Below are 56,485 nucleotides of genomic sequence, written 5' to 3'. Positions count from 1 at the left end.
CCTGGAATTTTTGGATGATCCAGAGCTGCCGACCAGCGAGGCGACCCTGGACCCCGACCGCTTCGCCCAGGTGATGGCCAACCTGCTGTCCAATGCGATCAAGCACTCGCCAGCCGGCGGCTGCGTGACGGTGGAGCTGCGCCACAGCGGCGAAATGCTGGAGATTGGTGTGCAGGATCGCGGGCCCGGCATTCCGGAAGCCTTTCGCTCGCGCATCTTCGAGCGTTTCGCCCAGGCCGACTCCTCCGACGCCCGCCAACGCGGCGGCACCGGGCTGGGGCTGGCCATCACCCGCTCGCTGGTGCAGCAGATGCACGGGCAGATCGGCTTCGACTCACAACCCGGTCAGGGCAGCCGCTTCTGGCTGCAACTGCCGCTGGAGAGGCACGAACAGGCGGCTCGGCCACAGGCCCCGGTCCAGCCAGTCGGCGCGGCGTCGCCAGCGGATCAGGCCACGCTGATCCTGATTCTCGAACCCGACAGCCATGCCGCCGAGCAGCTGGCCGAGGCGCTGCACCAGCACGGCTATGCCACGCTGATCGCACACGCTGCCGCCGAAGCACGCGAGCTGCTCGATCGACACCGTGTCCAGGCGCTGACCCTCAGCCCGGCGCTGCACGACGAGAACAGCGTGGCCTTCCTGCAGAGCCTGCGCAGCCAGCACCACTACCGCAATCTGCCAGTGCTCATCGTCAGCCTGCAGCCGCAGCGCCGGGACGAGGATGACGGCCTGCTGCGCGGCGGTGCGGTAGGCGTGATCGACTGGCTGCACAAGCCGATCGACCCGGCGCGGGTCATGGAGGTGATCCGCGCCTGCCTGCAGCTCGGCGGGTCGAAGCCGCGCATCCTGCACGTGGAGGATGACGACGATCTGCGCGTGCTGCTCGCTCGACAGATCGCCATGCTGGACATCGAGCTGGTCGGAGCGGCTACCCTGCATGAGGCCCGCCAGCTGATCGCAGCGCAGCCGTTCGATCTCGCGGTGATAGACCTGATGCTGCCGGATGGCGAGGGCACCGAACTGTTCGATCAACTGGCATCGAGCGTTCCGCCGCCCCCGGTCATCATCTTTTCCGCACTCGACACCCCGATCCAGGACAGCCGTCTGGCGCTGCGCCAGCTGGTGAAATCCCGTCACGACGGCGACGAACTGGCCAGGCTGATCCAGCACCTGTTGCAGCACTGGCCACCGGGCCACACACATTCTGACGAGGTTCATGCATGAGCGAATCCGCCAGCAAACGCATCCTCATGGTGGAAGACGAAGAAGACATCGCCTTCCTCATCCGTTACATGCTCGAACGCCACGGCTTCGTCGTCGAGCATGCCGCCGATGGCCGCCAGGCCCTGGAGCACTTCGCCCAGGCCGAGCCGCCGGACCTGACCCTGATGGACATCATGCTGCCCTACCACGACGGCCTCGAGCTGATCGAACGGCTGCGGGCGCAACCCGGCTGGGACAGCGTGCCGGTGCTGATGCTGACCGCCAAGGCGCGCGAGGTGGACATCGTTCGCGCGCTGGAACTGGGCGCCGACGACTACGTGACCAAACCCTTCCAGCCGGAGGAACTGCTGGCGCGTATCCGTCGCCTGCTGAGGGGCCGCCGATGAAGCGAGCGGTCATGCTGCTTGCCCTGGCGCTGCCATGCGGTGCGGCGCTGGCGGATGTCGCCACGGCCGAGCGGCAGGTCCAGGCGCAGCAACTGGATGCGGCCGAAGCGACCCTGCGCGCGCACCTGGCGCAGCGCCCGGATGACGCCGAAGCACAGTTCCTGCTGGCCCGCGTGTTGAGCTGGCAGGGCCGGCCGGAACAGGCCTTGCCGATCTATCAGCGATTGCTGCGCCAGCAGCCGGACAATGCCGACTACCTGCTCGGCGAGGGTCAGGCGCTGCTTTGGGCTGGTCATCCGCAGCGCGCGCTGGTCTCGCTGGAGCGTGCCGCGACGCTCGCGCCGGACTATGTCGAGGTGCAGCAGGTGATCCAGCAGGCCCGCGCCGCGCTGACCGTGCCCAGCACCGCGGCGGCTCCGGTGCCGGTGGTCGACGCCGCGACCAGGCGCCGTCACGAGCTGGAGATCTCGGCGCGTCAGGACTGGCTCGATAGCGGCTTCGACAACTGGCGCAGCCAGCGCCTGGACTACGCCTCGACGAAGCCGGAGAGCCTTGGCTGGTATGCCGCGCTCACCCGCGAGCAGCGCTTCGGCGAGTGGGACGAGGGCGTAGAAGCCGGTGCCGTCATTGCGCTGGACGAAAACTGGACGCTGCAACCGGAGGTGGGCTACCAGCCATCGCCGTATTTCCTCCCCGAGTGGCATGCCGATCTGCGCCTGCAGCGGCGGCTGCCGGACGGCTACCTCGGCGCCGTCAGTGTCCGTCGCACCGAGTACGAGACGACCCGCGTCGACCGCCTGGCGCTGAGCGCCGAGCGCTACTGGAACGCCTGGCGCGCCGGCTACACGCTGAACGTCACCGACGTGGCCAATGCCGGCACGCCGGTCGGCCACGATCTGGCACTGGACTACTACTACCAGGGCCTGAGCTACGCCGGCCTGCGCCTGACCGTCGGTGAGGAAGAGGCGGTGGAGGAACAGCAGCTGATCACCAGCGACGTGCGTGCCGTCAGCCTGCAGGGTCGCCACTGGTTCGACAGTCGCTGGGCGCTGAGCTGGGAAGTCGGCTATCACCAGCAGGGCAGCTACTACGACCGGCAATGGCTGCAGCTCGGCCTGCGTCATGTGTTCTGAACTGCTGGCCGGTTGCCCGCCCTGGCTGTGCGAGGCACCCGGCCGACTCTGGCTGAATGTCTGGCCGGAAGACCGCATGCTGCAGCTGGCGCTGTACGGCGCCTTCGGCCTCGGCGCGCTGACGCTGCTGGTGCTGCTGCAGGTGCTGCTGCTCGGCGAGCTGTCGCGCCGGCGCGCCGTGCGCCGGCAACAGTTCAACGAACAGTGGCGGCCCTACTTCGCCCTCTGCAGCCTCAACGATGAACTACCAACCAGCCATGCACCGCTGCCACGACGGCATCAGCTCTGGTTCCTGCTGCAGTGGAACCGTACCCAGCTGCAGCTGCGTGGCGCCGCGCGCGAGCGCATGAACCGCGCGCTGGTCGCGCTGGGTATGGATCGTCAGGCCCTGAACCTGCTGCGCGGGCGGGTGCGCAGCAAGTTGATCGGCCTGACCTGTCTGCGCCACCTGGCTGACCCGACACACTGGGACGCAGTGCAGTCGCTCTTGCTCAGCCGCAACGCCATCGTCGCCCTTTCCGCTGCGCAGACCCTGGTGGCGATGGACGCCAGCAAAGCCATGCAGCTGATCCTGCCGGCGGCGGTGAATCGCCCCGACTGGGCACTGCCACGGCTGATCAGCCTCTGCCAGCAGGCTGGCGAGCAGGCGGTGACCACGCCCCTGCTGATCGTCCTGTCCTCCTCGGAAGATCCGCGCCGGGAACGTCTGGTCCCGCTGCTGGCGCAAGGTGATCCCCGCCATGCCGCGCCCTGGGCGCGAGCCCGGCTGGACGAAGGCGCACCCGCGGAATACCTGCAGGTGGCGCTGCGTTGCCTGTGCGAACTCGGCGACCCACGTGATCGCACACGCCTGCTGCGTGCCCTCAAGCACGAGCAGGACAGCGTGCGCCTGGCTGCGCTGCAGGCGTTGCACAAGCAGGCGCGCCGGGAAGACGACGAATTGTTCATGCCGCTGCTCGCCGACAGCAGCTGGTGGGTGCGCCAGGCCGCCGCCGACAGCCTGGCGACACTGCCCGGCGCATCCACCGAAGCGCTGCAGCAGCTGCTCGAGCAGGTGCACGACCGCTACGGCAGGGATGCCCTGCGCCGGGCCATCGCGGAGGTGCGCCGGTGACGGTCGACTGGCTGTGGTGGCTGCAGGTCACCTTCATCCTCTACTTCCTGCTGCTCAACGGCATGTACCTGCTACTCAACCTGCTGTCGATGGCAAGCCTGATGGGCTACATCCGTCAGCGCGCGGAAACCGGCGAGCTGGCGCCCTATCTCGGCGTCGAGCCGCCGGTGTCGGTGCTCATGCCGGCCTTCAACGAGGAGGCGACGATCCGCACCTCGGTGCGCTCGATGCTGCAGCTGCAGTACCCGGAGTTCGAGATCGTGGTGATTAACGACGGCTCGAAGGACCGCACCCTGGCCGTGCTCATCGAGGAATTCGACCTGGTACCGCACCCCGAGCCGTTGCGCCAGGCCGTCGCCCACCAACCGGTGCAGGCCATCTATCGCTCGCGGCGCTACGCCAACCTGCGGGTGGTGGACAAGGCCAACGGCGGCAAGGCCGATGCGTTGAATGCCGGTATCAATGCCGCGCGCTACGGCCTGTTCTGTGGCGTCGACGCCGACTCCATCCTGCAGCGCGACAGCCTGCTGCGCGTGGTCCAGCCCTTCCTCGAAGACGAGCGCACCATTGCCGCGGGCGGCACGGTGCGCATCGCCAATGGCTCGCAGGTACGCGGCGGCTTTCTGATCCAGGCCGGGCTGCCAGGCAACTGGCTGGCGCGCTTCCAGATCGTCGAGTACCTGCGCGCCTTTCTCTTCGGCCGCCTCGGCTGGTCGCCGCTCAATGCCGTGCTGATCATCTCCGGCGCCTTTGGCCTGTTCGATCGCGAGCGGGTGATGGCGGTCGGCGGCTATCGCACCGATACCGTTGGCGAGGACATGGAGCTGGTGGTGCGGTTGCACCGTTATCACCGCGAGAAGCGCATCCCCTACCGCATCCGCTACCTGCCGGACCCGATCTGCTGGACCGAATGCCCGGAAGACCTCGGCACCCTCGGCCGCCAGCGCAGCCGCTGGCAACGCGGCCTGGCCGAAAGCCTGGGCCGGCATGCGCGGCTTGCCTTCAGCCTGCGCGGCGGCATGCCGGGCTGGTTGGCCTGGCCGTTCATGGCGCTGTTCGAGTGGATCGGCCCGCTGATCGAACTGGTGGGCTACGGCTTCATGCTGGCGGGCTTCGCCTTCGGCGCGGTGTCCTACGCGGCGCTGGCCGCCTTCCTGCTGGTGGCGATCGGCATGGGCATCCTGCTGTCGGTCAACGGCCTGCTGCTGGAGACCATGTCCTTCCGCGTCTACAGCCGTCGACGCGACATGCTGCAGCTATTCCTGATGGCCGTGCTGGAGAACTTCGGCTACCGCCAGCTCAACACCCTCTGGCGCTGCCGCGGTCTCTGGCAGTGGTTCTCCCGGCGCAAACACCAGTGGGGCGTTATGCGCCGCAGCGGGCAGTGGGGGCAAAGCTAGCTGAACGCTCAAAAAACCGTAGGGTGGATCACGCTTCATCGATCCAACATGGCTGTGCAACAAGGTGGATGTAAAAGGCGACATCCACCCTACGGATGTCGTCAGAGCTGAATCCAGGTCGCCTTCAGCTCGGTGTACTTGTCGAAGGCGTGCAGCGACTTGTCGCGGCCGTTGCCGGACTGCTTGAAGCCGCCGAACGGCGCGGTCATGTCGCCGCCATCGTACTGGTTGACCCACACGCTGCCGGCGCGCAGCGCCCGGGCGGTGCGGTGCGCCTTGGACAGGTCGGCGGTCCACACCGCCGCAGCGAGGCCGTAGGGGGTGTCGTTGGCAATCGCGATCGCTTCCTCGGCGCTGTCGAAGGTGATCACTGAGAGCACCGGACCGAAAATTTCCTCCTGCGCGATCTTCATCGCATTGTCGACGCCATCGAAGATGGTCGGCTCGACATACAGCCCGCCGGTTTCCTCCAGCGTCCGCTGGCCGCCGATCAGCACCTGCGCGCCGGCCTGGCGCCCGGCGTCGATATAGCCGAGCACGGTGTTGAGCTGCTGGGTGTCCACCAGGGCTCCGACGTTGGTCGAAGGGTCCAGCGGATTGCCCGGCTTCCAGCCCTTGAGCGCCTCGACCACCATGGGCAGGAAGCGCTCCCTGATCGAACGCTCCACCAGCAGCCGCGAGCCGGCGGTGCAGACCTCGCCCTGGTTGAAGGCGATGGCGCCGGCCGCAGCCTGAGCTGCTGCTTCGAGGTCCGGCGCGTCGGCGAAGACGATGTTCGGGCTCTTGCCTCCGGCCTCCAGCCAGACGCGCTTCATGTTCGACTCGCCGGCGTAGATCATCAGCTGCTTGGCCACCCGCGTGGAGCCGGTAAAGACCAGCGTGTCGACGTCCATGTGCAGCGCCAGCGCCTTGCCGACGGTGTGACCGTAGCCCGGCAAGACGTTGAGCACGCCGGCCGGAATGCCGGCGTCGATCGCCAGCTGGGCGATTCGGATGGCGGTCAGCGGCGACTTCTCGGACGGCTTGAGCACCACCGAGTTGCCGGTGGCCAGCGCCGGGCCGAGCTTCCAGCAGGCCATCATCAGCGGGAAATTCCACGGCACGATGGCCGCCACCACGCCCACCGGCTCGCGGGTGACCAGGCCCAGCTGGTCATGGGGCGTGGCCGCTACCTCGTCGTAGATCTTGTCGATCGCCTCGCCGCTCCAGCGCAGCGCCCGCGCGGCGCCTGGGATGTCCACCGCCAGCGAGTCGCCGATCGGTTTGCCCATGTCGAGGGTTTCCAGCAGGGCCAGTTCTTCGCGGTTGGCTTCCAGCAGGTCGGCGAAGCGGATCATCACCGCCTTGCGCTTGGCCGGTGCCAGACGCGACCAGCTGCCGGCATCGAATGTGGCACGGGCACTGGCCACCGCGCGCTCGGCGTCGGCCTGGTCGCAGCTGGCGACCTGCGCCAGGACCCGCCCGTCCACCGGGCTGATGCAGTCGAAACGGTCGCCAGCCTGCGCCTCGGTGTATTCGCCCTGAATGAAAGCGCGACCTTCGATACGCAGGTCACGGGCACGCTGTTGCCAATCGGCGAAGGTCAGGCTGGGCATGGTGCTTCCTCTCTCTCAGGTCTTCGGGCTGTGGAAAAGGCACCCTAAACCAGCGGCGCGGACCCTATCAATATTTTTTACGAACGGCCGGTCAATCGCCTTGTTTTGTTCGTTTTATTAAACATAGACTCGAGCAAAACGCTGCGGCGCCGTCGCAGCATAGTCGCTCGTCGCCGGAGCCAGCCCCCATGTCACAGGATTTCCATCCCAACGCCTCGCCTGATCACTTCTGGATGCCCTTCACCGCCAACCGCCAGTTCAAGGCCACGCCGCGCCTGCTGGAGAGTGCCGAGGGCATGTATTACACGGCGAGCGACGGCCGCCAGGTGCTCGACGGCACCGCCGGCCTCTGGTGCTGCAATGCCGGCCATGGCCGACGCGAAATCAGCGAGGCGGTGAGCAAGCAGATCGCCAAGATGGATTTTGCTCCGACCTTCCAGATGGGCCATCCGCTGCCCTTCGAGCTGGCGGAGAAGCTCGCCGCCATCAGCCCCGATGGCCTGAACCGGGTGTTCTTCACCAACTCCGGATCGGAATCGGCGGATACCGCGCTGAAGATCGCCCTGGCCTATCAGCGCGCCATCGGTCAGGGCTCGCGCACGCGGCTGATTGGCCGCGAGCTGGCCTATCATGGCGTCGGCTTCGGTGGCATGTCGGTAGGCGGCATGGCTAACAACCGTCGCGCCTTCGGCCCGATGCTGCCGGGTGTCGATCACCTGCCGCACACCCTCGATCTGCAGCGCAATGCCTTCAGCCGCGGCCTGCCGGAGCACGGCGTGGAGCGCGCCGATGAACTGGAACGGCTGGTGACGCTGCATGGTGCGGAGAACATCGCCGCGGTGATCGTCGAGCCGATGTCCGGCTCGGCCGGGGTGATCCTGCCACCGGTGGGCTATCTGCAACGGCTGCGCGAGATCACCGCCAGGCACGGCATCCTGCTGATCTTCGATGAGGTCATCACCGGCTTCGGCCGCGTCGGCGAGGCCTTCGCCGCGCAGCGCTGGGGCGTCACGCCGGACATCCTCACCTGCGCCAAGGGTCTGACCAACGGCGCCATTCCCATGGGCGCGGTGCTGGTCGCCGACCACCTGTTCGATGCGTTCATGAAAGGGCCGGAAAGCGTCATCGAATTCTTCCACGGCTACACCTACTCAGGGCATCCGGTGGCCTGCGCCGCGGCACTGGCGACCCAGCAGATCTATCAGCAGGAAAACCTGTTCCAGAAGGCCATCGACCTGGAGCCCTACTGGCAGGAAGCACTGTTCAGCCTGCGCGATCTGCCCAACGTGATCGACATCCGCACCGTCGGACTGGTGGCCGGTATCCAGTTCGCCGCCCATGCCGATGGCGTCGGCAAGCGCGGTTACGAAGTGTTCCGCGAGTGTTTCGAGAAAGGCCTGCTGGTACGCGCCAGCGGCGACACCATTGCGCTGTCGCCGGCGTTGATCGTCGAGAAGGCCGAGATCGACCAGATGATGGAGTTGCTCGCCGACGGCATTCGCCAGGCCGGCTGAGGCTTATTCGGCCTGGCGGGCCGTTCTCGCCGTATTTGCAGGGAAAACCGGTGGGCTGAAGCCCACCCTACAGGGGCGGCTATGGACGTTCGGTAGGGTGGGCTTCAGCCCACCAATGCCATTGCGGCGCGGTCTCAGAGCGATTCCAGGCAGTCGGCCAGGGTGTCACCGAGCCCTTCCAGCAGCTTCTCGTAACCCTGCGCATCGGTCGCCAGGCCGACGCCCAGCACGTCCAGTTCCGCCATCTTCACCGGCAAGCCGGCGGTCAGCGTCTCGACCAGGCGCGGACGCGCCGGCGGTTCGCTGAACACGCAGCTCGGCCCGGCCTGCTGCAACCGCTCGCGCATCGCCGCGACATGCCGCGCGCCGGGTTGCGACTCGCCACCGGCACTGAACACGCCGGCATGGCGCAGGCCGTAGGCCGCCTCGAAGTAGTCGTAGGCCTCATGGAAAACGAAGAACGGCTTGTTCTGCACCTTGCTGAAGCGCTGCTTGAGGCGGGCGTCGAGCGCCTCGATGCGCTGGGCGAAGGCCGCCGAGTTGGCCTGGTAGCGCTGTGCGTTGGCCGGGTCGGCGGCGGCCAGGTCAGCGGCCATGCGTTCTGCGATGATCAGAGCGTTGGCTGGCAGCAGCCACAGGTGCGCATCGAGCGTGCCCGGCCGATGGTCATGGTCGTGCTCGTCGGCATGGGCGGTCTCGCCATGCGCGGCCTCGTCATGCTCATGAGCATCATGGTCATGGCCGTCGTGATCGTCGTGATCGTCGTGATCGTCGTGATGTTCAGCCTCGTCGTGCGCGTGCGCATCACCAAAACGACGCAGCGTCAGCTTCGGCAGGTCCTGCACCGCCACGGTCGTGCCTTCGCGAGCGCTCAGTGCGCGCGGCAGGAAGCTCTCCAGATCCGGACCGATCCAGTAGAACAGCTGCGCATCGCGGATACGCCGTACGTCGGACGGACGCAGCGAATAATGATGCGCCGAAGCGCTGGCCGGCAGCAGCACATCGGGTTGGCCGACACCATCCTGCACCGCCGCGGCGATCAGCTGCAGCGGCTTGATGCTGGTCAGAACGCGCCCTTCGGCCTGGGCGGACGCAGCGCCAGCGAGCAGCGCCGCCAGCAACGGAAGGGAGAAAAGACGATTCACGGGCATCACTCGAAGGGGTTGAATTGGTACATAATAACGTCTCTCCCCCAACACGTCGCCGCCCATGTCCAAGACCCCGCTGGCCTGTACGCCTCACGATCACGACCACTGCGTCAGCCACGCGCTGGCCGAAGCCGACAGCCTCTGCGCGCGCCAGGGTGTGCGCCTGACCGCACTGCGCAAGCGCGTGCTGGAGCTGGTCTGGCAGAGCCACAAGCCGCTCGGCGCCTATGACATTCTCGCCGTGCTGAGCGAGCAGGACGGCCGCCGCGCCGCACCACCCACCGTCTATCGTGCGCTGGACTTCCTCTTGGAGAACGGCCTGGTTCACCGCATCGCCTCGCTCAATGCCTTCGTTGGCTGCAATCATCCGGAGCATCCGCACCAGGGCCAGTTCCTCATCTGCCGTCTCTGCCACACCGCCATCGAACTGGAGCGTCCGGCCATCGCCGAGGCCATCGACAGCGCCGCCAGTAGTGTCGGCTTCACCGTCGAGGGTCAGACTGTGGAAGTCGTCGGGCTCTGCTCGAACTGCCGGAACGCCGCATGAGCGAGGTACTGCTGCGGCTGGATGACATCCACGTGCGCTTCGCCAACCAGAACGTGCTGGAAGGCGCGCAACTGCAGGTGCATCGCGGCGAGATCGTCACCCTGATCGGCCCCAACGGCGCCGGCAAGACCACCTTGGTGCGCGCCGTGCTCGGACTGCTGAAACCCGATCGTGGCCAGGTCTGGCGCAAGCCGAAGCTGCGCGTCGGCTACATGCCGCAGAAGCTGCACGTCGACCCCACCCTGCCCTTGTCGGTGCTGCGCTTCCTGCGCCTGGTACCCGGTGTCGACCGCGCCCGTGCCCTCGCAGCGCTGGGTGAAGTCGGTGCCGAGCATGTGATCGACAGCCCGCTGCAGAAGATTTCCGGCGGCGAGATGCAGCGCGTGCTGCTCGCCCGCGCGCTGCTGCGCGAGCCGGAGTTGCTGGTACTCGACGAGCCGGTGCAGGGCGTCGACGTCGCCGGCCAAGCCGAGCTGTACCGGTTGATCGGTGTGTTGCGCGACCGCTACGGCTGCGGTGTGCTGATGGTCTCCCACGACCTGCACCTGGTGATGAGCGCCACCGATCAGGTGGTCTGCCTCAATCGCCACGTCTGCTGCTCGGGGCACCCGGAGCAGGTCAGCAGCGACCCGGCCTTCGTCGAGCTGTTCGGTCAGGACGCGCGCAGCCTGGCGATCTACCACCACCAGCACGACCATAGCCACGACCTGCACGGCAGCGTGGTGACCGGCAAACCCCACGTCCACGGCCCGAACTGCAAGCACTAGACAGAGCATCAGATGCCCGATTTCCTTCTCAACGCCCTGCTCGCCGGCCTGGCCCTGGCGCTGGTCGCCGGCCCGCTCGGCTCCTTCGTCGTCTGGCGGCGCATGGCCTATTTTGGCGACACGCTGTCCCACGCCGCGCTGTTCGGCGTCGCCCTCGGGCTGATGCTGGACGTCAACCTGACGCTGGCGGTGGCCGTCGGCTGCGTGCTGCTCGCCCTGCTGCTGGTGACCCTGCAACAGCGCCAGCCGCTGGCGTCCGACACCCTGCTCGGCATCCTCGCGCACAGCACGCTGTCGCTGGGCCTGGTGTCGCTGAGCTTCATGGATGACGTGCGCATCGACCTGATGGGCTATCTGTTCGGCGATCTGCTCGCCGTCGGGCCGAGCGACCTGGCCTGGATCATCGGCGGCAGCGCCTTGGTGCTGTTGATGCTGATTCCGCTGTGGCGGCCGCTGCTGGCGATCACCGTGCACGAGGAGCTGGCCAAGGTCGAAGGCCTGCCAGTGGCCGGTATCCGCCTGGCGCTGATGCTGCTGATCGCCGTGGTGATCGCCGTGGCGATGAAGATCGTCGGCGTGCTGCTGATCACCTCGCTGCTGATCATTCCCGCCGCCGCGGCCCAGCGCCATGCGCGCACGCCGGAGCAGATGGCGCTGGGCGCGAGCATCCTGGGTATCGTCGCGGTATGCCTGGGGTTGACGCTGTCCTGGTACGAAGACACCCCGGCTGGGCCGTCCATCGTGGTCAGCGCCGCCGCGCTGTTCCTGCTCAGCTTCGCCTGGCCGAAGCGCGCATGACTGATCTCAAGTACCTGCGCGGCTACCCCGAGCCGCTGCTGGCTCAGGTACGCCAGCTGATTGCAGAGGACCGTCTGGGCGATTACCTGCAGCGGCGCTATCCCGGCCGGCATCAGGTGCAGAGCGACAAGGCGCTGTACGGCTACGTGCAGACGCTCAAGCAGGAGTACCTGAAAAGCACGCCGCCGATCGACAAGGTGCTCTATGACAATCGCCTGGACCTGACCCATCGGGCGCTGGGCCTGCATACCGCGGTATCACGGGTGCAGGGCGGCAAGCTCAAGGCAAAGAAGGAGATCCGCGTCGCCGCACTGTTCCGCGACGCGGCGCCGGAGTTTCTGCAGATGATCGTGGTGCACGAGCTCGCCCATCTGCGTGAAAGCGAGCACAACCGTGCCTTCTACAAGCTCTGCGAGCACATGCTGCCGGGTTACGGGCAGATCGAGTTCGACCTGCGGCTGTTCCTGCATTGGCGGGAGCTGCAGAGCAGCTGACGAGGCGCCCGGCGTGGATGGCTGCGGCCATCCACCCTGCGTATGACCCGGATTGGTCGTATGCGGAGCACAGACAGGCCGGCGATCTGACCGAAAACCGCGCCACGCTGGGCTGAAGCCGCCCTACAGGTGCAGCCCTCGACCGTAGGGTGGGCTTCAGCCCACCCCCCGCTGCCACGCCAGGCGACGTACGGCACCGCGTGGATGGCTTCGGCCATCCACCCAACGCTGACCCGTTACGCCGGGATCGTTGCCGCTACGGCCTCGCGGGCCCAGACCCGATGCTGGCCGAGCGCCTGGGCGAAGTTGCCGAACACCCCATCCACATCATCGCCTTCCAGCAACCCGGCATCCGGAGTGAGGTTCAGCGACGCCAGTAACGGCCGTGCCGCACCGAGCACCACGATGGGTTTCAGATGCTTGTAGGTCTCCAGCAGGTAATGCTTGGCCTCGCCGGACTTGGCCATGGCCGCCGCCGCATCGGCACCACCTGGGACGAACACCGCGTCGAACATTACCGAGGGCATGCCATCCATCGCGGCATCGACCGGCAGCATCTGGCCGTCCGCCGTCTTCACCGGCGCCGGCGACGGGCCGATGACCTTGGCCAGCGCGCCCTGCTCGGCCAGCTTGGCCTTGAACCCATCGATCGCCGCACCATCGACGCCGTTGGCCACCAGGATCGCCACCTTGCGCGACTTGATATTGCCCGGTACGTGATTCATCAGGCTCAGCGCCGGCGAACTCTGCGGGGTTGGCGTCTTCGGCGTCACGGTCGGCGCGCTCGGCACCGGCAGGCCGAGGTTCTCGGCCACGCGGCGGGCCAGCTCCAGGTCGATGTTGGCGAGGATTTCATTGACCTGCCGCTCGCGGATGAACACCCGCTCCACCTTGCCCAGCTCGAAAGTGTAGGCGCCGATGATGTGCTCCTTCTCCGGCTCGCTCATGCTGTTCCAGAACAGCGTGGCCTGGGAGAAATGGTCGCCGAAGGATTCGCTGCGGTTGCGGATCTTGTGCCCCTCGACCCGCTCGGGATAGCTCTCGAAGCCGCCGCCCTGGGCCGCCGGCGGGGTTTCCTTGGGCCAGCCGCTGTCGATCGAGTTGGGCTCGTAGTTGGCGCGGCCCTTGTTGATCGTCTGGCGATGGAAGGCATCGCGCTGGTTGTTGTGGAACGGGCACAGCGGGCGGTTGATCGGGATCTCGTGGAAGTTCGGCCCACCGAGACGCAGCAGCTGGGTGTCGGTGTAGGAGAACAGCCGGCCCTGCAGCAGCGGGTCGTTGGTGAAGTCGATGCCCGGCACGATGTGGCCGATGTGGAAGGCGGCCTGCTCGGTCTCGGCGAAGAAGTTGTCCGGATTACGGTTGAGGGTCATCTTGCCGAGCTTCTGCACCGGCACCAGCTCCTCGGGGATGATCTTGGTCGGGTCGAGCAGGTCGAAGTCGAACTTGTGCTCGTCGGCCTCCTCGACCACCTGCACGCCCAGCTCCCACTCGAAGTAGTCGCCCATCTCGATGGACTCCCACATGTCGCGGCGGTTGAAGTCCGGGTCCTTGCCGGCGATCTTCAGCGTCTCGTCCCAGACCAGCGAGAAGGCGCCGGCCACCGGCTTCCAGTGGAACTTGACGAAGCGGCTGACGCCCTCGGCATTGATCAGGCGGAAGGTGTGCACGCCGAAGCCTTCCATCGCCCGATAGCTGCGCGGCAGGGCGCGGTCGGACATGGTCCAGAGCACCATGTGTGCGGACTCAGGCGTCAGCGAGACGAAATCCCAGAAGCTGTCGTGGGCCGATTGCGCCTGCGGGATCTCGTTGTGCGGCTCGGGTTTGACCGCATGGACGAAGTCCGGAAACTTGATCGCGTCCTGAATGAAGAACACCGGCATGTTGTTGCCGACCAGGTCGAAATTGCCCTCGTCGGTGTAGAACTTGGTGGCGAAGCCGCGCACGTCGCGCACGGTGTCCGCCGAGCCGCGCGAGCCCTGCACGGTGGAGAAGCGCACGAATACCGGCGTCTCCTTGCCTTCGGCAGCGAGAAACGAGGCCTTGGTCAGCCAGCTGTGGTCGGCGTAGCTCTGGAACACGCCGTGCGCCGCGGCACCGCGCGCGTGCACGATGCGCTCGGGAATGCGCTCGTGGTCGAAGTGGGTGAGCTTCTCGCGCATGATGAAGTCTTCGAGCAGCGAGGGCCCACGGCCGCCGGCCTTGAGTGTGTTCTGGTTGTCGGCGATCTTCACGCCCTGGTTGGTGCGCAGCGCCTCGCCGGTGGCGTCGCTGCGAAACGCTTCCAGCTGATCGAGCTTGGCATTGTGATTGCCGCGGTCGACGGTATCGGTGCCAGCGAGCTCGCTCTGTTTGGGGGTCTTGTGCGTCATGATGGGCCTCGGTTAGCGGGTGAGCTGAACCGCGAACGATCGGGCCATGATCTGGACCTGATACGTGATCGATTCACGGCGTACCGGGTTAGTGACCCCATAGATCGGCGCAAGGTTGCCGCCTGCGTCGATTTGCTTTGCCTATGAGCGCCATGGATTTGCTCAATCACACCCCCGCAGGCGAGCGACGTCGCCGGCAAACGGGTAGAATGCCGGGCTTTCGCCGATTATCCCGGCAGCAGACGTCGCACCCACAAGGTTCGCCCGTGATCGAATTCCATCAAGTCCACAAAACCTATCGGACCGGCGGCAGAGAAATCCCCGCCCTGCAGCCGACGCAGCTGGAAATCGCCCCCGGTGAGGTGTTCGGTCTGATCGGCCACTCCGGCGCCGGCAAGAGCACGCTGCTGCGCCTGATCAACCGCCTCGAGGAGCCCTCCGGCGGACGCATCCTGGTCAACGGCGAGGACGTCACCGCACTGGATGCCGATGGCCTGCGGCGTTTCCGCCAGCGCGTCGGGATGATCTTCCAGCATTTCAATCTGCTGATGTCCAAGACCGTGGCCGACAACGTGGCCATGCCGCTGCGCCTGGCCGGCATCCGCTCGCGCAGCGAGATCGACGCGCGTGTCGCCAGCCTGCTCGACCGCGTCGGCCTCAAGGACCATGCACGCAAATACCCGGCACAGCTCTCCGGCGGCCAGAAGCAGCGCGTCGGCATCGCCCGCGCGCTGGCCACCGAGCCGAGCATCCTGCTCTGCGACGAGGCCACCAGTGCCCTCGACCCGCAGACCACTGCCTCGGTGCTGCAACTGCTGGCCGAGATCAACCGCGAGCTGAAGCTGACCATTGTGCTGATCACCCACGAGATGGACGTGATCCGCCGCGTCTGCGACCGCGTGGCGGTGATGGATGCCGGTGCCATCGTCGAACAGGGGCCGGTCACTGAGGTGTTCCTGCACCCGAAGCATCCGACCACCCAGCGCTTCGTGCTGGAAGACGAGGCGATGGACGAAGGCGAGTTGCACGACGATTTCGCCCATGTGCCGGGCCGCATCCTGCGCCTGACCTTCCAGGGCGACGCCACCTACAAGCCGCTGCTAGGCACCGTCGCCCGTGAAACCGGGGTCGACTACAGCATCCTGTCCGGGCGCATCGACCGCATCAAGGACACCCCCTACGGCCAGCTCACCCTGGCGCTGATCGGCGGTGACATGAGTGCGGCGATGAGCCGCCTGCAGGCCGCCGACGTGCACGTGGAGGTATTGCGCTGATGGGTGCTCTGTTCACCAACGTAGATTGGTACGAAATCTGGCTGGCAACGCTGGACACGCTGCTGATGCTCGGCGGCTCGCTGCTGTTCACCATTCTGCTCGGCCTGCCGCTGGGCGTGCTGCTGTTTCTCAGCGGTCCGCGCCAGCTGTTCGAGAACGGCCCGCTGTATGCCGCGCTGTCGTTCGTGGTCAACGTGCTGCGCTCGCTGCCGTTCATCATCCTGCTGATCGTGATGATTCCCTTCACTGTGCTGATCACCGGCACCTCGCTGGGCGTGGCCGGAGCCATCCCGCCGCTGGTGGTAGGTGCCGCGCCGTTCTTCGCGCGCCTGGTGGAAACCGCACTGCGCGAAGTGGACCGCGGCATCATCGAGGCGACCCAGGCCATGGGCGCGACGACGCGGCAGATCATCTTCAGCGCATTGCTGCCGGAAGCGCGTCCGGGCATCATCGCCGCCATTACCGTCACGGCCATCACCCTGGTGTCCTACACCGCGATGGCCGGTGTGGTGGGTGCCGGCGGCCTTGGCGACCTGGCCATCCGCTTCGGCTACCAGCGTTTCCAGACCGACGTGATGGTGGTCACCGTGGTCCTGCTGCTGGTGCTGGTGCAGGTGCTGCAAAGCGTCGGCGACAGGCTGGTCACCCACTTTTCGCGTAAATGAACCCAGGGCGAGCGAACCCACGCACGCCGCTCCATCCAAGGAACCGAACGATGAAGAAACTGATTGCCGCCCTGGCCACCGTCGCCGCATTTTCCGCCCAGGCCGCCGAAACCCTGACCGTCGCCGCCACCGCCGTGCCGCACGCCGAGCTGCTGGAATTCGTCAAGCCGCAGCTGGCCGAGCAGGGCGTCGAACTGAACGTGAAGGTCTTCACCGACTACGTGCAGCCAAACATCCAGGTCGCCGAGAAGCGTCTGGACGCCAACTTCTTCCAGCACCAGCCGTATCTGGATGAGTTCAACAAGGGCAAGGGCACCAGTCTGGTCAGCGTCGCTGGTGTGCACATCGAGCCCTTCGGCGCCTATTCGAGCAAGGTCAAGTCGCTGGACGAGCTGGCCAACGGCGCCACCGTGGTCATCCCCAACGACGCCACCAACGGCGGTCGCGCCCTGCTGCTGCTGGCCAAGGCCGGCGTGATCACGCTGAAGGACGGCGCCGGCATCACCGCCACGCCGAAGGACATCGCCGAGAACCCGAAGAACATCAAGATCCGCGAACTGGAAGCCGCGACCCTGCCGCGCGTGCTGACCCAGGTCGACCTGGCGCTGATCAACACCAACTACGCGCTGGAAGCCAAGCTGAATCCGACCCAGGACGCCCTGGTCATCGAAGGCAGCGATTCGCCGTACGTGAACATCCTGGTCGCCCGTCCGGACAACAAGGACAGCGATGCCATGCAGAAGCTGGCCGCCGCGCTGCATAGCGAGCAAGTGCGCCAGTTCATCGAGGAAAAGTACAAGGGAGCCGTGGTCCCTGCGTTCTGAGCTGACCGCACAACCCGCGTCAGAAACCCCGCCTCGGCGGGGTTTTTCGTTTTCCGGACGGATGTTATTGCCGGGGTGAGCGCCGCGCTCCCGCCTCGCGCAAGGCCTCTTCCACCTCACGCTCCAGCGCATAGGCCGGGCGCTCCACGGCACGGAAGTCCTGGGTATAGCGCCGGGCGAATTCGGCGACGCCCCAGTCTAGATATTGCTCGACGTGCTTGAGCTCATGGGCCCAGAGCGCGGCGTTGTCCCGGGCATCCTCCTCGTGGCGGAAGACGATGACGTCGATCAGGGTCACGGCATTGACGTCCGGGTTACGCAGCAGGGTGTTGCCGGCATTCAGCACCACCTCGTCGCCGACGCGAAAATGCGCACTCTCCAGCACGGCAAGATCGAAATACGGCTCGAGCTGCGAGCGGATGTGCAGCGGTATCGGCTCGACACCGCCGGCCACCAGGCGGTCGCGCGACTGCTGGATCCAGTTCTGCAGGGCCAGGGTGGCCATACGCTGCACGCGGTCGTAGACGGCTTGTGGATCGCTGGCGGCGGCCGGCACGCAGAGGCAGCTGCCGCTCAGGCAGATCGGCTGCTGCCCGGGCGGGCAAGCGGTTTGTGCCCATACGGGCAGGGCAAGCAGCGCCAGCGGCAGCAGCGCAAGGCGCAAAAGCGAAGTGAACGACACGGGATGGTCTCGACGGCGAGGGCGATGCGCACCCCAGGCGCTGCGCACTATAGCCGTGCGCCCGGGGCGCGCGAAGAGGGCGCTCAGATCACCGGCGGCGCGGCGCTCACCACACGCAGGGCGAGGCCCTCGTACGGATCGAGGTTGATCTGCAACTCGCAATCGTCGCTGAGGTCACCCTCCACGCTCTCATGGATGATGTCCACCACCGCGCCGGGCGCCACGCCGGGCAGGCAGATGGTCTCGCTGATCGGCTCGGCGCCGAAGTTCAGCGCGGTGAGCTGTACGCCCCTGCCGGCAGGCAGCTCGTGAACCATCACCAGGAGTCCTGGCGCCTGCACATCGGGAATCAGGATCTGCTTGCTGGCGGCGATATCGTAGGCCTGGCGCACGCTGAGGATGCGCTTGAGCTGGCAGGCGAAGGACCCCGGGCGCTGCAGCTGCTCGGCCAGGCTGCCGTACAGCGAGCGAGCCTTGGGCAGGCCTTCGGCGGAGACCGACGCCTCAGGCGCCAGATCGGCGAGGTCATAGCCGCCCCGATTGATCCAGCGGGTATCGCCGTCGCCCATCAGGTGCTCGACCTGCTCGGGCGCCAGCGGCAGGGCGCCGACCAGATCCCAGCCGGAGAGGGCGAACACGCCGGGCTGCATGGCATTGAACATCACCAGCAGGATGTGCAGACGCTGAATCTGCTCGACCTCGGCCGGGCCGATGGCATCCAGATCGCGAATGTTCAGCGCCGCGGCGATCACGCTGGCGGTGGTGCAGGACACCCCGTTGGTGACGAACTTGAGGTTGTATGGCGCGTGCTCGCCGGTCAGCCGCTCGTACATTTCCTCGCGGATATGTTCGCGCAGGTGGCCGCCGGGCAGGGTCTGGCCCTTGTAGTGGTAATGGTCGTAGGCGTGCAGCGTCCAGAAGTGCACCAGCTCCAGCGTCAGTTCGTCATGGTTCTGCAGCGCATGGATCAGCGACGCCGGGTCGATGCCGAAGGCGTGCACCTCGCGCAGCATCATGCGCAGGAATTCGGTATCGCCGGTGAGCAACGCATGGTGATAGGCCGGGCGGGTGATGAAGTCGTAGGACAGATCGGCCCCGCCGTGGGACATGGCGGCGATGTCGTCGATGGTCAGGTTCAGCTCCTGGAAGCTGAAGCCGCCGGCCTTGCGGATCGCCCCGGCGAGCAGCTGGTTGCCGGTGACGGACAGCGGATGGCCCTCCGACCAGGCAGTGCCCTCGGCGCGCCGTTCCACGCCGAGGAAACCGTTGGCGTCCAGGCGCAGCACCCGCGCGCCGGCGACGTCGATCGCGTGCAGCGCATCGCCGATGATCAGCTGCTGCGCGGCGAAGGTCGGATCGAGCCAGTTCAGCGACGGCTGGCCCTCCTTGAAATAGTGCAGATAGACCCAGCGGCGCACCTTGCCGTCGATCCCGGTGACCTCGCCGGTGACGCTCCAGTCGGTGTCCTTGATGCCCGGTTCGAAGAAGATCACCCGCTGCAGCTGGCCGACGATGTAGTGCTTTTCCTTGAGCCGGTCGACCACTGGCGGCAGCAGGTTGACCGAATCACGTCCGGCCGGCACTTCGGGCAGCAGCTCCCAGTCCTCCTCGCGGATCTCCACCATGTGGTACAGCCCGGGGTAGTCGCCATAGGCCATTTCCGCCAAGCGGAAGTCGGCGCCCTTACCGGTGTGCGCCGGCACGATGTCGTCGATGACGATGGCGTTGTGCGCCGCGGCCACCCGGCTGAGCTGCAGCATCTGCTCCTCGGTCCCCAGGCTCGGGTCGATTTCGAAGCTGATGCGGTCGAAATTGCCGTCGATGGTCGGGGTGAACTCGCGTCCGCGCAGGCCGCCGGAACGCTTCATCGGCCCGTTGTGGATGCCCTGCACGCCGAGTTCGGACAGCGCGCTCCATAAGCGATCGTCACCGAGGGCCTCGAGTACCGTGCCGCCTTCCGGGGTGATGATGGCCGCCGGGTAGGCGGTGAACCACACCGAGGCGATGGCGCTGGCATCGCGCGGGCGGGCCTGGGCGTAGGGCCGCTGCCAGAGCCGCGCCTGGCCGGCGTAATGGCGCGACCGCTCGCGGGCCGCATGCAGCATGGACTGGTCCACCAGCCACTGGATATAGCTATCGTCTGGGGTGCTCATTCGACGTCGGTTCCCACTCTGCTAAGGGAAATGTAGTCGTTTGAGTCAGCTGTACCGTCATCGTTGCATAGGATCATCTGCCGGGGTTGTTCGGGACGGCCGGGCATCCCGCGCGACCCGTGACCCAACACGCCGTGGCCGAGCACGCAGGCGCCGCCAGCCCAGCAGCACGCCGCTGACGGCGATCACCAGCATGCCGGCGCTGAACGCCAGCAGCAGGCCGTCGCGCAGCAGCGGCCGTTGCAGCAAGGGCAGCCAGTCCCAGCTGTGCAGCAGCTTGAACACCCAGCGAACGGCACGCCGGCGCTGATCCAACTGTTCGATGACGGTGCCGCTGTAGGGATCGAGATGCAGCCAGGTCGACGCCGGATCGTCGAAACGCACCCGCAGCATCGGCAGCCGTCGCGGTAGATGGCTGTAGAGGCTTGGTTCGCTACGGGCGTAGTAGTGGAAGTCTTCCTGCTCCAGCCATTCAAGGCGCAGCGGCTGTTCAGGCCAGGTCTGACGGACCTCGCGCTCCAGCACGGCGCGTTCCAGGCGAAGCTGTGCCGGGGCGGAACCGCTGGCGCGCAGGATGCGCGTTTCGCCCCTGGCATCGATAGCGAGCAGATAGGGCTGATCGCCGAACACCTGCCACTGCAGTTCCACCGGCGCGATACCGGCCTCGCGCAACCGGGCCAGCGTAGAGACAAGGTCCGTCTTAACCACCTCAGCGTTCAGCGGCGCGCTTCTGAGCGCGGCGGCGTCGATGGTCGAACGTTTCTCGAACAGCCCCCAGGGCTCCATCGATAGCATGCCGCTGACCAGCCAGACCAGCAGCGCCACGCCGATCAGCAGACCGCCGACGTGGTGCACGCGGCTGGCGCCGGCCGGGTAGGGTGAGTGCGATCCGTTGCGGTAGCGCCCGGTGAAGCGCCAGCGCAGCAGGCCGATCAGCATGCCCACCAGCACCAGCACCGCGCCGAGCAGGGCGCCATAGACCAGCAGCGGCGACCAGGCGGCCTTCGGCATCACCTCGCGCAACGGATAGAGCCAGTGCAGCCAGGCGCCCAGCAGGTTCCAGGTCCGCTCGTGGGCGCTGGCATCGCGCACCACCAGCCCGGTGTGGCTGGACACGTAGAGCAGACGCCCTTCGCCATCGTCAGCCTGCAAGCGATACATCGGTCGCTCGCGGGCCAGCGCATGATTGCGCGTCCAGGCATCCTCTTCGACCCGGTCGAGCAAGCGCACCTCGGCACCGGCGAACTGCCGCGCGCTGGCCAGAGCCTCGGCAGCGCCGATGTGCTGGATGCGCTTGCCGCTGCGTGCGTCTACCGCCAGCAGCGGCCCGTCGCCGTAGTCCAGCAGGTAGCGCGGCGAGCCACCGGCACCGGTCAGGCGCAGGCTGAGCGGGGTGTGCGGATCGCCACTGGCGGCAAGCGCCGCACCCGGCGCGATGCAGCAATCGGCGCTTAGCGGCTGCAGGCGTGAAAGGTGCTCCTCTGGCGTCAGCTTGGGATAGCCGACGAAGAGCATCACCACGCCGCTGACGATCCAGGCCAGGACGAACAGCCCCAGGGCGATGCCGAGCCAGCGGTGTGCGAGGTACAGATAGCGCTTCATGCGGCTCAGAAGTCCAGGGTCACGGCGGCATACAGCGCGCGGCCATCGCCCGGCGCATGCAGGGTCTCGGCGCCGTCGTACCAGACGTATTCGTGGTAGCGGTCGGTGAGGTTCTTCAGCTGCAGGTCGACGGCCAGCTGCTCGGTCAGCTGGTAGCTGGCGCCCAGGTTGAACAGCACGTAGCCGCCGTATTTGCCCTGGGTGTTCTCGCGTTCGAGGTAGTAGTCGGTCTGGCCGTTGAGCCAGGCGCTGAGCTGCAGCTCCGGCGTCGCCTGGTAGGTGCTGCCGGCCGAGTACAGCCGCTGCGGCACGTGGTCGATCTCCTGGCCCTGGCTGGTCGGCAGGCTCGGGTCGGCTTTCTCGATCTCGGAGAACTGCCAGGAGTGCGCCAGCCACAGGCTGAGGTCCGCAACGGGGTAGAGGTTGAGCTGGGCGTCGTAGCCCCAGCGACGGGTCTGCCCGAGGTTTTCCGATTCACCGCTGGGGTCGTTGAGCCGGCGCCGCACCTCGTCCGTGGCCACCTGCTCCCAGTAGGCGATGCGCCCATCGACCCAGTGCGCCGGGCTGAACTTGATACCGGTCTCCCAGCCATCATTGATCGACGGCGACAAGTCCGCGGTGCGTGGCGGCACCTTGTAGGCGGCTGCGCCGGTGCCGATCTGGAAGGTCCGCCCCCAGTTGCCATACAGGCTCAGCTGCTCGACGGGGGTGTAGATCAGGCTGATCTTCGGCTGCTCGATGCTGCCGTAGTCGTTGATGGCGTAATCGTTGCCACTGAGCTCGTCGGTGAAGTCGCCCTCGATGCGATCGACGCGAAACGCCGGGATGATCTTCAGCGACTCGACCGGCTGGATCACCGCCTGCAGGTAGGCGCCGTAGCTGTCGTAGTCGAAGCGCTGGTCGCGGGTCTGGGTTACGACCTGGCGCTCGACGGTGGTGTAGCGCTCGCTGCGGTTGCGCTGCTGCTCGGTGTCGAGCCCGCCTTCGAGGGCCAGGTCGTATAGCCAGGACACGTCCGGGCGGTAGGTCAGCGAAGTGCGTGCGCCGTAGTGCTTCTCTTCGGTGAAGCGCCGCTGTTGCGGTGCGGCCAAGGAAAAGCGCACCCAGCGGTCGTCGTTCAGGGTGTTGAGCCAGACCTTGGTGGCCCACGACAGATCGGCGGCCAGCTGGCTGTCCAGATGCAGGCTGAGCTGGTTCATGCGCCGCTCGCCCATGTCACTGGACGACAGCGCGTAGGACTGGCGTGGCGAGTGCCGCGCATCCTCACGGGAGAGGTAACCCGGCTCGTCGGCCTCGGCCTCGTAGTGCCGGGCGATCAGGCCCAGGCGCCAGTTGCCGGCATCCGGCGTGTAGAACCATTTGCCGGACAGGCTGCTGCGCTCGCTGCCGGCATGGTCGCGGTAGCCATCGCTCTTCTGCTGGCCGATGAAGTAATTCTGCGTCCAGTTGCCGCTTTCGATGCCCTTGGCCAGCTGCAGCTCCTGGGTGTCGTAGCTGCCGTAGCGCAGCCGCGCCTTGCCATAGTCGCCACCGATGCGCGACTGCACGGCGACGTTACCGGCGATGTTGTACAGGCCGTAGCGCGGGTCGTTGGTGCCACGCACCACCTCGATGCCGTCGATCTCCAGCGGAAACAGCATGTCCAGGTAGGGCATGTTGCCGTCGTTGCTGTTGCTCGGGATGCCGTCGATCAGCAGCTTGACCGCGTTGACCTCGCCCTCGCCGTTGAAGCCACGAAAGGACAGCTTGCCGGAGCTGGTGCCCTGGCCGAACTCGGTGAGCATCACCCCCGGCGCACGGCGGAACAGCTCCCAGCTATAGAGCACCGGCTGCTGTTCGAGGATGTCGCCCCCAAGCAGGTCGACCGAACTGATCACGCTACTGGTCGGCAAACCGCCACCCGACTGGGTGGCGGTGACGGTGCTGCTGCCCAGCGACAGCGCGGAGGCAGCGGTCTCGGCAAGGCTCGCCGGGAGATAGCCAGCGGCCAGGGCCGCGATAACAAGACATGGCAGCGCAGGGCGCCGCGAAGGGCGCGCAGGGTGGTCGAACATCTCGCATGTTCCTTGTGCAACAGACAGGGCCGTACGGCGAATGGCCGCAGGCAGACGCCAGCACCAGCGTGGTCGGTGCAGGCAGTTCAGGCGAAGCAACGAAGGGTGACGCCAGTGGCGTCAGGCGAGGGGGGAGGCGCGAGGATTGAGGGCCGGCCACTGCTGCCGTGGCGAGGGTCGATGGGCGCGGGCTTCGACAATGAGGACAGACCCGCCCCGAATGTCCTGCGGCAACAGCGGCGCTGCGCCGGGCAACGCTGCCAGGCCCAGCGAACCGGCGCAGCAGCAGCACGGCGGCATCCCGCCATGGCTGCTCGGCTCATGCTCGCCATGACCCGCGGAGTCGTGCAGCGCGTGCGAGTGCTGCTGCGCCTGCACCTGCATCAGCGGGCAATGCCCACTCCAGCCGAGCAGCCGCTTGGCATCCGCCGGCAACAGGCCCGACAGCGGCATGCTCAGCAGATGGATCAGCAGGGCGAGGCTGGCGAGCCAGGCGGGGAGGCGGCGTGTCATCGGCGATCTGATCAGGCGCAGGTACGAATGGCGTTCATGATAGGAACGACTCTCAGCAAAAAGAGTTGAGCAAACTCAAGAATGCTTGCTGATCGTCAGGTCTGTCGGTCAGGTTCGCTGCGCGACGCCATTGCCACGCAGCGACCGGCGGACCTCAGCGGGCGTCGAGCAGCGCCTGCGCCGCATCGGCGGGCTGGCCGGCCAGCTGGCGCTGCGCCTGCTTCTGCTGCTTGTAGGCCAGCGCCGCGGCAGGTACCGGCGTCACGGTGCCGGTTTCCAGCCACTTCTTCAGCCGGTTGGCGTCGGCCATGTGGGTGTACTTGCCGAACGCGTCGAGCACCACGAAGGCCACCGGGCGCTGCTTCATGGTCGTGCTCATCACCAGGCAGTGGCCGGCAGCATTGGTGAAGCCGGTCTTGCTCAGCTGGATGTCCCAGTTGTTCTTGCGTACCAGGGCGTTGGTGTTGCGAAAGCCCAGGGTGTAATTGGGCTTACGGAAAGCCACGGTCTTCTCGCCGGTGGTGCTGAACTGCTGGATCAGCGGGTACTGGCGGCTGGCGCGGATCAGCTTGACCAGGTCGTTGGCACTGGAGACGTTGCGCTCGGAAAGGCCGGTGGGCTCGACATAGTGAGTGCGGCTCATGCCCAGCGCCCGCGCCTTGGCATTCATCGCCTGGATGAAGGCCGAGTAGCCGCCCGGGTAATGGTGGGCGAGGCTGGCGGCGGCGCGGTTCTCGGAAGACATCAGGGTCAGCAGCAGCATTTCGCGGCGGCTGATCTCGCTGCCGATGCGCACGCGAGAGAACACGCCCTGCATTTCCTTGGCCTCACGGATGGTCACCGGCAATGCCTGGTCCAGCGGCAGCTTGGCATCGAGCACGACCATGGCGGTCATCAGCTTGGTCACCGAGGCGATCGGCACGACCATGTCCGGATTGCTGGAATAGAGCACTTCGTTGGTCTTCAGATCGACCAGCAGGGCGCTGCCGGAGGCGAGTTCCTGCATGGCCGGCTTGGCGGCCTGGACATGGGCGAGCGGCAACGTGGCCAGGCAGGTGAACAACAGGCTGGCCAACGTACGACGAAATTTCACGATTGGTTTCCCCGCGATGAAGGGGCACGGGACGCGGAATGCGCCGCAGTAGATGACCCCTGTGGACAATGTGACGCAGTATAGGGAATCGCCTGGCGACTCGCCTGCAGCCGATGAACGGTTCGTCGGAAGCAGCACCAGCGTAACGGCCGAACCGAGACACCTTGCCGCGCCATTCGGGCTGCCGGGCCAAGGCCCCGGGCCGCACCTCTGCGGATTTTCGAGGTCAAACCCTCACACTTACCGAGGGGAGGTCCCGCCATGTTCAGCCACAAGCCCACCACCCGCGAAGAAGTCCAACGCGAGATCGACAGCCTGATGCGTGCGCTCGACGAGCTCAAGCACGATGCCAGCCGCGACTCCCGTCATCGCCTCAACACCTTGCGCTCGCGCGCCGAGTCGCTGTGGCACGACCAGCACTGGGACGAGCACTATGCCGACCTGTCCCGGCGCACCCGTGAAGCCAGCCGCGCCGCGCGCGACTGTGCCAAGGAGCATCCGCTGGGCACTCTGGCCCTGGCCGCCGGCGCCTTCGCCCTGATCGGCTACCTAGTCAGCCGCCGCTGACCGGCCACGCGCCATGCTCAACGCCGAAACGCCACGGCTCAAGTTCGCCGTCTACGGTGCGCATGACGATCTCGGCAGCGCGCTGCTGGTCGAGCTGCTCAGCCGCCAGCACGAGGCCGTGGCGCTATTGGACGATCTCAACTCCTTATCCGCCCGGCCGGGTCTGCGGACCAAGCCGGGCGACCTGTTCGATCCACTGAGCGTCAGCGAAAGCGTGGCAGGGATGGATGCGGTGATCTGCCTGTACCACACGCCGCGCCTGCCCAGCACCGATGCCATCACCGGCGAGTCGCCGCGGCGCGATTTCTACCAGGCGGTGGAGGCATTACTGCTCGGGCTGCAGCGGGTCGGCGTCGAGCGGCTGCTGCTGATCGCCGACTTCCCGGCCATCGAGCGACAACCGGAAGTCGAGGCCGCGCTGCAGCGACTCGCCGCCCACCCCCTCGACTGGACACTGGTGGATGCGCCACCGGCCGGCAACCAGCTGACCGTCGAGGCACTAGCCGAGGCCGCTGGCAAGGGCGAGGCCAATCCCTACCGCGACTTGCAGCGCATCGCCGCCGGCATCGTCGACGAGCTGGAACGTCCGCAGCACCTGCACCAGCGCATCCATTTCCGCAGCTAGCGGCCGTTCTGTCAGTTGCTCATGGTCCAGGATGGAGCAGCGCAACGGTCAGCGAGACGTGAGCGCGCCAAAAGTCCTTCAGCCCAACTGCCGCCGTAGCTCGGCCAGTACCGGCGCGGTATTCGGGCGCACGCCACGCCAGAGCTCGAAGGCTTCCGCCGCCTGCTCCACCAGCATGCCCAACCCGTCGCGGGTGGTCGCGCCCAGCGCCGCGGCCCAGCGGCAGAACGGCGTCGGCTCGGCGCTGTACATCATGTCGTAACAGAAGGTCCGGCCGGTATTGATCAGGCTGTCGGCCAGCGGTGGCAGCTCGCCGCTAAGGCTGGCCGACGTGCCGTTGATGATCAAATCGACCGGTTCGGCAAGCTCGGTGAAGCCGCGGGCGGACAACGGCCCGAGTTCGGCGAACTCCTGCACCAGCTGCTCGGCCTTGCTCGTTGTGCGATTGGCAATGATCAATTCAGCCGGCCGATGCGCCAGCAGCGGTGCCAGTACGCCGCGCACCGCGCCACCGGCGCCGAGCAGCAGGATGCGCTGCCCGCTCAGGGCCAGGCCGGCATTGAGCAGGTCGGCGACCAGCCCGGCGCCATCGGTGTTGTCTCCGAGCAGGCGCCCATCCTCCAGCTTCTTCAGGGTGTTCACCGCACCGGCGCGGCGGGCGCGCTCGGTCAGCTCATCGGCCATGCGATAGGCCTGCTCCTTGAACGGTACGGTCACGTTGGCGCCCAAACCGTCGCGAAAGAAGGCCCGAGCATATGCCGGGAAGTCATCCAGCGGCGCCAGCAGCGGCTCATAGCTCAGCGCCTGGCCGGTCTGTGCGGCGAACAGCGTGTGAATCTGCGGTGACTTGCTGTGGCCGATGGGGTTGCCGAAGACGCCGTAGCGATCCATGGGTGATCCTTGCTGTGTGGGGTGCAGGTAGCAGTCGAAGGTCAGGGCTGCTCGGCCAGCCAGTCGCGGTCCTTGAGGAAATACTCGGTCAGCCGCGCTTCCGGCGAACCCGGCTCGGGGTGCTTGTCATAGCCCCAGGCCACCTGCGGCGGCAACGACATCAGGATGGATTCGGTGCGCCCGCCGGACTGCAGGCCGAACAGCGTGCCGCGGTCGTAGACCAGGTTGTATTCGACGTAGCGGCCGCGGCGCAGCAGCTGGAACTGTCGCTCGCGCTCGCCGAACGGCGTGGCCTTGCGCCGCTGGACGATGGGCAGGTAGGCGTCGAGATAGGCATCACCGACCGCGCGCATGAAGGCGAAGCTGGTGTCGAAATCCCACTGGTTCAGGTCGTCGAAGAACAACCCGCCGACGCCGCGCGGCTCATGGCGGTGCTTGATGTGGAAATAGCGATCGCACCATTCCTTGTAGCGCGGATAGACATCCGCCCCGAAGGGGGCGCAGGCGTCCCGCGCGACCCGGTGCCAGTGCACGCAGTCTTCCTCGGCGCCGTAGTAGGGCGTCAGGTCGAAGCCGCCGCCGAACCACCAGACAGGCTCCTCGCCTTCCTTCTCGGCGATGAAGAAGCGCACGTTGGCATGGGAGGTCGGCACGTAGGGGTTGTGCGGATGGATCACCAGCGACACGCCGAGCGCCTCGAAGCTGCGCCCGGCCAACTCCGGGCGATGGGCACTGGCCGAAGGCGGCAGGCTGTCGCCATGCACATGGGAGAAGTTCACTCCGCCTTTCTCGATCAGCGCGCCATTCTCGATCACCCGCGTCCGGCCGCCACCGCCGCCAGGCCGCGTCCAGGCATCCTCGACGAAGCACGCACCACCGTCTTCGGCCTCCAGTGCGGCACAGATTCGGTCCTGCAGATCGAGCAGATAGGCTTTGACGGCTTCGGTCCTGTCGTTCACGAAATCACCTTGCGAATGACCGCACGCAGCCAGCGGCGCATGGCTGAGCGGTGCTTGAAACGGGGGTCGGCCGGCAAGCATAGCATCAGCCCGATTGACGAACGCAGCCCCGGCGGGTTGGATAGGCGCTCTTTCAACGTCCAGGAGCCAGACATGTCCCAGCGCATCCAATTCAGCCAGCACGGCGGTCCCGAAGTCCTGGAACAGGTCGATGTGCCTCTCGGCGCGCCGGCTGCGGGCGAGGTACGGGTGCGCAATCACGCCATCGGCCTGAACTTCATCGACACCTATTTCCGCAGCGGCCTCTACCAGCCGCCGAGCCTGCCGTCCGGCCTGGGCACCGAGGGTGCCGGCGTGGTCGACGCGGTGGGCGAGGGCGTGCAGCACCTGCAGCCCGGCGACCGGGTCGCCTATGCCACCGGCCCGCTGGGTGCCTATGGCGAGTACCACACACTGCCGGCTCGGCACCTGGTCAAACTGCCGGACGCAATCAGCTACGAGCAGGCGGCCGCGGTCATGCTCAAGGGCCTGACCTGCCAGTATCTGCTGCGCCAGATTCACCCGCTGCAGGCTGGCGAGACCGTGCTGTTCCATGCCGCCGCTGGCGGGGTCGGCTCCATCGCTTGCCAGTGGGCGCGTGCCCTCGGGGCCCGGCTGATCGGCGTAGTGGGTTCCGCGGAGAAGGCCGAGCGGGCCAAGGCCCTCGGCGCCTGGGCCACCATCGACCGCAGCCGCGAGGACGTGGTGCAGCGCGTACTGGAGCTGACCGAAGGCAGGAAGTGCCCGGTGGTCTACGACTCGGTGGGCAAGAGCAGCTGGGAAGTTTCCCTCGATTGCGTCGCCCCCCGCGGCCTGCTGGTCAGCTTCGGCAACGCCTCCGGGGCCGTCACCGGGGTGAACCTGGGTGTGCTGGCGCAGAAGGGCTCGCTGTTCGTCACCCGGCCGATCCTGGCCGGCTACGCCGACACCCCGGAACGCCTGCAGGCCATGGCCGATGAACTGTTCGAGATGATCGGCGGCGGCAAGATCCAGGTCGAGATCGGCCAGCGCTATCCGCTCAGCGAAGCGGCCGAAGCCCAGCGCAAACTGGCGGCGGGGGAAACCACCGGCTCGACCATTCTGCTGCCCTGACGCCGTGCCGGCTGCCCTTATAGGGCAGCCGCACAGCGGGTTTCAGCGACGGCTCAGGCCGGACGAATCACCTCGCCCGTGCGCAGGTCGCGAATGACGCTGGGGTTGCGCCGTCCACCCAGCGGGCCGGTGAACACGGCATCGAGCTGACGCGGGAAATATTGCTCCACCCGCAGCCGCGAACGCGCCGCGGGCCGACCGGCCGGGTTGGCCGAGGTCGACACCAGCGGCCCGGTCAGCGCGCAGAGGCGCTTGACCAGCGAATGATCGGTAACGCGAAGGGCGACGCTGTCATGCCGCCCGGTGATCCACTCGGGCAAGCGGCCACGATGCGGTACCAACCAGGTATTCGGCCCCGGCCAGGTTCCGGCCAGGCGATCGAGCCAACGCTCGGGTAGATCGTCCAGCAAGAAATCGAACTGCTCGACGGTATCGGCGATCAGGATCAGGCCTTTCTCCACCGGCCGCTCCTTGAGCGCCAGCAAGCGCAGCACGGCGTCTTCGTCCCAGGGATCACAACCCACGCCCCAGACCGCTTCGGTCGGGTAGGCGATCACTCCGCCGGCCCGCACCACCCGCGCCACCTGCTGCACACGCCAATCGCCAATCATGCCGACCTCTGCCTGGATGAAAAGCCGGCAGTGTACCCAAGGCGCCTTGTACCGAGCAGGGGGCGCCTGAACTGTTTCGCAACAAGCTGCAACTGGCAGGCCGCACCTGAACCAGCAAATGGATCAGGCCGCACCCATCGCTACGAAGGGTAGGGCACAAGCACCGACCAGAGGCCGTTGTCGCAAGCGACCCGGCCTTCCACCTCGAGCTCGGTCAGCTGCGCCAGCAACTGGCCCAGCGGCTGATCGAGCGCCATGGCCAGTGCTTCGCTGCTACGCGGCGCGGCCAGCAGCTCGCGTAGCAGCGGGTTGTCCGGGGTCGGCGCTGGGTCTGCGGCGGCAGGCAACTCGACGCGCTGCCAGCCACGCAGGGCTTCGAGCACATCGTCGACCGACTCCACCAGCGCGGCACCCTGGCGGATCAGCTGATGGCAGCCACGGGCGCCGGGATGATGGATCGAACCGGGAATCGCATAGACCTCGCGGCCCTGCTCGGCGGCGAGTCGCGCGGTGATCAGCGAACCACTGGACGGACTCGCCTCGACCACCAGTACACCCAGCGAAAGGCCGCTGATGATGCGATTGCGCCGCGGAAAGTTGCTTGCCTGCGGTGGGCAGTCCAGCGGTAACTCGGACACCAGCGCACCACCTCCGTCGAGGACCTGCTGGGCAAGGCCGACGTGACGCTGCGGATACAGCCGCTCGAGGCCGGTACCGAGCACCGCGACGGTCTTGCCGCCCGCTTCCAGCGCGCCCTGGTGCGCGGCGCCGTCGATGCCCAGCGCCAGACCGCTGGTGATGACGAAGCCACCAGCAGCCAGACTGCGTGAGAACGCCCGGGCATTGTCCAGACCGTGGCGCGAGGCGCGACGACTACCCACCATCGCCAGCTGTGGCCGATCGAGCAATGCCGCATCGCCAGCGATGAACAGCAGGGGTGGCGCATCCGGCAATTCAGCCAGCAGGGCAGGGTAGTTGGGATCGTCCCAACAGAGCAGATGCCGGTCCGGCTGCTCCAGCCAGGCGAGGGCGGCACTGGCGCGCTCGCGAATCTCACTGCTGCAGCGCGGTTCGGCGCAGCTGGCCGGCAGGCCCAGCGAGCGCCAGGCGCTGGCCGGTGCGCTGAGTGCCGAAGCGGCATCGGGAAAGGCGCTCAGCAACTTGCGCAAACGACGCGGTCCCAGCTCGGGCAGCAGATGCAGACGCAGCCGAGCTTCCAGCTCGGCAGGGGATATGGCAGGCATGGTGAACACTCCTTGTCTCGTTGCACCGCATCCGTGCGGTGTTGGCACAGCATGAAAAAGCCCCGCTTTCGCGGGGCTCTCTTGTTCAGGGGTTACGAACCTTGTCGCTCACCGCCAGCGAGCGGGTAGCCTGCAATATCAGGCCGTAGCTGAGTTTGTCGTAGGTGCGGAACACCATCAGCAGACCGGAACGCTCGTCCGGAATCTTCACGTTTTCGCCGGTCACGCGATCGCGCACGGTTTCGCCGGTCTTGTACACCGCCAGCACGTTGCCGTCCTGCAGACCGTCGCGAGCACCCTTGTTCAGCGTGACCACGTCGAACTGGCCGATCTGGGTGACGCCACGCGGTACATCGAGAATCACACCTTCGATCTGGGTGGACGGGGCGCTCGGCATGAAGGTGGAGTTGACCGCACGCTCCTCGCCGGGGAACAGGCGATCACCGATGCGCGCTTCCTGGGTGGTACGGGTCAGCTGCATGGTGGCGATGTCGCCTTCGATCTCGAGGATCTCGACGGAGCCGACATCGTCGGCGTTGATGCCGAGGAACTCGCCGGTTTCCGGATCGAGGTAGGTCTTGCCCTGGCGGAAGATGCCGTAGGCCGGCATGTTCGCCTCGAATGCGCCGCGGCCGTAGATGCGATCACCGGCACCGCTGATCACCCGCTCGGCATTGCCGGCGACGATGTACGGCGCGCCTTGGAACTGCTCGGCCGTGTCGATGATGCGGTTGCTCAGCAGGAAGCTGTTGATCGCCTCCAGTGGGATGGTCGGGATGGCTTCGGCCATTGGCGTGGTGCGCACGGTGGGCGACAGTTTGATGGTGCCGCGCGAGGCGCCGCGGTCCAGAACCAGTCGCGGCTGGCCGTCAACGTAGACCAGGCTCAGGGTGTCGCCGGGATAGATCAGATGAGGGTTGGCGATCTGCGGGTTGGCATGCCACAGCTCCGGCCATTTCCACGGCTCGCGCAGGAAGCGGCCGGAGATGTCCCAGAGCGTGTCGCCCTTCACCACGGTATAGCGCTCCGGATGATTGTCCTTGAGCTGCACCGCGGCCTGCGCGAGCCCGCCGACGGCCACCAGGAGCAGGGCGAGTAGTGATTTCCTCATGTGGTGAATCCCTTTATTATGTGCCTTCACGTAAAGCGCCCTAGCGCCGCGGAACCCTTGTGGATCGCGGCATTAAGCCGTTTTCCATGCTGCTCGGCATCTTAGCAGCGGCTTTTGACTTTATTCCATAAGTGCATCACAAACGCATATGGCCATTCTGAACATCCTTGAATTTCCCGATCCGCGGCTGCGCACCATCGCCAAACCGGTGGATGTGGTCGATGACGAGATCCGTCAGCTGATCGATGACATGTTCGAGACCATGTACGAGGCTCCGGGCATCGGCCTGGCCGCGACGCAGGTCAATGTGCACAAGCGCGTGGTGGTGATGGACCTGTCCGAAGACCGGTCCGAGCCGCGGGTTTTCATCAATCCCGAATTCGAATCGCTGACCGACGAGATGGACCAGTATCAGGAAGGCTGTCTGTCGGTCCCGGGCTTCTACGAGAACGTCGATCGTCCGCAGAAGGTGCGCATCAAGGCACTGGATCGCGACGGCAAGCCCTACGAGCTGGTCGCCGAAGGCCTGCTTGCGGTGTGCATCCAGCACGAATGTGATCACCTCAACGGCAAACTGTTCGTCGACTACCTGTCCAGCCTCAAGCGCGACCGGATCAAGAAGAAGCTGGAAAAGATCCACCGCCAGCAGGCTTGATTCCCGAACCTCGAAGGCTTGCTACGGCAAGCCTTTTTCTTAGCGAGCCCCCATGACCCAGCCCTTGCGCATCGTTTTCGCCGGCACCCCGGAATTCGCCGCCCAGCACCTGCAGGCCCTGCTCGATGCGGGCAAGTCGATCGTTGCCGTCTATACCCAGCCGGATCGCCCCGCCGGTCGCGGCCAGAAGCTGATGCCCAGCCCGGTCAAGCAGCTCGCGGTGCAGTACGACATTCCGGTATTCCAGCCGCAGACGCTGCGTGACCCGGCTGCGCAGGCACAGCTGGCGACCCTGCAGGCGGACCTGATGGTGGTGGTCGCCTACGGCCTGATCCTGCCGCAGACGGTGCTCGACCTGCCGCGCCTGGGCTGCATCAACAGCCATGCCTCGCTATTGCCGCGCTGGCGTGGTGCCGCGCCGATCCAGCGCGCCATCGAGGCCGGTGACAGCGAATCCGGCGTCACCGTGATGCAGATGGAAGCGGGCCTGGACACCGGTCCGATGCTGCTCAAGGTCAGCACGCCGATCGGTGATGACGACACCGGCGGCACGCTGCACGACCGTCTCGCCGCGATCGGTTCGCAGGCCGTGGTGCAGGCCGTCGACGCACTGGCTGCCGGCACGCTGCTGCCCGACGTACAGGACGACAGTCTGGCCACCTATGCGCACAAGCTGAGCAAGGACGAGGCGCGCATCGACTGGACGCGCCCGGCCGTCGAGCTGGAGCGGCTGATCCGCGCCTTTCATCCCTGGCCGATCTGCCACAGCACGCTGGACGGCGAGACGCTGAAGATTCACGCGGCGCGGCTCGGCGAAGGCCGCGGCGAGCCCGGCCGCATCCTCGAAGCGAGCAAGGAAGGACTGACGGTTGCCTGCGGCAGCGGCGCCCTGCGCCTGACCCGCCTGCAGCTGCCTGGCGGCAAACCGCTAGGCTTCGCCGACCTGTACAACAGTCGCCGCGAGCAGTTCGCCCCCGGCCTGGTGCTTGGTCAATGAACCCGCGTCTGGCCGCCGCCCGTGCGCTGAGCGTCGTGCTCTCGGGCAAGGCCTCGCTGGGCAGCAGCCTGCCGGAGGTCTTGGGCAAGGTCGACGCCCGCGATCGCGGCCTGACCCAGGAGCTGGCCTTTGGCACCGCGCGCTGGCAACCACGGCTGGCCGGGCTGGCCAACAAGCTGTTGCAGAAGCCGTTCAAGGCAGCCGACCGCGATGTTGAAGCATTGTTGCTGGTCGGCCTCTATCAGCTGCTGCATACCCGCATCCCAGCCCATGCCGCCATCGGCGAAACCGTCGGTTGCGTCGACAAACTGAAGAAGCCCTGGGCCAAGGGCCTGCTCAACGCCGTGCTGCGCCGCGCCCAGCGCGAAGGCGAAGCGCTGCTGGTCGAACTGGAACACGACCCGGTGATTCGCGTCGCCCATCCGCGCTGGTTGCAGAAGGCGCTCAAGGCGCACTGGCCCGAGCACTGGGAAGCCATCTGCGCGGCCAACAACGCGCACCCGCCGATGATGCTGCGGGTCAATCGCCGGCAGGTCAGCCGGGACGGATACCTGGCCGAGCTGCAAACTGCCGGCATCGAAGCCCACCCCTGCGAATTCAGCGAAGACGGCATCCGGCTCGCCAGCCCCTGCGATGTGCAGCAGCTGCCCGGCTTCGCTGAAGGACGGGTCAGCGTGCAGGACGAGGCCGCCCAGCTGGCCGCCGGGCTGCTCGATCTGGCGCCCGGCCAGCGCGTGCTGGACGCCTGCTGCGCGCCGGGCGGCAAGACCTGCCACCTGCTCGAGCGCGAGCCGCAGTTGGCCGGACTGATCGCCCTGGATCTCGAGCCCAAGCGTCTGGCACGAGTGCAGGAGAATCTCGCGCGCCTGCAGCTCGATGCCGAGCTGGTCGCAGCCGATGCCCGCGCTACCGCGCAGTGGTGGGATGGCAAGCCGTTCCAGCGCATCCTGCTCGATGCACCGTGCTCGGCCACCGGCGTGATCCGCCGGCATCCAGATATCAAGCTGACCCGCCAGCCCGAGGACATCGCCCCGCTGGCCGCCCTGCAGGGCGAGATGCTCGATGCGCTGTGGCCGACTCTGGAGGTCGGCGGCGTGCTGCTCTACGCCACCTGCTCAGTGCTGCCGACCGAGAACCGCGAGGTGATCGGCGCCTTCCTCGAGCGCACACCGGGCGCGCGCGAGCTGGATCTGCCGCCTGGCTTCGGCCTGACGCAGCCGCACGGCCGCCAGCTGCTGCCGCAGCAGGACGGCCACGACGGCTTCTACTATGCCAAGCTGATCAAGATCGCGGCGCAGCCACGTGGCGTCAGTGGCTGAGTCGAAACCCCAGCGCAATGCGCGCGGGCCAAACATGGAAGCGGCGGCAAGCGTCCGCCTCTCAGGAGTGATCGCGTGAAGATCATCATTCTCGGCGCCGGCCAGGTCGGCGGTACCCTCGCCGAGCACCTCGCCAGCGAAGCCAACGACATCACCGTGGTGGACACCGACGGCGATCGCCTACGCGATCTCGGCGACCGTCTGGACATCCGCACCATCCAGGGCCGCGGCTCCTTTCCCACGGTGCTGCGCCAGGCCGGTGCCGACGACGCCGACATGCTGGTGGCGGTGACCAACAGCGACGAAACCAACATGGTCGCCTGTCAGGTCGCCTACACCCTGTTCCATACGCCGACCAAGATCGCCCGGGTGCGCGAGGCGGCCTATCTGGTGCGCTCGGGCCTGTTCAACAACGAAGCGATCCCGGTCGACGTGCTGATCAGTCCCGAACAGGTGGTCACCAACTACATCAAGCGGCTGATCGAACACCCCGGCTCGCTGCAGGTGATCGACTTCGCTGAAGGCAAGGCGCAACTGGTTGCCGTGCGCGCCTACTACGGCGGACCACTGGTCGGCCAGGAGCTGCGCCAGCTGCGTCGCCACATGCCCAATGTCGATACCCGTGTGGCCGCGATCTTCCGTCGCAACCACGCGATCCTGCCGCAGGGCGACACGGTGATCGAGGCCGATGACGAGGTGTTCTTCATCGCCGCCCGCGGCCACATTCGCGCGGTCATGAGCGAGATGCGCCGGCTCGACGAGAACTACAAGCGCATCGTCATCGCTGGCGGCGGGCACATCGGCGAACGCCTGGCCGAGGCCATCGAGAGCCGCTACCAGGTCAAGATCATCGAGATGAACCCGGCGCGCTGCCGCTACCTCTCCGACACTCTGGACAGCACCATCATCCTGCAGGGCAGCGCCTCGGACCGCGACCTGCTGGTGGAAGAGAACATCAACGAAGCGGATGTGTTTCTCGCCCTGACCAACGACGACGAGGCCAACATCATGTCCTCGCTACTGGCCAAGCGCCTCGGCGCGCGCAAGGTCATGTGCATCATCAACAACCCGGCCTACGTCGACCTGGTGCAGGGCGGCGAGATCGACATCGCCATCAGCCCGCAGCTCGCCACCATCGGCACTTTGCTGACCCACGTGCGCCGTGGCGATATCGTCAGCGCCCACTCGCTGCGCCGCGGCGCGGCCGAAGCCATCGAGGTGATCGCCCATGGCGACTCGCGTTCGAGCAAGGTCGTCGGCCGTCCCATCAGCAAGATCGCCCTGCCACCCGGCGCCACCATTGGCGCGGTGATCCGCGATGAGCAGGTGCTGATCGCTCACGACAACACGGTGATCGAGTCGGGCGACCACGTCATCCTGTTCCTGGTCGACAAGAAGCACATCCGCGACGTCGAGCGCCTGTTCCAGGCTGGCCTGACGTTCTTCTGACCTCCCTTCCCCCGAACGAGCGGCCCGCCTCCTGGCGGGCCGTTTTGTTTTCTCAATCGACTACCCTTGCGGACGAAACTCGGCTCGGCAACAGCTTTCTATTCAATCGAGCCAATTCGAACCAGATAGGCTCAGATTTCCATTTTATGTCCAGCTTTTGTACCCTCCGGACTGGTTGCCAGATGCTTCGCTCGATTGATGCAGACTATCGACGCGCAAATACCTGCGGCACCTTGGCGCTTCGAAGGCGTCCTTAACTACGGTCCATGCAGTTACCACTCCTAGACAGATAACGATCCGATTCCTCGGGTCTCTACAAGGAACAGGAGAAACTCCCATGAGGAACAGCACCATCACGACACACTCCCGCCGGCTCCTGATCAGCTGTGCCGCCCTGGCCAGCATCGGTCTCGCCGGCCTCACCCAGGCCGATACCCTGGAAAAGATCAAGGACAGCAGCAGCGTACGCATCGGCTACGCCAACGAGACGCCGTTCGCCTATACCGCGCTGGATGGCAGCGTCACTGGCGAATCGCCGGAAATCGTGCGCAAGGTCTTCGAGCGCATGGAGATCGACACCATCAAGCCGGTACTGACCGAGTGGGGCTCGCTGATTCCCGGTTTGCGTGCCGGTCGCTTCGACCTCATCGCCGCCGGCATGTACATCACCCCCGAACGCTGCAAGCAGGTGCTGTTCACCGACCCGCACTACCGCCTGCTCGACACCCTGCTGGTGGCCGAGGGCAACCCGAAGAATCTGCGCAGCTACGAGGACATCGCCGGCAATCCCGAGGTGAAGATCGCCATCATGTCCGGCACGGTGAACCTCGGTTATGCGCGCAAGGCCGGCATCAAGGATTCGCAGATCCTCCAGGTGCCCGATACCACCTCGCAGCTGCAGGCGGTGCGCAGCGGCCGCGCCGACGCCGCCATCGGCACCCAGCTGACCATGCGCGGGCTTGCGCAGAAGGCCGGTGACGATGTCGAAGCCATCGATGACTTCCAGGACGATCCGTCGCGGGCCGGCTATGGCGCACTGGCATTCCGTCCGCAGGACGAAGCGCTAAGGGATGCGGTCAACGCCGAGTTGAAGAAATGGCTGGGCAGCGACGAGCACCTCGAGACCATCGAGCCGTTCGGTTTCGACCGCTCCAATCTGACCGACAAGACCGCCGCCGAGCTCTGCGGCGCCTGAAGCCCGTCGGGGCGGCTGGTTGGCGCGGCTGACCCGCTGTCCCGCCTGTGAACGCTGACCAAGGCTTCGTAGCACGCTGCGCAGCCTCGGTCAGCGCTCCGGAAACCGGATAGCGCCATCATGATCGAATTGCTTCCTCTGCTCTGGCAGGGTGCCTGGGTCACCGTGAAGGTGACGTTCTTTGGCTCCCTGCTGGCCATTGCCTGCGCGCTGATTGCCGCGCTGGCCCGACTCTCGCCACTGGCGCCATTGCGCTGGCTGGCCATCGCTTACATTGAGGTATTCCGCGGCTCATCGCTGCTGGTACAGCTGTTCTGGCTGTACTTCGTGCTGCCGATGCCGCCGTTCAACATCGCCATGAGCGCCTTCGCCGTGGCAGTGGTCGGCCTTGGGTTGAACATCGGCGCCTACGGGGCCGAGGTGCTGCGCGGCGCCATCCGCTCGGTGCACCAGGGCCAGCATGAGGCCTGTCAGGCGCTGAACATGACGCCGCTGACGCGCATGCGCCGAATCATCCTGCCGCAGGCACTGCTCGCGGCGATTCCGCCCGGCACCAACCTGCTGATCGAATTGCTGAAGAATACCTCGCTGGTATCGCTGATCACCCTGTCGGATCTGGCCTTCCGTGCCCGTCAGCTGGATCAGGCGACGCTGATGACGTTGGAGATATTCGGCCTGGCGCTGGTCATCTATTTCATCCTGGCACAGGCGATCAACTTCGGCATGCGCCAGCTGGAGCGTCGCCTGGCCCGCGGACGGATGCGTGGAGGCCTGTCATGAACTTCTTCGACTGGCAGTTCGCCCGCGAGATCCTGCCGCGTCTGCTGGACGCCTCGCTGACCACCATCGGCATTGCCCTGGCCGGTTTCGCCATTGCCGTGGTGCTCGGCCTGTTTCTCGCCATCGCCCGCCGCAGCCGCCAACGCTGGCTGTCCTGGCCGATCACCGGGCTGATCGAGTTCATTCGCAGCACCCCGCTGCTGATCCAGGTGTACTTCCTGTTCTACGTCTTCCCCAACTATGGCCTCAATCTCAGCGCCATGCAGGCGGGGATCATCGGCATCGCGCTGCATTACGCCTGCTACACCGCCGAGGTCTACCGCGCCGGTCTGGATGCGGTGCCGCGCTCGCAGTGGGAAGCCGTCACCGCGCTGAACATGAAGCCTTGGACTGCCTACCGCGACGTGATCCTGCCGCAGGCGTTGCGCCCGGTTCTGCCGGCGCTGGGCAACTACCTGATCTCGATCCTCAAGGACACGCCGGTGCTTTCGGCGATCACCGTGGTGGAAATCATGCAGCGGGCCAAGAACATCGGTTCCGAAAGTTTCCGCTATCTGGAGCCGATCACCATGGTCGGCGTGTTCTTCCTCATTCTCAGCCTCGGCCTCGCCTGGTGCGTGCGCCGCCTGGAAAACCGCATGGAGCTGGCCCGATGAATACGCCAATGCCTGCCACAGAACAACCGAACACCGCTCACGAACCAGCCGAGGCAGCGCAACCGATGGTGCGCTTCGCCGGCGTGAGCAAGCACTACGGCGAGCTGACCGTGCTCGACGGGCTCGATCTGGAGATTCGCGAGGGCGAGAAGGTCGCGATCATCGGCCCCAGCGGCTCGGGCAAGTCGACGCTGCTGCGGGTGCTGATGACCCTGGAAGGGATCGACGACGGGCTGATCGAGGTGGACGGCGAACCCCTGACGCACATGCCCGATGGACATGGTCGTCTGGTGCCGGCCAATGCCCGCCATCTGCGTCGGGTGCGCGGCAAGGTCGGCATGGTATTCCAGAGCTTCAACCTGTTTCCGCACATGAACGCGCTGCAGAACGTCATGGAGGCACCGGTGCAGGTGCTCGGGCTGAGCAAGGCCGAAGCCCGCGAAAGGGCAGAGGAGTTGCTGGCGATGGTCGGCCTGGAGGACAAGCTGGAGCACTTCCCGGCGCAGCTCTCCGGCGGACAGCAGCAGCGCGTGGCCATCGCCCGCGCACTGGCGATGCGGCCGAAAGTGATGCTCTTCGACGAGGTGACTTCGGCGCTCGACCCGGAGCTTTGCGGCGAGGTGCTGAATGTGATCCGTCGTCTCGGCGACGCGCATAACCTGACCATGCTCATGGTCACCCACCAGATGGGGTTCGCCCGTGAGTTCGCCGATCGAGTGTGCTTCTTCCACCAGGGCCGGATCCACGAGCAGGGCAGCCCGGACGAGCTGTTCAACAACCCGCGCGAGGAACGCACCCGGGAATTCCTCAGTGCGGTCAACGAAGCGCACTGACGTGTCGCACTGCTGTCACGCTCGGCGTGCAATATCCGGCGCGACAACTAAGACCATTGGCCTATGCCGCTGCTCTTGCCCGGTCAACGCTTTGCACTACAGTGAGAAGATTCCTTCCGGCGCCGCGCGCCAATCAAGGTCCGAACATGCTCGAATCGCTGGAAAAAATGCTCTCCCAAGGCATGGACAATCCGATGCTGCGCTTCGGTCTAGGCAAAGGCTATCTAGATGCCGGGCAACCAGGCAGGGCGGCCGAACATCTGCGCCGCTGCGTCGAACTCGATCCGAAGTACTCAGCCGCCTGGAAGCTATTGGGCAAGGCCCTGCAGGCCGACGGCGACAAGCCCGGGGCCCATCAGGCGTGGGAACGTGGCATCGCTGCGGCGAACGCCCAGGGTGACAAGCAGGCGGAAAAGGAAATGACCGTATTCCTGCGCCGTCTCGACCGGCTGACGCCCGACTGACGCTCGCTCAGTCTTCGCGCAGAAACCGCAGGCCGACTCCTTCGGCATCCACCCGCATCACCACCATCCGCAGCTCTGGCGCCGGAATCGGCAGGTCCTGGACCTGGCCGGTGACCTCGTCGCCGGGATGCAGCACCACCAGCTCCGGATGTCGGACATAGACACCGCCATCGGATAGGTCGCGAGTTTGCGCAAAGACCTCGCCAAAGGCCGGATGCGTGATGCGGATGCGGCACTTCATGTTGGTACGCGGATGCTGTCTCTGGTTTTGCATGCGCTCGTCCCTGTCGTTGTTGTTTGAGCCTGATCAGTACCAGCGCTTCTCGCCGGCGGGGCGTTTCTTGAAGCGCTTCATGGTCCACATGTACTGGCTGGGATAGGCGCGCACGTACTTCTCGATCATTGCGCTCATCGCCGCTACGCCAGTTTCCGCATCTTCGCTGTACATCCCTTCGGGCGCGGCCTCGAGGACGACCTTGTAGCCGGAACCATCCTCCAGACGCAACGCATGAAGGAACACCCCAACCGCCTTGCCGCCGGCGAGCATGCCGGGCACGAACTTGCTGGTCAGCGCCTGGGTGGCGAAGAAGGGCACGAAGATACCACTGCCTTCGCTTGGCTCGGGGTCGGCCGGAATGCCCACCGCACCGCCACGGCGGACTTCCTTGATCACGCTGAGAATGCCCTCGCGGGTCGACGGCGCGACCCGATTGCCCAGCTGCACGCGCTGCTGTTGCAGCAGATCGTCCACTGCCTTCAGCTTCGGCGGGCGGTAGAAGATGATCGGTTTGCATTGCGCGCAATAGAAGTGGTTCAGCACTTCCCAGTTGCCCAGGTGGCTGGTAATGCCGACCACGCCCTTGCCCGAGGCCAGCGCCGCCTGCAGCACCTCGAGACCCTCGACTTCACGAACCAGTCTCAGGGTCTTCTCCGCCGGCCAGATCCAGGCGCAGGCGCTTTCGGTGAAGGTCATGCCGGTTTCACGCAGGGTGCGGCCGAGCAGGGCGTCGAGTTCCGCCGGGCCGAGCTCGGGAAAGCACTTGTGCAGGTTGATGCGCGCCACCTCGCGCGAGCGGTTCGGCAGCTTCCACATCAGCCAGCCGATCGCCGAGCCCAGGCCCTGGACCATGCGCCAGGGCAGTCGAGCGAAGAGTCGCAGGGAGCCGACGACCAAGGCACCTTTGAGCTTTTCCACACCGCACTCCGAAATTTTCAGGTCGCCTAGTCTACCTGCAACCGTCGCCGGCTTTCAGGCGCAGCGGCGGCAACAACGCACATCCTGGCAGCTCAGGCGTGCAGTGTTTCAAACGTCGCCGGCCAGCTCGGCGTGGCGCTCGCAATCGGTCAGGTGGTCCATGACCATGCCGCAGGCCTGCATGTAGGCGTAGCAGATGGTCGGGCCGACGAAGCTGAAGCCGGCCTTCTTCAAGGCGCGGCTCATCGCCTCGGCCTCGGGCGAGACCGCCGGCACCTGATCGATGCACTCGAAGCGGTTGATCTTCGGCTCGCCGCCGACGAACGACCAGACGAAACCCACCGGGTCCTCCAGCTGCAACCAGGCACGCGCGTTGCTGCGCGCCGCCTCGAGCTTGCGCCGGTTGCGGATGATGCCAGGGTCCAGCATGCGCTCATCGATCTCGGCATCGCTCATGCGCGCCAGCCGCTCGGCATCGAAACCGAACAGCACCTGCCGGTAGCGCTCGCGCTTGCGCAGCACGGTGATCCAGGACAGCCCGGCCTGGAAGGCTTCGAGCAGCAGAAATTCGAACAGCACCTGCGGATCGCGGGCCGGTACGCCCCATTCGCGATCGTGGTAGTCGATGTACAGCGGGTCCGTGCCGCACCAGGCGCAACGTGGCATGTGGTCTCCTTGTGCAGACCACGTCTGGGTGGCCGAAACCATCGCAAGCGCAGCCATGCGGGGGGTATACTCCGAGGCTTTCTGTCGAAGCCCAGCACAGGTGAAATTTTGAGCCAGACTACGCCTGCCGTGCGCACCTTCCAAGACCTGATCCTCGCCCTGCAAAGCTACTGGGCCGAGCAGGGTTGCGTGGTCCTGCAGCCCTATGACATGGAAATGGGCGCCGGTACTTTCCACACCGCCACCTTCCTGCGCGCCATCGGTCCCGAGACCTGGAACGCCGCCTACGTCCAGCCTTCGCGGCGCCCGGCCGACGGTCGCTACGGCGAAAACCCCAACCGCCTGCAGCACTACTACCAGTTCCAGGTGGTGTTGAAGCCCAACCCGGACAACATCCAGGACCTGTACCTGGAGTCGCTGCGTCGCATCGGCGTCGACACCTCGGTGCACGACGTGCGTTTCGTCGAGGACAACTGGGAATCGCCGACCCTCGGCGCCTGGGGTCTGGGCTGGGAGGTGTGGCTCAACGGCATGGAAGTCACCCAGTTCACCTACTTCCAGCAGGTCGGCGGCGTCGAGTGCTACCCGGTCACCGGTGAGATCACCTACGGTCTCGAGCGCCTGGCCATGTACCTGCAGGGCGTCGACTCGGTCTACGACCTGATCTGGGCCGACGGGCCGTTCGGCACCGTGACCTATGGCGACGTGTTCCACCAGAACGAGGTGGAGCAGTCGACCTACAACTTCGAGCACGCCAACGTGCCGAAGCTGTTCGAATTGTTCGACTTCTACGAGAGCGAAGCCAACCGGCTGATGGCCGCCGAGCTGCCATTGCCGGCCTACGAGATGGTGGTCAAGGCCTCGCACACCTTCAACCTGCTCGATGCCCGTCGCGCCATTTCGGTCACCGCGCGCCAGCAGTACATCCTGCGCGTGCGCAGCCTGGCGCGTTCGATCGCCCAGAGCTACCTGCTGGCCCGGGCCAAGCTCGGCTTCCCCATGGCCACCCCCGAACTGCGTGACGAAGTGCTGGCCAAGCTGGAGGCTGCAGAATGAGTGCACTGGATTTCCTCGTCGAACTGGGTACCGAAGAACTGCCACCGAAGGCGCTCGCCAAGCTGGCCGAGGCCTTCTGCGCCGGTATCGAGAAGGGCCTGAAGGACGCCGGCCTGAACTTCGCCAAAGCGCAGGCCTACGCCGCGCCGCGCCGTCTGGCGGTGCTGGTCGAGCAGCTGGCGACTCAGCAGCCGGATCGCAGCATCAACCTCGACGGCCCACCGCTGCAGGCCGCCTTCGACGCCGAAGGTGAGCCGACCCAGGCTGCTCTGGGTTTCGCCCGCAAGTGTGGCGTGGATCTGGCCGAGATCGATCGCAGCGGGCCGAAGCTCAAGTTCAGCCGCACCATCGAGGGCCAGCCTGCCGCCCAGCTGCTGCCAGGCATCGTCGAGGCCTCGCTGAACGATCTGCCGATCCCCAAGCGCATGCGCTGGGCTGCACGCAAGGAAGAGTTCGTCCGCCCGACCCAGTGGTTGGTGATGCTGTTCGGTGAGCAGGTGATCGATTGCGAGATCCTCGCCCAGCGCGCCGGTCGCGAATCCCGCGGCCACCGCTTCCACAGCCCCGGCCAGGTGCACATTTCCAAGCCGTCCAGCTATCTGGAAGACCTGCGGGGCGCCCATGTGATCGCCGACTTCGCCGAGCGCCGCGAGCTGATCGCCAAGCGCGTCGAGCAGCTGGCTGGCGAGCAGAACGGCACGGCCATTGTGCCGCCGGCGCTGCTCGATGAAGTGACCGCGCTGGTCGAGTGGCCGGTGCCGCTGGTCTGCTCGTTCGAGGAACGCTTCCTCGAAGTGCCTCAGGAAGCGCTGATCACCACCATGCAGGACAACCAGAAGTACTTCTGCCTGCTGGACGCCAACGGCAAGCTGCTGCCGCGCTTCATCACCGTGGCCAACATCGAATCGAAGGACCCGGCGCAGATCGTCGCCGGCAACGAGAAGGTCGTGCGTCCGCGCCTGACCGACGCCGAGTTCTTCTTCAAGCAGGACAAGAAGCAGAAGCTCGACAGCTTCAACGATCGCCTGAAGAACGTGGTGTTCCAGGCCCAGCTCGGCACCGTGTATGACAAGGCCGAGCGCGTCTCGCGCCTGGCCGGGCTGATCGCCGAACGTACCGGTGGCGACAAGCAGCGCGCCGCGCGCGCCGGCCTGCTCTGCAAGTGCGACCTGGCCACCGAAATGGTTGGCGAGTTCCCGGAAATGCAAGGCATCGCCGGCTACTACTACGCGCTCAACGACGGCGAGCCGGAAGACGTGGCGCTGGCATTGAACGAGCAGTACATGCCGCGCGGCGCGGGCGGCGAACTGCCGAGCACACTCACTGGCGCGGCCGTGGCCGTGGCCGACAAGCTCGACACCCTGGTCGGGATCTTCGGTATCGGCATGCTACCGACCGGCTCCAAGGACCCCTACGCCCTGCGCCGTGCCGCCCTCGGCGTGCTGCGCATCCTCATCGAGAAGCAACTGGATCTGGACTTGGTCGAAGCGGTGAACTTCGCCATTGGCCAGTTCGGTACGCAGGTCAAGTCAGCCGGGCTCGCCGATCAGGTGCTGGAGTTCATCTTCGACCGCCTGCGTGCGCGCTACGAAGACGAGGGCGTCGACGTCGCCGCCTACCTCTCGGTGCGTGCCGTGCAGCCCGGTTCGGCGCTGGACTTCGATCAGCGCGTGCAGGCGGTGCAGGCCTTCCGCACATTGCCGGAAGCCGAGGCGCTGGCCGCGGCGAACAAGCGCGTCTCCAACCTGCTGGCCAAGTTCGAGGCCAAGCTGCCGGAAGCGGTCGAGCCACGCTGGTTCGACAACGCCACCGAGTTCTCGCTGTATTCGGCGATCCAGCAGGCCGAACAGGCCGTGCAGCCGCTGGCCGCCGCACGCCAGTACCGTGAGGCGCTGGAGCGTCTGGCGCACCTGCGTGGTCCGGTGGATGCCTTCTTCGAGGCGGTGCTGGTGAACGCCGAAGACGCTTCGGTGCGCGCCAACCGTTACGCCTTGCTGGCCCGGCTGAGAGGATTGTTCCTTGGCGTTGCCGATATTTCCGCACTTGGCTAAGCCCGTGAAGCTGATCGTGCTGGACCGCGACGGAGTGATCAACGAGGACTCCGACGAGTACGTCAAGTCGGTGGACGAGTGGATTCCCATCCCGGGCTCGCTGCAGGCGATCGCGCGGCTGTGCAAGGCCGGCTGGACGGTGGCGGTGGCCACCAACCAGTCCGGCGTCGCGCGCGGCAAGTTCGACCTGAGCACCCTCGGCGACATGCATTTCAAGATGCAGCAGCTGGTGATGGAGCAGGGCGGGCGCATCGACCTGATCGTGCATTGCCCGCACGGTCCGGATGACGTTTGCGACTGCCGCAAGCCCAAGCCCGGAATGTTCCGCACCATCGCCGAGCACTTCGGCCTGGCGGACCTCAGGGGCGTGCCAGTAGTGGGCGACAGCCATCGCGACCTGCACGCTGGCATGCTGCTGGGCGGCGTGCCGTACCTGGTCAGGACCGGCAAGGGCCTGCGTACGCTGGAAGGCAGCTTGCCGCCCGGTACACAGGTCTTCGATGACCTCGCCGCCGTAGTCGATCATCTACTCGAGAGTTCTCGATGAGCCTCCTGTTCCCCCTTCGCATTGTCCTGTTCTATTTCCTGCTGGCCTTCACCGCGTTCGCCTGGTGCCTGGTCAGCCTGGTGTTCGCGCCCTTCATGGCGTTTCGTGCCCGCTATCGCTTCGTGGTGCAGAACTGGTGTCGCTGCGCCGTCTGGCTCGGCAAGACCCTGGTCGGCCTGCGCTACGAGGTGCATGGCGCGGAGAACGTGCCGACTCGCCCCTGCGTGATCCTGGCCAAGCATCAGAGCACCTGGGAGACCTTCTTTCTCTCGGCGTACTTCGAGCCGCTGACCCAGGTACTCAAGCGCGAGTTGCTGCGCGTGCCGTTCTTCGGCTGGGCGATCATGCTGCTCAAGCCCATCGCCATCGATCGTGACAACCCGAAAGCGGCGCTGCGCCAGGTCGCCAAGCAGGGCCACGAACGTCTGGAGCAGGGCGCCTGGGTGCTGATCTTCCCCGAGGGCACCCGCACGCCGGTCGGCCAACCAGCGAAGTTTTCCCGTAGCGGTGCGGCACTGGCAGTCAACGCCGGGCTGCCGGTGCTGCCGATCGCCCACAATGCCGGCATGTTCTGGCCCAAGGCTGGTTGGGGTAAGCGCCCCGGCACCATCCAGGTGGTCATCGGCCCACCGATGCTGGCCGAAAGCGAAGGCCCGCGCGCGGTGGCCGAACTCAACCAGCGCGCCGAAGACTGGGTCAACGCGCAGGTCAGTCAGCTCGAATCACAGGGTCGCCCGACCCCCTGATCAACACCGGGGCCGGCAGGGACGCCCGCCCATCCTAACGAGTCCCTATGCAGCAAATACCCAACCATCAGCTGGTCGCCGAATGGCTGCGCCTGCTGGACGGCTATCCCGCCGAAGCTGCCGCCGCGTTGCAGGCGGTGTCGGCCGAGAAGAGTCAGGAACTGGCCGAGCACTTCTATTCGCAGATGCTCGCCGATCCCCATTCGGCCAGTTTTCTCAGCCATGAACAGGTCAAGACCCGTCTCGGCCAATCCATGCAGAAATGGATCGTCACGGTCTGTTCTTCGACGGCCCACAGCGACCTCGACGCGGTAGTCGACCTGCAGCGCAAGGTCGGCGATATCCACGCGCGCATCGAGATACCGGTCAGCCTGGTGCTGCGCGGTTCCAGGCTGCTCAAGGGGCGCCTGCGCCAGCTGCTGGAACAGCGTGAACTCGACGAGCCGGTCAGGCGCAAGGCCGCGCGCATGGGCGCCGATCTGATCGATCTCGCGGTGGAAATCATCTGCTTCGCCTATTCACAGTCCCACGACCGCAATTCGCGGGCGGAAGAGGCCTATCGGCTGTTTTCGGTTTCGCAGAACATCGGCGTCGAGAAGGAGCGGCAGCGCGCCGCACTGCTGGATTGGGAAAATCAGCTGATGTTCGATCTGGCCATCGGCAACCTCACCGGTGCACTGCCGCAGCTGGCCGGTTCCGAATTCGGCCTGTGGTTTCGCCACAAGGCCTCCCATGCCTTCCAAGGTTCGCCGGAAAGCGCGAGCATCCTCGATTACATCGCGCAGATCGATGAAGAGCTCAAATCCATCGCCACGCTGGAAGATCCCGCCGGACGCCTGAGCAAGCTGCACCAGATCCGCGAGCAGACGCGCTCGATCAAGTTCCTGCTCGACAGCCTGTTCGAGCAGGCCAACGACCTGGAGGCCGGCCGTGACGTGCTGACGCGGCTGCTCAACCGCAAGTTCCTGCCGGTGGTGATGGCCAAGGAAGTGCTCTATGCGCGTCAGTCGAACAACACCTTCGGTGTGCTGGTGATCGACGTCGATCACTTCAAGCGCATCAACGACACGCATGGCCACGACGCCGGCGACCAGATCCTGCAGCAGGTTGGCGCGCTGCTGGCGAGCAACACCCGCGGCGGCGACTATGCCTTCCGCCTGGGCGGCGAGGAATTCCTGCTGGTGCTGGTGGACATCGATGCCAACAAGGCACTGGCGGCGGCGGAGAAGCTGCGCGAGCGCATCGCCCGCGAGCACTTCCGTCTATCCAGCGGCGACGTGCTGCAGGTGACGGTCAGCATCGGCATGGCCGTCCATGACGGTCATCCGGACTATGAACGCCTGCTGCAACAGGCCGATCAGGCGCTTTATCAGGCCAAGCACGGCGGGCGCGATCGCTGCGTGCTGCACGCTGGCTGAAAGCAGACTCCCGTAAAAACAGAAGGGGAGCAACCTGGCGGTTGCTCCCCTTCTTTTTCGCGTTTCGATCAGGCCGGCGCGGAGCTGCGGATCAGGTGATCGAAGGCGCTCAGCGAGGCCTTGGCGCCTTCACCCACGGCGATCACGATTTGCTTGTACGGCACCGTGGTCACGTCACCGGCGGCGAACACGCCGGGGATGCTGGTCTGGCCCTTGGCATCGACGATGATTTCGCCGAAGCGCGACAGCTCCAGGGTGCCCTTGAGCCATTCGCTGTTGGGCAGCAGGCCGATCTGCACGAAGATGCCTTCCAGCTCGACGCTGTGCATTTCTTCGCTGGTGCGGTCCTTGTAGACCAGGCCGGTGACCTTCTGGCCGTCGCCCATGACCTCGGTGGTCTGCGCCATCTTCAGCACGCGGACGTTGGGCAGGCTGTTGAGCTTGCGCTGCAGCACGGCGTCGGCACGCAGCTCTTCGCCGAATTCCAGCAGGGTGACGTGGGCGACGATGCCGGCCAGGTCGATGGCCGCTTCCACGCCGGAGTTGCCGCCGCCGATCACCGCCACGCGCTTGCCCTTGAACAGCGGGCCGTCGCAGTGCGGGCAGTAGGCGACACCACGGCCGCGGTACTCCTGCTCGCCCGGCACGTTCATTTCGCGCCAACGCGCGCCTGTAGCCAGAATCAGGGTCTTGGCCTTGAGCTCGCCGCCATTCTCGAACTGCACACGATGCAAGCCGTCGTCGCCGGCCGGGATCAGCTGACTGGCGCGCTGCAGGTTCATGATGTCGACCTCGTACTCGCGCACGTGCTCTTCCAGCGCGCGGGCCAGTTTCGGGCCTTCGGTTTCCTTCACCGAGATGAAGTTCTCGATGGCCATGGTATCGAGTACCTGACCGCCGAAGCGCTCGGCCGCGACACCGGTGCGGATGCCCTTGCGCGCGGCGTAGATCGCCGCTGCCGCGCCGGCCGGGCCACCGCCGACCACCAGCACATCGAAGGCGTCCTTGGCCTTGAGCTTCTCGGCATCACGGGCGCTGGAACCGGTGTCGAGCTTGGCGAGGATCTCTTCTTCGCTCATGCGGCCCTGGGTGAATAGCTCACCGTTGAGGTAGATGCTCGGCACCGACATGATCTGGCGGGCTTCGACCTCGTCCTGGAACAGTGCGCCGTCGATGGCCACGTGCTGGATGTTCGGGTTGAGCACGGCCATCAGGTTCAGCGCCTGGACCACGTCCGGGCAGTTCTGGCAGGACAGCGAGAAATAGGTTTCGAAGCGGTAGTCGCCGTCGAGCGCCTTGATCTGCTCGATCACCTCCGGTGCGGTCTTCGACGGGTGCCCGCCGACCTGCAACAGGGCCAGCACCAGCGAGGTGAACTCGTGGCCCATGGGGATGCCGGCGAAACGCAGGCTGATGTTACCGCCGATGCGGTTGAGCGAGAACGACGGCTTGCGCGCATCGTCGCCGTCGGTCTTCAAGGTGATCTTGTCGCTGAGGCTGGCGATGTCCTGCAGCAGGCTCAGCAGCTCCCGGGATTTCTCGCCGTCATCGAGGGACGCGACGATCTCGAAGGGCTGGGTGACCTTCTCCAGATAGGCTTTCAACTGGGTCTTGAGATTGGAATCCAACATTGGCGACTTACCCCGTCAAAGTGTATTAGCCCTGAGGGCTCTTAAGATGAATGACTCGAATGAGGCAAACTCTACTCCGCAGTAGGGGTATTCCGAAATTGATTAAAACAGTCGCGCCGATTCGATTTGTCTATTTTGAAAATGAAAACCCCGGCGGGGCCGGGGCTTTCTTTGCATCACTTTGAATCTACAAGTGCCGCCGCATCAGAAGTCCAGATTGGAGACTGCCAAGGCGTTGGACTCGATGAACTCCCGGCGCGGTTCCACTGCATCGCCCATCAGCGTGTTGAAGATCTGGTCGGCCGCGATAGCGTCCTCGATCGTCACCTTGAGCATGCGCCGCACGTTCGGATCCATGGTGGTTTCCCACAATTGGTCCGGGTTCATTTCGCCGAGACCCTTATAGCGCTGCACGCTGTGCCGACGGGTGCCTTCGTTCATCAGCCAGTCCAGCGCTTCCTTGAAGCTGGCGACGGGCTTCTTACGCTCACCACGCTGTACGTAGGCACCTTCTTCCAGCAGGCTGTTCAGCTTCTCGCCCAGTGCCGTCACGGTACGGTAGTCGTTGCTGCCGAAGAAATCACGGTTAAAGGTGATGTAGCTGGCCAGACCGTGGGAGCTGATCTCCACCTCCGGAAGCCACAGATGGCGTTCCTTGTCCTCGCGCAGGCTGACGTTGTAGACCAGCCCAGAGCGCTCGCCGCCCTTGAGCCGCGCACTGTACTGTTCGAGCCAGGCCTGCATGGCGGAATGGTCCGCCAGCTGCTCGAGAGAAACTCGTGGCAGGTAGATGAAGTGCTCGGTCAGTTCCAACGGGTACAGCCGTGACAGGCGCTGCAGGGTCTTCATGACCGTACGGTAGTCGTTGACCAGCTTCTCCAGCGCTTCGCCGGCCAGGCCTGGCGCATCATCGTTGACGTGCAGGCTGGCATCTTCCAGGGCCGATTGAGTGAGGTACTCCTCCATCGCCTCGTCGTCCTTGATGTACTGCTCCTGCTTGCCGCGCTTGACCTTGTACAGAGGCGGCTGGGCGATATACACATAGCCACGCTCGATCAGCTCGGGCAGCTGGCGGAAGAAGAACGTCAAGAGCAGGGTGCGGATGTGCGAACCGTCGACGTCAGCATCGGTCATGATGATGATGTTGTGGTAGCGCAGCTTGTCGATGTTGTATTCCTCGCGGCCGATGCCGCAACCCAGCGCGGTGATCAGCGTGCCGACTTCCTGGGACGAGAGCATCTTGTCGAAGCGTGCCTTCTCGACGTTGAGGATCTTGCCCTTGAGCGGGAGGATCGCCTGGGTCTTGCGGTTGCGGCCCTGCTTCGCCGAGCCACCCGCGGAGTCACCCTCCACGATGTACAGTTCGGACAGCGCAGGATCCTTCTCCTGACAGTCGGCGAGCTTGCCCGGCAGGCCGGCGATATCCAGCGCACCCTTGCGGCGGGTCATTTCCCGCGCCTTGCGCGCTGCCTCACGGGCACGCGCGGCGTCGATCATCTTGCCGACCACAGCCTTGGCTTCGTTGGGATGTTCCAGCAGGAAATCGGCGAAGTACTTGCCCATTTCCTGTTCCACAGCGGTCTTCACCTCGGAAGAAACCAGCTTGTCCTTGGTCTGCGAGCTGAACTTGGGATCCGGCACCTTGACCGAGATGATTGCGGTCAGGCCTTCACGCGCATCGTCACCGGTGGTGGAGATCTTGTGCTTCTTCGCCAGACCTTCCTGCTCGATGTAGTTGTTCAGGTTACGCGTCAGTGCGGAACGGAAGCCGGCCAGGTGGGTACCGCCGTCACGCTGGGGAATGTTGTTGGTAAAGCAGAGGATGTTCTCGTTGAAGCTGTCGTTCCACTGCAGCGCGACTTCGACGCCGACGCCATCGTCACGCTGGACGTTGAAGTGGAACACCTGGTTCACCGCGGTCTTGTTGGTGTTCAGGTACGCGACAAAGGCGCTGAGGCCGCCCTCGTACTTGAACAGTTCTTCCTTGGCCGTGCGCTCGTCACGCAGGACGATACCCACGCCGGAGTTGAGGAAAGACAGCTCGCGCAGGCGCTTGGCCAGAATGTCCCAGCTGAAATGGATGTTCTGGAAGGTCTCGGCGGACGGCTTGAAATGGATCTGCGTGCCCGATGTATCGGTTTCGCCCACGGCCGCGAGTGGGGCTTGCGGGACGCCATGGCGATAGAGCTGTTCCCACACCTTGCCTTCGCGGCGGATGGTCAGCAGCAGCTCCTCGGACAATGCGTTCACCACCGAGACACCCACGCCGTGCAGGCCACCGGATACCTTGTAGGAGTTGTCGTCGAACTTACCGCCAGCGTGCAGCACGGTCATGATGACCTCGGCTGCCGATACACCTTCTTCGTGAATATCCACCGGAATGCCGCGCCCGTTGTCGCGCACGGTAATGGATTCGTCGGTATGGATGGTGATGGAAATATCGCTGCAGTAGCCGGCCAGCGCTTCATCAATCGAGTTATCGACGACCTCGAAGACCATGTGGTGCAGGCCGGTGCCGTCATCGGTGTCGCCGATATACATGCCAGGGCGCTTACGCACGGCATCAAGACCTTTCAGCACCTTGATGCTCGAAGAGTCGTACGTGTGGTTCTCACTCATGCCTTCACTCCCGAGGGGCCGTGGAGCTGGGTTATTTGCCCATGTTCCACGTGAAACATTGAGACTGGTGTCTGTTCACCCCAGCCTTCTTGCAAAACGGTTGAATCGACGCAGGTAATAAACACCTGACAGTTCAGCTGTTCGAGCAACCTGCACAACGCCAATCGGTGCTGCGCATCCAGCTCCGAGGGCAGGTCGTCGACCAGATAAATGCATTGCCCGCGCTTGGCCTCGCTGACGAGATGACCTTGGGCAATGCGCAATGCACACACCACCAGCTTCTGTTGCCCACGCGACAGCACTTCTGCCGCGTTATGAGTACCCACCTTGAGTCGCAGATCCGCGCGCTGCGGGCCAGATTGCGTATGGCCCATCGCACGATCGCGCTCCAGTGACGAAGCCAATACATCGACCAATGGGCGATCCTTGTCCCAACCGCGGTAATAGCTCAGCGTCAGGCCATCCAGGTCCAGCAGCGCCTTGAGCGTCTTCTCGAAGACCGGTTTAAGCGCTTGGATGTAAGCCCGGCGATAACCATCGATCTCGTCGCTGGCCAGGCTCAGTTCCCGGCTCCAGGCGGCGTCCGAAGCGCCGTCCAGTGTACCATGCCGGAGCCATGAGTTCCGTTGCCTCAGGGCCTGCTGCAGGCGCTGCCAGGCACTCATGAAACGATGTTCCACGTGGAACACACCCCAGTCCAGGAACTGCCTGCGCAGCTTGGGGGCCCCCTCCAACAAACGGAAACTGTCCGGGTTGATCAGCTGCAGCGGCAGAGTGTCAGCCAGCTCGGCGGCAGAGCGAACGCTCTGCCCATCGATACGAATTCTGACTTCGCCACTGCGATCTCTGGAAACCCCCAGGGCTCGACTGTGCTGGTCCGGTAGCTCGACCTGGCCGAACACCGTGCAGGCCGGTTGCTCGTAGGTGATCACCGGGTTCAGTCGAATACTGCGAAAGGAGCGTGCGAGGCCGAGCAGGTGGATGGCCTCCAGCAGGCTCGTCTTGCCGCTGCCGTTGTCGCCGAAGAGGATGTTGATGCGCGGGGAGGGGGTCAGCGTCACCGGGTGCAGATTGCGAACCCCGGTGACGGAGAGACGGCTGAGGGACATTAAGCGGATTTACAGACGCATCGGCATCACGACGTAGGCGGAATCGTCGTTGTCGAACTCCTGCACCAGAGCGCTGCTGTTGGCGTCGGAGAGAATCAGACGCACCTGCTCGGTGGTCATCACGCCCAGGACATCGAGCAGGTAGCTGACGTTGAAACCGATCTCCAGCGATCCTCCGTTGTAATCGACCGCAACTTCCTCCTCGGCTTCCTCCTGCTCCGGGTTGTTGGCCTGGATCTTCAACAGACCGCTTTCCAGTTGCAGGCGAATGCCACGGTACTTCTCGTTGGAGAGGATCGCCGTGCGGCTAAACGCCTCGCGCAGCAGCTGACGATCACCGACCACCAGCTTGTCACCGCCCCGCGGCAGCACACGCTCGTAGTCCGGGAATTTTCCGTCCACCAGCTTGGAGGTGAAGGTGAACTCGCCAGTAGTCGCGCGAATGTGATGCTGACCCAGTACGATGCTGACTTCGGCATCCTGATCGTTGAGCAGGCGCGCCAGTTCCAGGATGCCCTTGCGCGGGACGATCACCTGATGGCGATCCGGCTGTTCGATGCCGGCCTGCATCGAGCACATGGCCAGGCGATGGCCATCGGTGGCCACGGCACGCAGCATGCCGCTAGACACTTCGATCAGCATGCCGTTGAGGTAATAGCGCACATCCTGCTGGGCCATGGCGAACGCGCTGCGCTCGATGAGCTTGCGCAGCTTGCCTTGCTCGACGGTAAACGACAGTGAGCCAGGACCTTCTTCCACGGTGGGGAAATCGTTGGCCGGCAGGGTCGACAGCGTAAAGCGGCTGCGCCCCGACTTGATGACGACCTTCTGGTCATCCAGGCGAATACTGATCAGCGCATCGCTCGGCAGGCTCTTGCAGATATCCATCAGCTTGCGTGCCGGCACGGTGATCTCGCCAGGCTCGGCGGCATCTTCGAGCGCGACGCGCCCCACCAGTTCGACCTCGAGATCGGTACCGGTCAGCGACAACTGCTGCCCCTGTACGACGAGAAGAACGTTGGACAGCACCGGCAAGGTCTGACGGCGTTCGACGACGCCAGCAACCAGCTGCAGGGGTTTCAACAGGGCTTCGCGCTGAATGGAAAAATGCATGGTCTGGTCCCTTGCCTATAGATTAGGTCGCACTCAGGTTGTCAAAGTTCGCAGCAGATTTTTGTAATCTTCGCGTATATCCGCGTCTGTTTCCCGCAATTCGGCGATCTTACGACAGGCATGCAGCACCGTGGTGTGATCTCGACCGCCGAACGCATCGCCGATCTCCGGCAGGCTGTGATTGGTCAATTCCTTGGACAAAGCCATGGCCACTTGCCGCGGACGCGCGACCGAACGGGAACGCCGCTTGGACAGCAGATCGGAAATCTTGATCTTGTAGTACTCGGCCACGGTGCGCTGGATATTGTCGACGCTGACCAGTTTATCCTGCAACGCCAGCAGGTCTTTCAGCGATTCGCGTATCAGCTCGATGGTGATGTCGCGCCCCATGAAGTGGGCATGGGCGATCACCCGCTTCAGCGCTCCCTCGAGTTCGCGGACGTTGGAGCGAATGCGCTGGGCGATGAAGAAGGCCGCATCGTGGGGCAGGTCCACCTTGGCCTGATCCGCCTTCTTCATCAGGATCGCCACACGGGTCTCCAGTTCGGGCGGCTCGACCGCTACGGTCAAACCCCAACCGAAACGCGACTTCAGACGCTCTTCGAGCCCATCGATCTCCTTCGGATAGCGGTCGCTGGTGAGAATGACTTGCTGGCCGCCTTCAAGCAGCGCATTGAAGGTATGGAAGAATTCTTCCTGGGAGCGCTCTTTCTTGGCGAAGAACTGAATGTCATCGATCAGCAGCGCATCCACTGAACGGTAGAAGCGCTTGAACTCGTTGATCGCGTTGAGCTGTAGGGCCTTGACCATGTCGGCCACGAAACGCTCCGAGTGCAGGTACACCACCTTGGCATTCGGGTTCTTTTTCAGCAGATGGTTACCCACAGCATGCATCAGGTGGGTCTTGCCCAGGCCCACTCCCCCATAAAGGAAGAGCGGGTTGTAACCGTGCTTGGGGTTGTCCGCCACCTGCCAGGCCGCAGCCCGCGCCAGCTGGTTGGATTTGCCTTCGACGAAATTCTCGAAAGTGAAGGTGCGATTCAGATAGCTGGTGTGCTTTAGACCACCTTCGACCTGGACGGTACGCTCGGTACGCGGCGGCTCCGGCTCTGGGGGGTCGGCAACCACCGGCTCGAACCGGGCCGCTTGCGGTTGCGCCACCGCTGCGGGCGTGACCGGCGTGGTTGTTGCTGGTTGCGGCTGGGCGCGCGCAGCTGCGGCCGCGGAGGGCAGGGCGGCGGACGAGGTGCGCTTGCTACCTATAAGAAGGGAGAGTGCCGGCGCCAGCCCAGTCGACCGTTCGGAAAGCAGCTCCAGCAGTCGCGACAGGTACTTTTCATTGACCCAGTCGAGCACGAAGCGATTGGGGGCATAGACGCGCAGTTCATCGCCGTCGCCCTCCACCTGCAGGGGACGAATCCATGTGTTGAATTGCTGAGCAGGCAGTTCATCGCGCAAAAGCTCAACACACTGCTGCCAAAGTTCAACCGACAC

General features: G+C 65.4%; 52 protein-coding genes (1 of these 52 cut by a window edge). 30 read left to right on the top strand and 22 right to left on the bottom strand.

What is annotated here, in order from left to right; translation table 11 throughout:
* The 5 genes in view from OUY36_RS00260 to OUY36_RS00240 are tightly spaced (each overlapping or abutting the next) and all read left to right on the top strand, a layout consistent with a single transcriptional unit that may run on beyond the window.
* Positions 1-1,225, top strand: the 3' end of a protein-coding gene (locus OUY36_RS00260) for an ATP-binding protein (protein ID WP_267936150.1). The gene continues 1,652 nt to the left of window position 1, outside the view; only the last 1,225 of its 2,877 coding nucleotides appear in the window; its start codon lies beyond the left edge, outside the window; it ends in the stop codon at positions 1,223-1,225.
* Positions 1,222-1,611 carry a response regulator transcription factor gene (locus OUY36_RS00255; protein ID WP_102839149.1) on the top strand — a complete coding sequence of 130 codons (390 nt, stop codon included), beginning with the start codon at positions 1,222-1,224 and terminating at the stop codon, positions 1,609-1,611. Before OUY36_RS00260 ends, OUY36_RS00255 begins: the two co-directional genes overlap by 4 nt.
* Positions 1,608-2,744 carry a YaiO family outer membrane beta-barrel protein gene (locus OUY36_RS00250; protein ID WP_267936149.1) on the top strand — a complete coding sequence of 379 codons (1,137 nt, stop codon included), beginning with the start codon at positions 1,608-1,610 and terminating at the stop codon, positions 2,742-2,744. The genes OUY36_RS00255 and OUY36_RS00250 overlap by 4 nt, the downstream gene beginning before the upstream one ends.
* The gene (locus OUY36_RS00245; RefSeq protein WP_267936148.1) at positions 2,734-3,858 is read left to right on the top strand and encodes a HEAT repeat domain-containing protein; all 1,125 of its coding nucleotides are present in this window, start codon (positions 2,734-2,736) and stop codon (positions 3,856-3,858) included. The genes OUY36_RS00250 and OUY36_RS00245 overlap by 11 nt, the downstream gene beginning before the upstream one ends.
* Positions 3,855-5,258 (top strand): glycosyltransferase family 2 protein, encoded by a 1,404-nt coding sequence (locus tag OUY36_RS00240; protein ID WP_267936145.1) that lies wholly within the window; start codon positions 3,855-3,857, stop codon positions 5,256-5,258. The genes OUY36_RS00245 and OUY36_RS00240 overlap by 4 nt, the downstream gene beginning before the upstream one ends.
* A gap of 101 nt (positions 5,259-5,359) precedes the next feature.
* Here the strand turns inward: OUY36_RS00240 and OUY36_RS00235 are convergent, their stop codons facing one another.
* Positions 5,360-6,853 carry an aldehyde dehydrogenase gene (locus OUY36_RS00235; RefSeq protein WP_267936142.1) on the bottom strand — a complete coding sequence of 498 codons (1,494 nt, stop codon included), beginning with the start codon at positions 6,851-6,853 and terminating at the stop codon, positions 5,360-5,362.
* 188 nt (positions 6,854-7,041) lie between these two features.
* On the opposite strand from OUY36_RS00235, the gene OUY36_RS00230 reads away from it, so the two are divergent.
* Positions 7,042-8,367, top strand: coding sequence for an aspartate aminotransferase family protein (locus OUY36_RS00230; protein WP_267936139.1), 1,326 nt, complete (start codon positions 7,042-7,044; stop codon positions 8,365-8,367).
* A 134-nt stretch (positions 8,368-8,501) separates the two neighbouring features.
* On the opposite strand, the gene znuA is transcribed toward OUY36_RS00230, so the two are convergent.
* The gene (gene znuA / locus OUY36_RS00225; RefSeq protein ID WP_267936137.1) at positions 8,502-9,512 is read right to left on the bottom strand and encodes a zinc ABC transporter substrate-binding protein ZnuA; all 1,011 of its coding nucleotides are present in this window, start codon (positions 9,510-9,512) and stop codon (positions 8,502-8,504) included.
* Positions 9,513-9,576: 64 nt separating this feature from the next.
* On the opposite strand from znuA, the gene zur reads away from it, so the two are divergent.
* The 4 genes from zur to OUY36_RS00205 are packed head-to-tail and all read left to right on the top strand — an operon-like array spanning position 9,577 to position 12,121.
* Positions 9,577-10,062 carry a zinc uptake transcriptional repressor Zur gene (gene zur / locus OUY36_RS00220; protein ID WP_063540294.1) on the top strand — a complete coding sequence of 162 codons (486 nt, stop codon included), beginning with the start codon at positions 9,577-9,579 and terminating at the stop codon, positions 10,060-10,062.
* The gene (gene znuC, locus OUY36_RS00215; RefSeq protein ID WP_023445753.1) at positions 10,059-10,829 is read left to right on the top strand and encodes a zinc ABC transporter ATP-binding protein ZnuC; all 771 of its coding nucleotides are present in this window, start codon (positions 10,059-10,061) and stop codon (positions 10,827-10,829) included. Before zur ends, znuC begins: the two co-directional genes overlap by 4 nt.
* 12 nt (positions 10,830-10,841) lie before the next feature.
* Positions 10,842-11,627, top strand: a complete 786-nt coding sequence (znuB, locus tag OUY36_RS00210) for a zinc ABC transporter permease subunit ZnuB (protein ID WP_156245659.1) — start codon at positions 10,842-10,844, stop codon at positions 11,625-11,627.
* The gene (locus tag OUY36_RS00205) at positions 11,624-12,121 is read left to right on the top strand and encodes a YgjP-like metallopeptidase domain-containing protein (RefSeq protein ID WP_267936130.1); all 498 of its coding nucleotides are present in this window, start codon (positions 11,624-11,626) and stop codon (positions 12,119-12,121) included. Before znuB ends, OUY36_RS00205 begins: the two co-directional genes overlap by 4 nt.
* Before the next feature lie 236 nt (positions 12,122-12,357).
* On the opposite strand, the gene katE is transcribed toward OUY36_RS00205, so the two are convergent.
* Positions 12,358-14,493, bottom strand: coding sequence for a catalase HPII (gene katE, locus OUY36_RS00200; RefSeq protein WP_267936128.1), 2,136 nt, complete (start codon positions 14,491-14,493; stop codon positions 12,358-12,360).
* Between the two features lie 266 nt (positions 14,494-14,759).
* On the opposite strand from katE, the gene OUY36_RS00195 reads away from it, so the two are divergent.
* From OUY36_RS00195 to OUY36_RS00185, 3 genes are read left to right on the top strand one after another with little or no spacing between them, the layout of a single operon-like run.
* A complete protein-coding gene (locus OUY36_RS00195; RefSeq protein WP_267936126.1) occupies positions 14,760-15,767 on the top strand; it encodes a methionine ABC transporter ATP-binding protein in 1,008 nt (335 codons plus the stop codon).
* Positions 15,767-16,432, top strand: a complete 666-nt coding sequence (locus tag OUY36_RS00190; RefSeq protein ID WP_267936125.1) for a methionine ABC transporter permease — start codon at positions 15,767-15,769, stop codon at positions 16,430-16,432. The genes OUY36_RS00195 and OUY36_RS00190 overlap by 1 nt, the downstream gene beginning before the upstream one ends.
* 50 nt (positions 16,433-16,482) lie before the next feature.
* Entirely contained in the window at positions 16,483-17,256 is a 774-nt protein-coding gene (locus OUY36_RS00185; protein WP_267936123.1) for a MetQ/NlpA family ABC transporter substrate-binding protein, read from the top strand.
* A gap of 64 nt (positions 17,257-17,320) precedes the next feature.
* Here the strand turns inward: OUY36_RS00185 and OUY36_RS00180 are convergent, their stop codons facing one another.
* The 6 genes from OUY36_RS00180 to pbpG all read right to left on the bottom strand — a co-directional run bounded on the left by OUY36_RS00180 (position 17,321) and on the right by pbpG (position 25,353).
* Entirely contained in the window at positions 17,321-17,938 is a 618-nt protein-coding gene (locus OUY36_RS00180) for an eCIS core domain-containing protein (RefSeq protein ID WP_267936121.1), read from the bottom strand.
* Between the two features lie 83 nt (positions 17,939-18,021).
* Positions 18,022-20,091 carry a maltose alpha-D-glucosyltransferase gene (gene treS / locus OUY36_RS00175; RefSeq protein ID WP_267936119.1) on the bottom strand — a complete coding sequence of 690 codons (2,070 nt, stop codon included), beginning with the start codon at positions 20,089-20,091 and terminating at the stop codon, positions 18,022-18,024.
* A 57-nt stretch (positions 20,092-20,148) separates the two neighbouring features.
* Complete coding sequence (locus OUY36_RS00170; RefSeq protein WP_267936117.1) at positions 20,149-21,693, bottom strand: PepSY domain-containing protein; 1,545 nt, start codon at positions 21,691-21,693, stop codon at positions 20,149-20,151.
* A gap of 5 nt (positions 21,694-21,698) precedes the next feature.
* Positions 21,699-23,747, bottom strand: coding sequence for a TonB-dependent receptor (locus OUY36_RS00165; RefSeq protein WP_267936115.1), 2,049 nt, complete (start codon positions 23,745-23,747; stop codon positions 21,699-21,701).
* A 120-nt stretch (positions 23,748-23,867) separates the two neighbouring features.
* Positions 23,868-24,260 carry a DUF2946 domain-containing protein gene (locus tag OUY36_RS00160; RefSeq protein ID WP_156245667.1) on the bottom strand — a complete coding sequence of 131 codons (393 nt, stop codon included), beginning with the start codon at positions 24,258-24,260 and terminating at the stop codon, positions 23,868-23,870.
* Between the two features lie 154 nt (positions 24,261-24,414).
* Positions 24,415-25,353 (bottom strand): D-alanyl-D-alanine endopeptidase, encoded by a 939-nt coding sequence (gene pbpG / locus OUY36_RS00155; RefSeq protein ID WP_110778605.1) that lies wholly within the window; start codon positions 25,351-25,353, stop codon positions 24,415-24,417.
* A gap of 261 nt (positions 25,354-25,614) precedes the next feature.
* Between pbpG and OUY36_RS00150 the strand changes: the two genes are divergently transcribed.
* Both OUY36_RS00150 and OUY36_RS00145 read left to right on the top strand, forming a co-directional pair.
* Positions 25,615-25,920 (top strand): DUF883 family protein, encoded by a 306-nt coding sequence (locus OUY36_RS00150; RefSeq protein WP_102839134.1) that lies wholly within the window; start codon positions 25,615-25,617, stop codon positions 25,918-25,920.
* A gap of 13 nt (positions 25,921-25,933) precedes the next feature.
* Positions 25,934-26,545 carry an NAD(P)-dependent oxidoreductase gene (locus OUY36_RS00145; RefSeq protein ID WP_063540282.1) on the top strand — a complete coding sequence of 204 codons (612 nt, stop codon included), beginning with the start codon at positions 25,934-25,936 and terminating at the stop codon, positions 26,543-26,545.
* A 78-nt stretch (positions 26,546-26,623) separates the two neighbouring features.
* On the opposite strand, the gene aroE is transcribed toward OUY36_RS00145, so the two are convergent.
* Together aroE and hemF are read right to left on the bottom strand one after the other, a co-directional pair.
* The gene (gene aroE / locus OUY36_RS00140; protein WP_267936111.1) at positions 26,624-27,436 is read right to left on the bottom strand and encodes a shikimate dehydrogenase; all 813 of its coding nucleotides are present in this window, start codon (positions 27,434-27,436) and stop codon (positions 26,624-26,626) included.
* A gap of 41 nt (positions 27,437-27,477) precedes the next feature.
* Positions 27,478-28,395: an oxygen-dependent coproporphyrinogen oxidase gene (gene hemF / locus OUY36_RS00135; RefSeq protein WP_253751316.1), complete on the bottom strand. Its 918-nt coding sequence runs from the start codon at positions 28,393-28,395 to the stop codon at positions 27,478-27,480.
* A gap of 153 nt (positions 28,396-28,548) precedes the next feature.
* On the opposite strand from hemF, the gene OUY36_RS00130 reads away from it, so the two are divergent.
* A complete protein-coding gene (locus OUY36_RS00130) occupies positions 28,549-29,526 on the top strand; it encodes an NADPH:quinone reductase (RefSeq protein WP_267936109.1) in 978 nt (325 codons plus the stop codon).
* Positions 29,527-29,579: 53 nt separating this feature from the next.
* Here the strand turns inward: OUY36_RS00130 and OUY36_RS00125 are convergent, their stop codons facing one another.
* From OUY36_RS00125 to OUY36_RS00115, 3 genes are all read right to left on the bottom strand, one after another.
* Positions 29,580-30,137 carry an L-threonylcarbamoyladenylate synthase gene (locus OUY36_RS00125; RefSeq protein WP_267931628.1) on the bottom strand — a complete coding sequence of 186 codons (558 nt, stop codon included), beginning with the start codon at positions 30,135-30,137 and terminating at the stop codon, positions 29,580-29,582.
* Positions 30,138-30,277: 140 nt separating this feature from the next.
* On the bottom strand, positions 30,278-31,381 hold the full coding sequence (gene dprA, locus OUY36_RS00120; protein ID WP_267936107.1) for a DNA-processing protein DprA: 1,104 nt from the start codon (positions 31,379-31,381) through the stop codon (positions 30,278-30,280).
* An 85-nt stretch (positions 31,382-31,466) separates the two neighbouring features.
* Positions 31,467-32,492: a LysM peptidoglycan-binding domain-containing protein gene (locus OUY36_RS00115; protein WP_110778611.1), complete on the bottom strand. Its 1,026-nt coding sequence runs from the start codon at positions 32,490-32,492 to the stop codon at positions 31,467-31,469.
* 148 nt (positions 32,493-32,640) lie between these two features.
* Here OUY36_RS00115 and def point away from each other — a divergent pair, with 148 nt between their 5' ends.
* From def to OUY36_RS00070, 9 genes are all read left to right on the top strand, one after another.
* Complete coding sequence (gene def, locus OUY36_RS00110; protein ID WP_045632452.1) at positions 32,641-33,147, top strand: peptide deformylase; 507 nt, start codon at positions 32,641-32,643, stop codon at positions 33,145-33,147.
* 52 nt (positions 33,148-33,199) lie between these two features.
* Complete coding sequence (fmt, locus tag OUY36_RS00105) at positions 33,200-34,144, top strand: methionyl-tRNA formyltransferase (RefSeq protein ID WP_267936104.1); 945 nt, start codon at positions 33,200-33,202, stop codon at positions 34,142-34,144.
* Entirely contained in the window at positions 34,141-35,463 is a 1,323-nt protein-coding gene (rsmB, locus tag OUY36_RS00100) for a 16S rRNA (cytosine(967)-C(5))-methyltransferase RsmB (protein ID WP_267936102.1), read from the top strand. The genes fmt and rsmB overlap by 4 nt, the downstream gene beginning before the upstream one ends.
* Before the next feature lie 75 nt (positions 35,464-35,538).
* The gene (gene trkA, locus OUY36_RS00095) at positions 35,539-36,912 is read left to right on the top strand and encodes a Trk system potassium transporter TrkA (protein ID WP_063540273.1); all 1,374 of its coding nucleotides are present in this window, start codon (positions 35,539-35,541) and stop codon (positions 36,910-36,912) included.
* A gap of 337 nt (positions 36,913-37,249) precedes the next feature.
* Positions 37,250-38,107 carry an ectoine/hydroxyectoine ABC transporter substrate-binding protein EhuB gene (ehuB, locus tag OUY36_RS00090; protein ID WP_063540272.1) on the top strand — a complete coding sequence of 286 codons (858 nt, stop codon included), beginning with the start codon at positions 37,250-37,252 and terminating at the stop codon, positions 38,105-38,107.
* Positions 38,108-38,227: 120 nt separating this feature from the next.
* Complete coding sequence (gene ehuC, locus OUY36_RS00085) at positions 38,228-38,887, top strand: ectoine/hydroxyectoine ABC transporter permease subunit EhuC (RefSeq protein ID WP_063540271.1); 660 nt, start codon at positions 38,228-38,230, stop codon at positions 38,885-38,887.
* Entirely contained in the window at positions 38,884-39,543 is a 660-nt protein-coding gene (gene ehuD / locus OUY36_RS00080; protein WP_102839122.1) for an ectoine/hydroxyectoine ABC transporter permease subunit EhuD, read from the top strand. Before ehuC ends, ehuD begins: the two co-directional genes overlap by 4 nt.
* On the top strand, positions 39,540-40,376 hold the full coding sequence (gene ehuA, locus OUY36_RS00075; protein WP_102929737.1) for an ectoine/hydroxyectoine ABC transporter ATP-binding protein EhuA: 837 nt from the start codon (positions 39,540-39,542) through the stop codon (positions 40,374-40,376). Before ehuD ends, ehuA begins: the two co-directional genes overlap by 4 nt.
* A 146-nt stretch (positions 40,377-40,522) precedes the next feature.
* A complete protein-coding gene (locus OUY36_RS00070; RefSeq protein ID WP_063540268.1) occupies positions 40,523-40,840 on the top strand; it encodes a tetratricopeptide repeat protein in 318 nt (105 codons plus the stop codon).
* A gap of 7 nt (positions 40,841-40,847) precedes the next feature.
* Here OUY36_RS00070 and OUY36_RS00065 read toward each other — a convergent pair whose 3' ends face one another.
* The 3 genes from OUY36_RS00065 to OUY36_RS00055 all read right to left on the bottom strand — a co-directional run bounded on the left by OUY36_RS00065 (position 40,848) and on the right by OUY36_RS00055 (position 42,701).
* Complete coding sequence (locus tag OUY36_RS00065; RefSeq protein ID WP_063540267.1) at positions 40,848-41,114, bottom strand: PilZ domain-containing protein; 267 nt, start codon at positions 41,112-41,114, stop codon at positions 40,848-40,850.
* A gap of 33 nt (positions 41,115-41,147) precedes the next feature.
* Positions 41,148-42,035: a lysophospholipid acyltransferase gene (locus OUY36_RS00060; RefSeq protein WP_266284973.1), complete on the bottom strand. Its 888-nt coding sequence runs from the start codon at positions 42,033-42,035 to the stop codon at positions 41,148-41,150.
* A gap of 108 nt (positions 42,036-42,143) precedes the next feature.
* Entirely contained in the window at positions 42,144-42,701 is a 558-nt protein-coding gene (locus tag OUY36_RS00055) for a DNA-3-methyladenine glycosylase I (protein WP_267936097.1), read from the bottom strand.
* Between the two features lie 108 nt (positions 42,702-42,809).
* On the opposite strand from OUY36_RS00055, the gene glyQ reads away from it, so the two are divergent.
* The 5 genes from glyQ to OUY36_RS00030 are packed head-to-tail and all read left to right on the top strand — an operon-like array spanning position 42,810 to position 48,519.
* Positions 42,810-43,757, top strand: coding sequence for a glycine--tRNA ligase subunit alpha (glyQ, locus tag OUY36_RS00050; protein ID WP_003284253.1), 948 nt, complete (start codon positions 42,810-42,812; stop codon positions 43,755-43,757).
* Positions 43,754-45,808, top strand: a complete 2,055-nt coding sequence (gene glyS, locus OUY36_RS00045; RefSeq protein ID WP_063540264.1) for a glycine--tRNA ligase subunit beta — start codon at positions 43,754-43,756, stop codon at positions 45,806-45,808. The genes glyQ and glyS overlap by 4 nt, the downstream gene beginning before the upstream one ends.
* A 4-nt stretch (positions 45,809-45,812) precedes the next feature.
* Complete coding sequence (gene gmhB, locus OUY36_RS00040; protein ID WP_267938235.1) at positions 45,813-46,355, top strand: D-glycero-beta-D-manno-heptose 1,7-bisphosphate 7-phosphatase; 543 nt, start codon at positions 45,813-45,815, stop codon at positions 46,353-46,355.
* Positions 46,352-47,101: a lysophospholipid acyltransferase family protein gene (locus tag OUY36_RS00035; protein ID WP_267936094.1), complete on the top strand. Its 750-nt coding sequence runs from the start codon at positions 46,352-46,354 to the stop codon at positions 47,099-47,101. The genes gmhB and OUY36_RS00035 overlap by 4 nt, the downstream gene beginning before the upstream one ends.
* A gap of 47 nt (positions 47,102-47,148) precedes the next feature.
* The gene (locus OUY36_RS00030; protein ID WP_267936092.1) at positions 47,149-48,519 is read left to right on the top strand and encodes a GGDEF domain-containing protein; all 1,371 of its coding nucleotides are present in this window, start codon (positions 47,149-47,151) and stop codon (positions 48,517-48,519) included.
* A 68-nt stretch (positions 48,520-48,587) separates the two neighbouring features.
* Here OUY36_RS00030 and ahpF read toward each other — a convergent pair whose 3' ends face one another.
* The 5 genes from ahpF to dnaA form a co-directional block, all read right to left on the bottom strand.
* Positions 48,588-50,150: an alkyl hydroperoxide reductase subunit F gene (gene ahpF, locus OUY36_RS00025; protein ID WP_267936090.1), complete on the bottom strand. Its 1,563-nt coding sequence runs from the start codon at positions 50,148-50,150 to the stop codon at positions 48,588-48,590.
* 204 nt (positions 50,151-50,354) lie between these two features.
* Positions 50,355-52,769: a DNA topoisomerase (ATP-hydrolyzing) subunit B gene (gene gyrB, locus OUY36_RS00020; protein ID WP_200596965.1), complete on the bottom strand. Its 2,415-nt coding sequence runs from the start codon at positions 52,767-52,769 to the stop codon at positions 50,355-50,357.
* Positions 52,766-53,878: a DNA replication/repair protein RecF gene (gene recF / locus OUY36_RS00015; protein WP_230726632.1), complete on the bottom strand. Its 1,113-nt coding sequence runs from the start codon at positions 53,876-53,878 to the stop codon at positions 52,766-52,768. The genes gyrB and recF overlap by 4 nt, the downstream gene beginning before the upstream one ends.
* A 9-nt stretch (positions 53,879-53,887) precedes the next feature.
* Entirely contained in the window at positions 53,888-54,991 is a 1,104-nt protein-coding gene (gene dnaN / locus OUY36_RS00010) for a DNA polymerase III subunit beta (protein WP_063540258.1), read from the bottom strand.
* Positions 54,992-55,024: 33 nt separating this feature from the next.
* Positions 55,025-56,485 (bottom strand): chromosomal replication initiator protein DnaA, encoded by a 1,461-nt coding sequence (dnaA, locus tag OUY36_RS00005; protein WP_102839112.1) that lies wholly within the window; start codon positions 56,483-56,485, stop codon positions 55,025-55,027.

The organism is Stutzerimonas sp. R40042, from assembly GCF_026642215.1.
Taxonomy (GTDB): Bacteria; Pseudomonadota; Gammaproteobacteria; order Pseudomonadales; family Pseudomonadaceae; genus Stutzerimonas; species Stutzerimonas frequens.
The sequence above is the reverse complement of the archived record's forward strand: the minus strand, read 5'-3'. Positions and strand labels throughout refer to the sequence as shown.

Coding starts and splice junctions, on each gene's coding strand:
- OUY36_RS00115 (WP_110778611.1), bottom strand. CDS start 32,492: ATGAGGAAATCACTACTCGCCCTGCTCCTGGTGGCCGTCGGCGGGCTC.
- OUY36_RS00125 (WP_267931628.1), bottom strand. CDS start 30,137: ATGATTGGCGATTGGCGTGTGCAGCAGGTGGCGCGGGTGGTGCGGGCC.
- OUY36_RS00070 (WP_063540268.1), top strand. CDS start 40,523: ATGCTCGAATCGCTGGAAAAAATGCTCTCCCAAGGCATGGACAATCCG.
- dprA (WP_267936107.1), bottom strand. CDS start 31,381: ATGCCTGCCATATCCCCTGCCGAGCTGGAAGCTCGGCTGCGTCTGCAT.
- ehuA (WP_102929737.1), top strand. CDS start 39,540: ATGAATACGCCAATGCCTGCCACAGAACAACCGAACACCGCTCACGAA.
- znuC (WP_023445753.1), top strand. CDS start 10,059: ATGAGCGAGGTACTGCTGCGGCTGGATGACATCCACGTGCGCTTCGCC.
- OUY36_RS00165 (WP_267936115.1), bottom strand. CDS start 23,747: ATGTTCGACCACCCTGCGCGCCCTTCGCGGCGCCCTGCGCTGCCATGT.
- OUY36_RS00035 (WP_267936094.1), top strand. CDS start 46,352: ATGAGCCTCCTGTTCCCCCTTCGCATTGTCCTGTTCTATTTCCTGCTG.
- OUY36_RS00190 (WP_267936125.1), top strand. CDS start 15,767: ATGGGTGCTCTGTTCACCAACGTAGATTGGTACGAAATCTGGCTGGCA.
- OUY36_RS00065 (WP_063540267.1), bottom strand. CDS start 41,114: ATGCAAAACCAGAGACAGCATCCGCGTACCAACATGAAGTGCCGCATC.
- aroE (WP_267936111.1), bottom strand. CDS start 27,436: ATGGATCGCTACGGCGTCTTCGGCAACCCCATCGGCCACAGCAAGTCA.
- OUY36_RS00170 (WP_267936117.1), bottom strand. CDS start 21,693: ATGAAGCGCTATCTGTACCTCGCACACCGCTGGCTCGGCATCGCCCTG.
- def (WP_045632452.1), top strand. CDS start 32,641: ATGGCCATTCTGAACATCCTTGAATTTCCCGATCCGCGGCTGCGCACC.
- rsmB (WP_267936102.1), top strand. CDS start 34,141: ATGAACCCGCGTCTGGCCGCCGCCCGTGCGCTGAGCGTCGTGCTCTCG.
- ehuB (WP_063540272.1), top strand. CDS start 37,250: ATGAGGAACAGCACCATCACGACACACTCCCGCCGGCTCCTGATCAGC.
- OUY36_RS00055 (WP_267936097.1), bottom strand. CDS start 42,701: ATGCCACGTTGCGCCTGGTGCGGCACGGACCCGCTGTACATCGACTAC.
- ehuD (WP_102839122.1), top strand. CDS start 38,884: ATGAACTTCTTCGACTGGCAGTTCGCCCGCGAGATCCTGCCGCGTCTG.
- recF (WP_230726632.1), bottom strand. CDS start 53,878: ATGTCCCTCAGCCGTCTCTCCGTCACCGGGGTTCGCAATCTGCACCCG.
- OUY36_RS00245 (WP_267936148.1), top strand. CDS start 2,734: ATGTGTTCTGAACTGCTGGCCGGTTGCCCGCCCTGGCTGTGCGAGGCA.
- OUY36_RS00185 (WP_267936123.1), top strand. CDS start 16,483: ATGAAGAAACTGATTGCCGCCCTGGCCACCGTCGCCGCATTTTCCGCC.
- OUY36_RS00230 (WP_267936139.1), top strand. CDS start 7,042: ATGTCACAGGATTTCCATCCCAACGCCTCGCCTGATCACTTCTGGATG.
- ehuC (WP_063540271.1), top strand. CDS start 38,228: ATGATCGAATTGCTTCCTCTGCTCTGGCAGGGTGCCTGGGTCACCGTG.
- OUY36_RS00205 (WP_267936130.1), top strand. CDS start 11,624: ATGACTGATCTCAAGTACCTGCGCGGCTACCCCGAGCCGCTGCTGGCT.
- zur (WP_063540294.1), top strand. CDS start 9,577: ATGTCCAAGACCCCGCTGGCCTGTACGCCTCACGATCACGACCACTGC.
- katE (WP_267936128.1), bottom strand. CDS start 14,493: ATGACGCACAAGACCCCCAAACAGAGCGAGCTCGCTGGCACCGATACC.
- glyS (WP_063540264.1), top strand. CDS start 43,754: ATGAGTGCACTGGATTTCCTCGTCGAACTGGGTACCGAAGAACTGCCA.
- OUY36_RS00145 (WP_063540282.1), top strand. CDS start 25,934: ATGCTCAACGCCGAAACGCCACGGCTCAAGTTCGCCGTCTACGGTGCG.
- OUY36_RS00250 (WP_267936149.1), top strand. CDS start 1,608: ATGAAGCGAGCGGTCATGCTGCTTGCCCTGGCGCTGCCATGCGGTGCG.
- znuB (WP_156245659.1), top strand. CDS start 10,842: ATGCCCGATTTCCTTCTCAACGCCCTGCTCGCCGGCCTGGCCCTGGCG.
- gyrB (WP_200596965.1), bottom strand. CDS start 52,769: ATGAGTGAGAACCACACGTACGACTCTTCGAGCATCAAGGTGCTGAAA.
- fmt (WP_267936104.1), top strand. CDS start 33,200: ATGACCCAGCCCTTGCGCATCGTTTTCGCCGGCACCCCGGAATTCGCC.
- OUY36_RS00255 (WP_102839149.1), top strand. CDS start 1,222: ATGAGCGAATCCGCCAGCAAACGCATCCTCATGGTGGAAGACGAAGAA.
- dnaN (WP_063540258.1), bottom strand. CDS start 54,991: ATGCATTTTTCCATTCAGCGCGAAGCCCTGTTGAAACCCCTGCAGCTG.
- OUY36_RS00130 (WP_267936109.1), top strand. CDS start 28,549: ATGTCCCAGCGCATCCAATTCAGCCAGCACGGCGGTCCCGAAGTCCTG.
- OUY36_RS00235 (WP_267936142.1), bottom strand. CDS start 6,853: ATGCCCAGCCTGACCTTCGCCGATTGGCAACAGCGTGCCCGTGACCTG.
- ahpF (WP_267936090.1), bottom strand. CDS start 50,150: ATGTTGGATTCCAATCTCAAGACCCAGTTGAAAGCCTATCTGGAGAAG.
- OUY36_RS00030 (WP_267936092.1), top strand. CDS start 47,149: ATGCAGCAAATACCCAACCATCAGCTGGTCGCCGAATGGCTGCGCCTG.
- treS (WP_267936119.1), bottom strand. CDS start 20,091: ATGAGCACCCCAGACGATAGCTATATCCAGTGGCTGGTGGACCAGTCC.
- OUY36_RS00150 (WP_102839134.1), top strand. CDS start 25,615: ATGTTCAGCCACAAGCCCACCACCCGCGAAGAAGTCCAACGCGAGATC.
- OUY36_RS00160 (WP_156245667.1), bottom strand. CDS start 24,260: ATGACACGCCGCCTCCCCGCCTGGCTCGCCAGCCTCGCCCTGCTGATC.